The organism is Stutzerimonas sp. NM35 (genome assembly GCF_054604355.1).
In genome coordinates this window covers 2,231,111-2,286,866 of record NZ_CM137728.1, presented here as the reverse complement: position 1 = coordinate 2,286,866, position 55,756 = coordinate 2,231,111, and the positions used below count along the sequence as shown (strand labels likewise).

54 protein-coding genes and 3 tRNA genes (1 of these 57 only partly in view) are annotated in these 55,756 nt (G+C 61.6%); 40 read left to right on the top strand and 17 right to left on the bottom strand.

Annotation, left to right across the window (positions count from 1 at the left end; genetic code table 11):
• Positions 1–981, bottom strand: partial view of a leucyl aminopeptidase gene (locus tag ACYCFC_RS10675; protein ID WP_181086852.1) — the 5' portion only. Its footprint begins 507 nt before the window's first position; the window shows 981 of its 1,488 coding nt (coding positions 1–981); the start codon lies at positions 979–981; its stop codon lies off the left edge, out of view.
• 186 nt (positions 982–1,167) lie between these two features.
• Here ACYCFC_RS10675 and lptF point away from each other — a divergent pair, with 186 nt between their 5' ends.
• Together lptF and lptG are read left to right on the top strand one after the other, a co-directional pair.
• On the top strand, positions 1,168–2,289 hold the full coding sequence (gene lptF / locus ACYCFC_RS10670) for an LPS export ABC transporter permease LptF (RefSeq protein ID WP_181086851.1): 1,122 nt from the start codon (positions 1,168–1,170) through the stop codon (positions 2,287–2,289).
• Positions 2,282–3,343, top strand: coding sequence for an LPS export ABC transporter permease LptG (gene lptG, locus ACYCFC_RS10665; RefSeq protein ID WP_459651567.1), 1,062 nt, complete (start codon positions 2,282–2,284; stop codon positions 3,341–3,343). Before lptF ends, lptG begins: the two co-directional genes overlap by 8 nt.
• A gap of 157 nt (positions 3,344–3,500) precedes the next feature.
• Here the strand turns inward: lptG and ACYCFC_RS10660 are convergent, their stop codons facing one another.
• From ACYCFC_RS10660 to ACYCFC_RS10650, 3 genes are all read right to left on the bottom strand, one after another.
• Complete coding sequence (locus tag ACYCFC_RS10660; protein ID WP_181086874.1) at positions 3,501–3,998, bottom strand: RDD family protein; 498 nt, start codon at positions 3,996–3,998, stop codon at positions 3,501–3,503.
• 101 nt (positions 3,999–4,099) lie between these two features.
• Positions 4,100–4,312 carry a cold-shock protein gene (locus ACYCFC_RS10655; protein ID WP_014853413.1) on the bottom strand — a complete coding sequence of 71 codons (213 nt, stop codon included), beginning with the start codon at positions 4,310–4,312 and terminating at the stop codon, positions 4,100–4,102.
• A 433-nt stretch (positions 4,313–4,745) separates the two neighbouring features.
• Positions 4,746–4,832, bottom strand: a tRNA-Leu gene (locus ACYCFC_RS10650).
• Positions 4,833–4,948: 116 nt separating this feature from the next.
• Here ACYCFC_RS10650 and queA point away from each other — a divergent pair.
• From queA to ACYCFC_RS10620, 6 genes are all read left to right on the top strand, one after another.
• Positions 4,949–5,998, top strand: a complete 1,050-nt coding sequence (gene queA / locus ACYCFC_RS10645; protein WP_181086849.1) for a tRNA preQ1(34) S-adenosylmethionine ribosyltransferase-isomerase QueA — start codon at positions 4,949–4,951, stop codon at positions 5,996–5,998.
• Between the two features lie 14 nt (positions 5,999–6,012).
• Positions 6,013–7,128: a tRNA guanosine(34) transglycosylase Tgt gene (gene tgt, locus ACYCFC_RS10640; RefSeq protein ID WP_181086873.1), complete on the top strand. Its 1,116-nt coding sequence runs from the start codon at positions 6,013–6,015 to the stop codon at positions 7,126–7,128.
• A gap of 40 nt (positions 7,129–7,168) precedes the next feature.
• Positions 7,169–7,498 (top strand): preprotein translocase subunit YajC, encoded by a 330-nt coding sequence (gene yajC / locus ACYCFC_RS10635; RefSeq protein ID WP_181086848.1) that lies wholly within the window; start codon positions 7,169–7,171, stop codon positions 7,496–7,498.
• A 66-nt stretch (positions 7,499–7,564) separates the two neighbouring features.
• Entirely contained in the window at positions 7,565–9,433 is a 1,869-nt protein-coding gene (secD, locus tag ACYCFC_RS10630) for a protein translocase subunit SecD (RefSeq protein WP_181086847.1), read from the top strand.
• Between the two features lie 12 nt (positions 9,434–9,445).
• The gene (gene secF, locus ACYCFC_RS10625; RefSeq protein ID WP_459651566.1) at positions 9,446–10,354 is read left to right on the top strand and encodes a protein translocase subunit SecF; all 909 of its coding nucleotides are present in this window, start codon (positions 9,446–9,448) and stop codon (positions 10,352–10,354) included.
• Positions 10,355–10,428: 74 nt separating this feature from the next.
• Positions 10,429–10,965 carry a glycine zipper 2TM domain-containing protein gene (locus ACYCFC_RS10620; protein ID WP_181086845.1) on the top strand — a complete coding sequence of 179 codons (537 nt, stop codon included), beginning with the start codon at positions 10,429–10,431 and terminating at the stop codon, positions 10,963–10,965.
• A 52-nt stretch (positions 10,966–11,017) separates the two neighbouring features.
• On the opposite strand, the gene ACYCFC_RS10615 is transcribed toward ACYCFC_RS10620, so the two are convergent.
• Together ACYCFC_RS10615 and suhB are read right to left on the bottom strand one after the other, a co-directional pair.
• Positions 11,018–12,237, bottom strand: a protein-coding gene (locus ACYCFC_RS10615; RefSeq protein ID WP_181087218.1) for an IS3 family transposase whose coding sequence is annotated in 2 segments (ribosomal slippage) — positions 11,018–11,889 and positions 11,889–12,237 — 1,221 coding nt in all. Because the reading frame shifts where the segments join, the coding sequence is not laid out codon by codon here.
• 109 nt (positions 12,238–12,346) lie between these two features.
• Complete coding sequence (suhB, locus tag ACYCFC_RS10610; protein ID WP_181085888.1) at positions 12,347–13,162, bottom strand: type III secretion system regulator SuhB; 816 nt, start codon at positions 13,160–13,162, stop codon at positions 12,347–12,349.
• A gap of 142 nt (positions 13,163–13,304) precedes the next feature.
• Between suhB and trmJ the strand changes: the two genes are divergently transcribed.
• From trmJ to ACYCFC_RS10505, 21 genes are all read left to right on the top strand, one after another.
• Positions 13,305–14,081 carry a tRNA (cytosine(32)/uridine(32)-2'-O)-methyltransferase TrmJ gene (trmJ, locus tag ACYCFC_RS10605; protein ID WP_459651565.1) on the top strand — a complete coding sequence of 259 codons (777 nt, stop codon included), beginning with the start codon at positions 13,305–13,307 and terminating at the stop codon, positions 14,079–14,081.
• Positions 14,081–14,857, top strand: a complete 777-nt coding sequence (cysE, locus tag ACYCFC_RS10600) for a serine O-acetyltransferase (protein WP_459651564.1) — start codon at positions 14,081–14,083, stop codon at positions 14,855–14,857. Before trmJ ends, cysE begins: the two co-directional genes overlap by 1 nt.
• Positions 14,858–15,020: 163 nt before the next feature.
• On the top strand, positions 15,021–15,512 hold the full coding sequence (gene iscR, locus ACYCFC_RS10595; RefSeq protein WP_181085882.1) for a Fe-S cluster assembly transcriptional regulator IscR: 492 nt from the start codon (positions 15,021–15,023) through the stop codon (positions 15,510–15,512).
• A gap of 30 nt (positions 15,513–15,542) precedes the next feature.
• Complete coding sequence (locus ACYCFC_RS10590; RefSeq protein ID WP_181085880.1) at positions 15,543–16,757, top strand: IscS subfamily cysteine desulfurase; 1,215 nt, start codon at positions 15,543–15,545, stop codon at positions 16,755–16,757.
• Positions 16,758–16,799: 42 nt separating this feature from the next.
• Entirely contained in the window at positions 16,800–17,192 is a 393-nt protein-coding gene (iscU, locus tag ACYCFC_RS10585; protein WP_459651563.1) for a Fe-S cluster assembly scaffold IscU, read from the top strand.
• A gap of 15 nt (positions 17,193–17,207) precedes the next feature.
• A complete protein-coding gene (iscA, locus tag ACYCFC_RS10580; protein WP_256053641.1) occupies positions 17,208–17,531 on the top strand; it encodes an iron-sulfur cluster assembly protein IscA in 324 nt (107 codons plus the stop codon).
• Between the two features lie 7 nt (positions 17,532–17,538).
• Positions 17,539–18,060: a co-chaperone HscB gene (hscB, locus tag ACYCFC_RS10575; protein WP_256053642.1), complete on the top strand. Its 522-nt coding sequence runs from the start codon at positions 17,539–17,541 to the stop codon at positions 18,058–18,060.
• A 41-nt stretch (positions 18,061–18,101) separates the two neighbouring features.
• The gene (hscA, locus tag ACYCFC_RS10570; RefSeq protein ID WP_459651562.1) at positions 18,102–19,964 is read left to right on the top strand and encodes a Fe-S protein assembly chaperone HscA; all 1,863 of its coding nucleotides are present in this window, start codon (positions 18,102–18,104) and stop codon (positions 19,962–19,964) included.
• 5 nt (positions 19,965–19,969) lie between these two features.
• The gene (gene fdx / locus ACYCFC_RS10565; protein WP_256053644.1) at positions 19,970–20,308 is read left to right on the top strand and encodes an ISC system 2Fe-2S type ferredoxin; all 339 of its coding nucleotides are present in this window, start codon (positions 19,970–19,972) and stop codon (positions 20,306–20,308) included.
• 16 nt (positions 20,309–20,324) lie between these two features.
• Positions 20,325–20,525, top strand: a complete 201-nt coding sequence (iscX, locus tag ACYCFC_RS10560) for a Fe-S cluster assembly protein IscX (RefSeq protein ID WP_459651561.1) — start codon at positions 20,325–20,327, stop codon at positions 20,523–20,525.
• A 334-nt stretch (positions 20,526–20,859) separates the two neighbouring features.
• The gene (ndk, locus tag ACYCFC_RS10555; RefSeq protein ID WP_181085859.1) at positions 20,860–21,291 is read left to right on the top strand and encodes a nucleoside-diphosphate kinase; all 432 of its coding nucleotides are present in this window, start codon (positions 20,860–20,862) and stop codon (positions 21,289–21,291) included.
• A 21-nt stretch (positions 21,292–21,312) separates the two neighbouring features.
• Positions 21,313–22,458: a dual-specificity RNA methyltransferase RlmN gene (gene rlmN, locus ACYCFC_RS10550; protein WP_181085857.1), complete on the top strand. Its 1,146-nt coding sequence runs from the start codon at positions 21,313–21,315 to the stop codon at positions 22,456–22,458.
• Between the two features lie 11 nt (positions 22,459–22,469).
• Entirely contained in the window at positions 22,470–23,228 is a 759-nt protein-coding gene (gene pilW, locus ACYCFC_RS10545) for a type IV pilus biogenesis/stability protein PilW (protein ID WP_181085855.1), read from the top strand.
• Positions 23,225–24,163, top strand: coding sequence for a RodZ domain-containing protein (locus ACYCFC_RS10540; protein WP_459651560.1), 939 nt, complete (start codon positions 23,225–23,227; stop codon positions 24,161–24,163). Before pilW ends, ACYCFC_RS10540 begins: the two co-directional genes overlap by 4 nt.
• Positions 24,164–24,165: 2 nt before the next feature.
• On the top strand, positions 24,166–25,278 hold the full coding sequence (gene ispG, locus ACYCFC_RS10535; RefSeq protein WP_181085851.1) for a flavodoxin-dependent (E)-4-hydroxy-3-methylbut-2-enyl-diphosphate synthase: 1,113 nt from the start codon (positions 24,166–24,168) through the stop codon (positions 25,276–25,278).
• Between the two features lie 13 nt (positions 25,279–25,291).
• The gene (gene hisS / locus ACYCFC_RS10530) at positions 25,292–26,575 is read left to right on the top strand and encodes a histidine--tRNA ligase (RefSeq protein WP_459651559.1); all 1,284 of its coding nucleotides are present in this window, start codon (positions 25,292–25,294) and stop codon (positions 26,573–26,575) included.
• Between the two features lie 39 nt (positions 26,576–26,614).
• Entirely contained in the window at positions 26,615–27,256 is a 642-nt protein-coding gene (locus tag ACYCFC_RS10525; RefSeq protein ID WP_459651558.1) for a YfgM family protein, read from the top strand.
• A 4-nt stretch (positions 27,257–27,260) separates the two neighbouring features.
• On the top strand, positions 27,261–28,409 hold the full coding sequence (gene bamB / locus ACYCFC_RS10520; protein ID WP_459651557.1) for an outer membrane protein assembly factor BamB: 1,149 nt from the start codon (positions 27,261–27,263) through the stop codon (positions 28,407–28,409).
• A gap of 102 nt (positions 28,410–28,511) precedes the next feature.
• Positions 28,512–29,993, top strand: a complete 1,482-nt coding sequence (der, locus tag ACYCFC_RS10515; protein WP_181085843.1) for a ribosome biogenesis GTPase Der — start codon at positions 28,512–28,514, stop codon at positions 29,991–29,993.
• 85 nt (positions 29,994–30,078) lie between these two features.
• Positions 30,079–31,227, top strand: coding sequence for a pyridoxal phosphate-dependent aminotransferase (locus ACYCFC_RS10510; RefSeq protein WP_181085841.1), 1,149 nt, complete (start codon positions 30,079–30,081; stop codon positions 31,225–31,227).
• Complete coding sequence (locus ACYCFC_RS10505) at positions 31,215–32,009, top strand: amidohydrolase (RefSeq protein ID WP_181085838.1); 795 nt, start codon at positions 31,215–31,217, stop codon at positions 32,007–32,009. Before ACYCFC_RS10510 ends, ACYCFC_RS10505 begins: the two co-directional genes overlap by 13 nt.
• 29 nt (positions 32,010–32,038) lie before the next feature.
• Here the strand turns inward: ACYCFC_RS10505 and ACYCFC_RS10500 are convergent, their stop codons facing one another.
• The 3 genes from ACYCFC_RS10500 to ACYCFC_RS10490 form a co-directional block, all read right to left on the bottom strand.
• Complete coding sequence (locus ACYCFC_RS10500) at positions 32,039–32,752, bottom strand: endonuclease (RefSeq protein WP_181085836.1); 714 nt, start codon at positions 32,750–32,752, stop codon at positions 32,039–32,041.
• 144 nt (positions 32,753–32,896) lie between these two features.
• On the bottom strand, positions 32,897–33,763 hold the full coding sequence (locus ACYCFC_RS10495; protein ID WP_181085834.1) for a carboxylate/amino acid/amine transporter: 867 nt from the start codon (positions 33,761–33,763) through the stop codon (positions 32,897–32,899).
• 82 nt (positions 33,764–33,845) lie between these two features.
• On the bottom strand, positions 33,846–34,079 hold the full coding sequence (locus ACYCFC_RS10490; protein WP_181085829.1) for a hypothetical protein: 234 nt from the start codon (positions 34,077–34,079) through the stop codon (positions 33,846–33,848).
• Between the two features lie 266 nt (positions 34,080–34,345).
• Between ACYCFC_RS10490 and ACYCFC_RS10485 the strand changes: the two genes are divergently transcribed.
• From ACYCFC_RS10485 to ACYCFC_RS10475, 3 genes are all read left to right on the top strand, one after another.
• On the top strand, positions 34,346–35,797 hold the full coding sequence (locus ACYCFC_RS10485) for a GMC oxidoreductase (RefSeq protein ID WP_459653937.1): 1,452 nt from the start codon (positions 34,346–34,348) through the stop codon (positions 35,795–35,797).
• A gap of 9 nt (positions 35,798–35,806) precedes the next feature.
• Positions 35,807–36,223, top strand: a complete 417-nt coding sequence (locus ACYCFC_RS10480) for a hypothetical protein (RefSeq protein ID WP_459653936.1) — start codon at positions 35,807–35,809, stop codon at positions 36,221–36,223.
• Positions 36,224–36,421: 198 nt separating this feature from the next.
• Complete coding sequence (locus ACYCFC_RS10475; RefSeq protein ID WP_181085823.1) at positions 36,422–37,408, top strand: lipid A deacylase LpxR family protein; 987 nt, start codon at positions 36,422–36,424, stop codon at positions 37,406–37,408.
• Between the two features lie 219 nt (positions 37,409–37,627).
• Here ACYCFC_RS10475 and ACYCFC_RS10470 read toward each other — a convergent pair whose 3' ends face one another.
• The 3 genes from ACYCFC_RS10470 to ACYCFC_RS10460 are packed head-to-tail and all read right to left on the bottom strand — an operon-like array spanning position 37,628 to position 40,817.
• On the bottom strand, positions 37,628–37,972 hold the full coding sequence (locus ACYCFC_RS10470; protein ID WP_181085821.1) for a YdbL family probable chaperone protein: 345 nt from the start codon (positions 37,970–37,972) through the stop codon (positions 37,628–37,630).
• A 21-nt stretch (positions 37,973–37,993) separates the two neighbouring features.
• A complete protein-coding gene (locus ACYCFC_RS10465; protein WP_181085819.1) occupies positions 37,994–38,185 on the bottom strand; it encodes a YnbE family lipoprotein in 192 nt (63 codons plus the stop codon).
• A 55-nt stretch (positions 38,186–38,240) separates the two neighbouring features.
• Entirely contained in the window at positions 38,241–40,817 is a 2,577-nt protein-coding gene (locus ACYCFC_RS10460) for an intermembrane phospholipid transport protein YdbH family protein (RefSeq protein ID WP_459653935.1), read from the bottom strand.
• Between the two features lie 575 nt (positions 40,818–41,392).
• Here ACYCFC_RS10460 and ACYCFC_RS10455 point away from each other — a divergent pair.
• Positions 41,393–42,865 carry a DNA recombination protein RmuC gene (locus tag ACYCFC_RS10455; protein WP_459653934.1) on the top strand — a complete coding sequence of 491 codons (1,473 nt, stop codon included), beginning with the start codon at positions 41,393–41,395 and terminating at the stop codon, positions 42,863–42,865.
• A 314-nt stretch (positions 42,866–43,179) separates the two neighbouring features.
• Here ACYCFC_RS10455 and ACYCFC_RS10450 read toward each other — a convergent pair whose 3' ends face one another.
• Together ACYCFC_RS10450 and ACYCFC_RS10445 are read right to left on the bottom strand one after the other, a co-directional pair.
• Positions 43,180–44,430 (bottom strand): MgtC/SapB family protein, encoded by a 1,251-nt coding sequence (locus ACYCFC_RS10450; protein WP_459653933.1) that lies wholly within the window; start codon positions 44,428–44,430, stop codon positions 43,180–43,182.
• A gap of 158 nt (positions 44,431–44,588) precedes the next feature.
• A complete protein-coding gene (locus ACYCFC_RS10445; RefSeq protein ID WP_459653932.1) occupies positions 44,589–48,056 on the bottom strand; it encodes a hybrid sensor histidine kinase/response regulator in 3,468 nt (1,155 codons plus the stop codon).
• A 528-nt stretch (positions 48,057–48,584) separates the two neighbouring features.
• Between ACYCFC_RS10445 and ACYCFC_RS10440 the strand changes: the two genes are divergently transcribed.
• The 3 genes from ACYCFC_RS10440 to ACYCFC_RS10430 are packed head-to-tail and all read left to right on the top strand — an operon-like array spanning position 48,585 to position 50,996.
• Positions 48,585–49,304, top strand: a complete 720-nt coding sequence (locus tag ACYCFC_RS10440; protein WP_181085814.1) for an AzlC family ABC transporter permease — start codon at positions 48,585–48,587, stop codon at positions 49,302–49,304.
• Positions 49,298–49,624, top strand: coding sequence for an AzlD domain-containing protein (locus ACYCFC_RS10435; RefSeq protein ID WP_181085812.1), 327 nt, complete (start codon positions 49,298–49,300; stop codon positions 49,622–49,624). Before ACYCFC_RS10440 ends, ACYCFC_RS10435 begins: the two co-directional genes overlap by 7 nt.
• 34 nt (positions 49,625–49,658) lie before the next feature.
• Complete coding sequence (locus ACYCFC_RS10430) at positions 49,659–50,996, top strand: MFS transporter (RefSeq protein ID WP_459653931.1); 1,338 nt, start codon at positions 49,659–49,661, stop codon at positions 50,994–50,996.
• Positions 50,997–51,015: 19 nt separating this feature from the next.
• On the opposite strand, the gene sugE is transcribed toward ACYCFC_RS10430, so the two are convergent.
• Together sugE and rdgC are read right to left on the bottom strand one after the other, a co-directional pair.
• Positions 51,016–51,330: a quaternary ammonium compound efflux SMR transporter SugE gene (gene sugE, locus ACYCFC_RS10425; RefSeq protein ID WP_181085808.1), complete on the bottom strand. Its 315-nt coding sequence runs from the start codon at positions 51,328–51,330 to the stop codon at positions 51,016–51,018.
• A 232-nt stretch (positions 51,331–51,562) separates the two neighbouring features.
• Entirely contained in the window at positions 51,563–52,483 is a 921-nt protein-coding gene (gene rdgC / locus ACYCFC_RS10420; protein WP_181085892.1) for a recombination-associated protein RdgC, read from the bottom strand.
• A 237-nt stretch (positions 52,484–52,720) separates the two neighbouring features.
• On the opposite strand from rdgC, the gene ACYCFC_RS10415 reads away from it, so the two are divergent.
• The 4 genes from ACYCFC_RS10415 (at position 52,721) to ACYCFC_RS10400 (ending at position 54,615) form a co-directional block, all read left to right on the top strand.
• Positions 52,721–52,796, top strand: a tRNA-Val gene (locus ACYCFC_RS10415).
• Between the two features lie 15 nt (positions 52,797–52,811).
• Positions 52,812–52,888 (top strand) — tRNA-Asp (locus tag ACYCFC_RS10410).
• 249 nt (positions 52,889–53,137) lie between these two features.
• Positions 53,138–53,689: a sugar O-acetyltransferase gene (locus ACYCFC_RS10405; protein WP_459653930.1), complete on the top strand. Its 552-nt coding sequence runs from the start codon at positions 53,138–53,140 to the stop codon at positions 53,687–53,689.
• A gap of 164 nt (positions 53,690–53,853) precedes the next feature.
• Positions 53,854–54,615 (top strand): FKBP-type peptidyl-prolyl cis-trans isomerase, encoded by a 762-nt coding sequence (locus ACYCFC_RS10400; protein WP_459653929.1) that lies wholly within the window; start codon positions 53,854–53,856, stop codon positions 54,613–54,615.
• 179 nt (positions 54,616–54,794) lie between these two features.
• Here the strand turns inward: ACYCFC_RS10400 and ACYCFC_RS10395 are convergent, their stop codons facing one another.
• Positions 54,795–55,691 (bottom strand): LysR substrate-binding domain-containing protein, encoded by an 897-nt coding sequence (locus ACYCFC_RS10395; protein WP_459653928.1) that lies wholly within the window; start codon positions 55,689–55,691, stop codon positions 54,795–54,797.
• Between the last annotated feature and the right edge of the window lie 65 nt (positions 55,692–55,756).

Genomic DNA, 55,756 nt, shown 5'->3' with positions numbered 1-55,756 from the left:
GGCGCCGCCGCCGGGCATGTTCTCCGCGCAGGCCAGCACGGCCACCAGATTGATCGGCAGCTGCAGTTCCAGCGCGGCGCGCAAGGTGCCGAGTACGCTGGCGGCGCCGCACATGTCGTACTTCATTTCATCCATGCCCTGGCCGGGCTTGAGGCTGATGCCACCGGTGTCGAAGGTGATGCCCTTGCCCACCAGCGCATAGGGCTGATCACCTTTCTTGCCGCCGTTGTATTGCATCACCACCATGCAGCCGGGCTGGTCGCTGCCCTGGGATACGGCGAGGAACGAGCCTGCGCCCAGTTCGCGCAGTTTCTTCTCATCCAGCACCTCGACCTTCAGGCCCTTGAAGGCCTTGCCCAGCTTTTTAGCCTGCTCGGCGACATAGTTGGGGTGGCAGATGTTGGGCGGCAGGTTGCCCAGGTCACGGGCGAAGTTCATCCCTGCGGTGATGGCTTGGGCATGGCTGGCGGCCCGTTCGACCTGGGTTTGTTCGGCCTTGTCGCTGAGCAGGGTGATCCGACTCAGTGGGTGGGCATCGGCTTTTTTGCTCTTGAACTGGTCGAAGACGTACTGGCCACCGGCGAGGGCTTCCACCAGCAGGCGGGTGCGCGCGTAGCTGTCGCGGTCCTTGAGCTGCGCGTCCTGCAGAGCGAGGGTCGCATCGCTGCCGCCGAGATTCTTCAGGGCGCCGGAGATGGCGCCCGCTACCTTGCGCCACTGGCGCGCATCGAGCTCATCGGCCTTGCCGATGCCCACCAGCAATACACGTTCGGCCTTGATGCCAGGCAGTTGCTGGAGCAGCAGGGTTTGCCCCGGCTTGCCCTGCAGGTCTCCGCGCTTGAGGGTCGCTGTGATGGCGCCGGCGCTGGCGGCATCCACACTTTGCGCGATCTCGCCAAGGACGAGGTCTTCGCCAACCGGCAGGACCAGAGTGGCGGTTTTGGTTGCGGGCGCTTTGGTGGTTTTTACAACAAATTGCATGGTGTCGAGTCCCCAAGACAAAGAGTCGGGTTTGCAGGATAATGCCGGGCTTGTTTTCGGTGGTTCGTCTGGCGTGTCGTCTGTAAATCCGTGTATCGATTTTCAGTGACTGCTGCGTGCGGGCCGGCTGCGTAGCGGCTAGTGTGAGCGTAGCCGCCGGAGCCTGACAACCCTGGAGTGTCCGGTTTGATCGTCTTTCGTTACCTGTCCCGTGAGTTGCTGATCACCCTGAGCGCCGTGAGTGCGGTGCTGCTGGTGATCATCATGAGTGGTCGCTTCATCAAATATCTGGCTCAGGCTGCTCAGGGGCTGCTCGATCCGGGCGTGCTGCTGATGATCATGGGGTTCAGGTTGCCGGGCTTCCTGCAACTGATTCTGCCGCTGGGGCTGTTTCTGGGCATTCTGCTGGCCTACGGCAGGCTGTATCTGGATAGCGAAATGACCGTGCTGTCCGCGACGGGCATGAGCCAGCGCCGTCTGCTGGCTTACAGCCTGGCGCCTGCGGCGCTGGTAGCCGTGCTGGTTGGCTGGTTGAGCCTGGGTCTTGCGCCGCAGGGTATTGCCGAGGTTGACCGCATCCTCAACGAGCAGGACTCGCTGACCGAATTCGATACTCTGGTTCCCGGGCGTTTTCAGACTCTGCGCAACGGCACGCGTGTCACCTATACCCGAGAACTGACGCATGATCGCACGCAACTGGGCGGCATCTTCATTTCCGAAACCAACTTGTCCAGGGCCACCGGCGAAGCGCGTGGCTTGTCGGTGCTGGTGGCTGAAAGCGGGCGTCAGGAAATCCAGGCCGATGGCAGCCGTTACCTGATTCTGGAAAACGGCTATCGCTATGACGGCAATCCCGGACAGGCCAATTACCGGGCGATCCAGTACGACACCTATGGCGTCCTGCTGCCCAAGCCCGAGGTCAGCATCGAACTGAGCGAGCGCGAAGCACTGCCTACGCGTGAGCTGTTCGGCAGTGATGACATTCGTCTGCAGTCCGAGCTGCAATGGCGTTTATCGCTGCCGCTGCTGGTGTTCATCGTCACCTTGCTGGCGGTGCCGCTGGCGAAGGTGAATCCGCGTCAGGGGCGCTTTCTCAAGCTGCTGCCGGCCATTCTGCTGTACATGACCTACCTGGCCCTGCTGGTCGCCGCGCGGGGCGCGCTGGACAAGGGGCGAATCCCGGTGGCGCTGGGGCTCTGGTGGGTTCACGGGATTTTCTTTTCGATCGGGATGCTGATGCTCTACTGGGAACCGTTGAGACTTGCCCTCGACAAGCGACGTGCAGGGGCGGGGGTGGGCCATGCGTAAGCTCGACCGCTATATCGGCAGCCATGTCCTGCTGGCGATTCTGACCGTGCTTGGCATCATCGTCGGGCTTGCATTGTTGTTTGCCTTTATCGACGAGCTGGGTGATGTGAAGGGCAGCTACGGCATCCTGGATGCCGCGCTTTACGTGCTCTACACGACGCCGTCGCGTGTCTATGAAATGTTGCCGATGGCAGCGCTGATCGGTTGCCTCATCGGCCTGGGGATGCTCGCCAGCAACAGCGAGCTGACGATCATGCGGGCCGCGGGTGTTTCCCTGGGGCGTATCGTCCTGGCGGTGATGAGGCCGATGCTGTTGCTGCTGCTGGTCGGCGTGCTGATTGGTGAATATCTCGCACCCTGGAGCGAGAACATTGCCCAGGCCAGCCGCGCCATGGCGCAGGGAGCGGGCGAGGCGCAGAGCAGCAAGCGCGGGCTCTGGCACCGGCAGGGTGAGGAATTCGTGCATGTCAACGCGGTGCAGCCGGGTGGGGTGCTGCTGGGTGTGACACGCTACAATTTCGATGCACAGCGCCAGCTGCTGTCGGCCAGTTTCGCCCGGCGTGCACGTTATCAGGACGACCATTGGCAACTCACTGATATCGCCACGACGCATTTTCGGGGCGACCATACCGAGGTGGTCAACACGGCTGAAGAGCGCTGGGATGTGCAACTGACGCCGCAACTGCTGGGAACCGTGGTGATGGAGCCGGATGCGTTGTCGGTCACCGGGCTGTGGCGCTATATCCATTACCTCGGCGAGCAGGGGCTCAACAATGGGCGCTACTGGCTGGCGTTCTGGACCAAGGTCCTGCAGCCGGTGGTAACGGTGACGCTGGTGTTGCTGGCCATCTCGTTCATCTTCGGCCCGTTGCGCTCGGTCACCCTCGGGCAGCGGATCTTTACCGGCGTCATCGTCGGCTTCGTCTTCCGTATCCTGCAGGACCTGCTCGGCCCGGCCAGCCAGGTTTTCGGTTTCTCGCCACTGATGGCGGTGCTGGTGCCGGCAGGCATCTGTGCGCTGGCGGGGGTATGGCTGCTGCGCAGGGCGGGGTAAAAGCCGATAAAGGCGTTTGAGGCTGGAAGGCTGGACGAAAAAGCTGTAGGTCGGGTCACGCTTCATCGACCCGACGAGCGGAGCCTCGGTGGATGTAAAAAGCGATATCCACCCTACGCTGGCTTGCAGCTTGCAGCTTGCAGCTTGCAGCTTGCAGCTATTTCTTATGGATATTCTTCGGCAAATGCACCACCAGGCTTTCCGAATAGATGTCATGCCAGGTGCGTTGCTGCTTGTCCCAGAGCATCCACCAGTAGCCAAGGCCCAGGGCGAGCCAGGACAGGATGGCGATCAGAAAGCGCAGCAGCGCCTGCCACAGATCGATGGCGCTGCCGTCGGCATTCTGGATGCGCACGCCCCAGACCTGCATGCCGAGCGTCTGGCCGTTGTGGGTCCAGAACTTGGCGAAAAAGCCGAACAGGCAGAACAGCAGCAGGGTGGCGAGAATGGGGTCTCTGTCCAGTCCGCCGCTTTCCGCCACTGCCTTGAGCGCTTCGCTGCCATAGAACAGGCGCAGCAGGACCTGTTGATAGAGCAGGGTGACAACCATCATCAGGGCAATCGAGAGAAACGAGTCGTATAGAATCGCGGCAAGCCGGCGGCTCAGGCTGGCGGCTGGGAACTGGCCTTGGGGGCTGAGTGACTGGTTGCGCATGAGCATGACGTCTCGTTGAATGAGGCAGGCGCGCATTCTACGGAAATGCGCGCATAAAAAAGCCCCTGATGCTGCCATCAGGGGCTTTTCGGAGCGGTGGCTTATTCCTGGATTTGAACCTGGTCAGCCTGCATGCCTTTTTGACCTTGCACAGCGATGAAGCTGACTTTCTGGCCTTCTTTCAGGCTCTTGAAGCCGTTACCTTCGATCGCGCGGAAGTGCACGAACAGATCCGGACCGCTCTCAGGAGTGATGAAACCAAAACCTTTTTCGTCGTTAAACCACTTGACGGTACCGTTCTGACGATTCGACATGTCTTTGTATCCTTGAAACTCAATAGTAGAAGCGCGCCTGCACGGCAGGAGCGGGAACTGGTTGCAAGGAGTAAGGAGTCGAGCGGGATGTAGCGGATCGGATGATCTACTGCACCAGGTCACGATTCTACGGCGACCCATGCAAACACAGTGGGCACACTCTACGATAACTCGCAAGGAGTGCCAACCCCTCGCAGCCATAGAATTTGCCCTGTCCAGGCAGCGCTTTTTCAGCGCGATGTAAGCGGGCGGGTCAACTGGAAACAGCCTTGCAAGCCTGTTTCGACCGTGCTGCCGTGCAGTGAATGCCGCTCTTGTGTCGGGTGTTGCGAGGGGTGTCGAGCTACAGGGCTCTGATAATGCTGTAAAGCGCTGCCGTGCTGCAAAACTGCCGGCATTCAGCGGGCTATCGGCTACCCGTTGAATAGAATGATGGTGCCTCGAGAGAGACTCGAACTCTCACGTTGTTACCAACGGCGGATTTTGAATCCGCTGCGTCTACCGATTCCGCCATCGAGGCACAGTGGCGGCGAAGTATAAGGATGCGCCGTAGGCCGGTCAATCGTTCGGCGTGGTCAGATTGCGGTGATTCCGCTAAGCTTTGCGCCCCCTGAGCTCCGTGCCGATCATCCTTACATGCAAGTCTCCGCTTTTTCCTTCGAGTTGCCCGATTCCCAGATCGCGCGCCATCCACTGGCCGAGCGTCGCGCCAGCCGCTTGCTGGTGCTTGACGGGCAGACCGGCAAGCTGGCGCATCGAGGCTTTGCCGATCTGCTCGACCATGTGCGTCCTGGTGATCTGATGGTGTTCAATAACACCCGCGTGATTCCGGCCCGGCTGTTCGGTCAGAAGGAAACCGGCGGCAGGCTTGAGGTGCTGGTCGAGCGGGTGCTGGACAGTCATCGCGTGCTCGCGCATATCCGCTCCAGCAAATCGCCGAAGCCTGGCAGCAGGATTCGGATCGATGGCGGTGGCGAGGCGTTGATGCTGGTGCGCCATGATGCATTGTTCGAGCTGGCGTTCGACGAGCAAGTGCTGCCGCTGCTGGAGCGCGTCGGCCATATGCCGTTGCCTCCTTATATAGACAGAGCGGATGACAGTGCCGATCGTGAGCGCTATCAGACGGTGTATGCCCAGCGCACCGGCGCGGTGGCGGCGCCCACGGCCGGGCTGCATTTCGATGATGCGCTGCTGGAGGCGCTGCGCGAGACGGGCGTCGAGACGGCCTTCGTCACCCTGCACGTGGGGGCAGGGACCTTCCAGCCGGTACGTGTCGAGCGTATCGAAGACCACCACATGCACAGCGAGTGGCTGGAGGTCGGCCAGGAAGTGGTCGATGCGGTCACAGCCTGTCGCCAGCGAGGTGGTCGTGTCATCGCGGTGGGGACCACCAGTGTGCGCTCGCTGGAGAGTGCTGCGCGGGATGGCACGCTCAAGGCGTTCAGTGGCGACACCGACATATTCATCTATCCGGGCAGGCCCTTCCATGTAGTGGATGCTCTGGTGACCAATTTTCATCTACCCGAATCGACCTTGCTGATGCTGGTTTCAGCCTTCGCCGGCTATCCGGAAACCATGGCGGCCTATGCCGAGGCTGTGGCTGAGGGCTATCGCTTCTTCAGTTACGGCGATGCCATGTTCATCACGCGCAACCCGGCCCCGCGCGGCCCCGAGGAAACACCATGAGCCGTACCTGCCACATGTCCTTCGAACTGCTCGCCACCGACGGCAGGGCCCGTCGCGGACGCCTGACCTTTCCGCGCGGCACAGTGGAAACGCCGGCGTTCATGCCGGTGGGCACCTACGGCACGGTCAAGGGCATGTTGCCGCGCGACGTCGAGGAAATCGGTGCCGAGATCATTCTCGGCAACACCTTTCATCTCTGGCTGCGCCCCGGTACTGAAGTGATCAGGGCGCACGGCGACCTGCATGACTTCATGCAATGGAAAGGCCCGATCCTGACAGACTCGGGCGGTTTCCAGGTGTTCAGTCTGGGGGCGATGCGCAAGATCAAGGAGGAGGGCGTCTACTTCGCTTCTCCGGTGGACGGCGCCAAGGTCTTCATGGGGCCGGAGGAGTCGATGCAGGTCCAGCGCGATCTGGGCTCCGATATCGTGATGATCTTCGATGAATGCACACCTTATCCGGCGGATGAGGATGTTGCGCGTCGCTCCATGGAGCTGTCGTTGCGCTGGGCCAAACGCTCGAAGCAAGCGCATGGCGACAGTTCGGCGGCGCTGTTCGGCATCGTCCAGGGCGGCATGCACGAATCGCTGCGCATGCGTTCGCTGGAGGGCCTGTGCGAGATCGGTTTCGACGGCCTGGCCATCGGCGGTCTTTCCGTGGGTGAGCCCAAGGAGGAAATGATCCGGGTGCTGGACTTCCTGCCGACGCAGATGCCGGCTGACAAGCCGCGCTATCTGATGGGCGTCGGCAAACCCGAAGATCTGGTCGAGGGCGTGCGTCGTGGTGTGGATATGTTCGACTGCGTGATGCCGACTCGTAATGCCCGCAACGGCCACCTGTTTACCGATACCGGCGTGGTGAAAATTCGCAACGCGGTACATCGTCATGACGATTCGCCGCTGGAGGCGGACTGCGATTGTTACACCTGCAAACACTTCTCCCGCGGCTATCTGCATCATCTGGACAAATGCGGTGAAATGCTCGGCAGCATGTTGAATACAATCCACAACCTGCGGCATTACCAACGTTTGATGGCCGGTTTACGCCAAGCCATTCAACAAGGTACATTGGCGGCCTTTGTCGATGCCTTCTATGCAAAGCGCGGCTTGCCAACGCCGCCGCTTGCATGACGAAATTCCATAATTTAAATCTCTGCAACAGGAGTGCTACATGAGCTTTCTGATTCCCGCCGCCTACGCTCAAGAGGCTGCCGCTGGTCCTGCCGGAAGCGGCTTCGAGTGGCTGTTTCTGGTCGGCTTTCTGGTCATCTTCTATCTGATGATCTGGCGTCCCCAGGCCAAACGCGCCAAGGAGCACAAGAACCTGATCGGCGGCCTGCAGAAGGGCGACGAAGTGGTGACTTCCGGTGGCATCGTTGGCAAGGTCACCAAGGTTGCCGATGATTTCGTCGTGATCGAAGTATCCGACAGCGTCGAACTGAAGTTCCAGAAAGTGGCGATTGCCGCGACCCTGCCCAAGGGCACTCTGAAAGCCATCTGAGCCGACTTCATTCAATAGCAACGACGGGGCGCGCAAGGCGCCCCGCGTCATTAGACGGGCTGCGTCATGCTCAATAGATTCCCCCTCTGGAAATACCTGCTGATACTGGTGGTGCTGGCAGTTGCCTGCATTTATTCGGCTCCTAATCTCTATCCCGACGATCCGGCTGTCCAGATTACCGGCGCTACCACCTCGCTGAGCGTCACCGAGGCCGATCTGAATAGAGCGAGTGCAGCGCTTGAAGAGGCTGGAATCGAGGTCAAGGCTGCTTCGCTGGACGAGCAGGGCAGGGGCGGCCTGTTGCGGCTGATACACCAGGACGACCAGTTGCCGGCCAAGGACGTAATCCGTCGCGCGCTTGGCGACGCTTATGTGGTGGCCCTCAACCTGGCGCCGACTACGCCCGACTGGCTGCGTAACCTCGGTGCAAGCCCGATGAAGCTTGGTCTGGACCTGTCCGGTGGTGTGCACTTCCTGCTCGAAGTGGACATGGACAAGGCTGTCGAGACGCGCTTGAACGTCCATGAAGGCGAGGTCAAGAGCCTGTTGCGCAAGGAGCGTGTCCGCTACCGCAGCCTGCCCACGCAGGGTAGTGCGGTGCAACTGGGCTTTGCCGACGAGGCGACGCTGTCCGCAGCACAGGCCCTGATCCGCAAGAATTTTACCGATTTCGACATTACCTCCAGTGAGCGTAATGGTCAGCAGGTGCTACGTCTGGCTCTTACCGAGGCGAAGCTGGCGGAGATTCGCGAGTATTCCATCAAGCAGAACCTCACTACGGTTCGTAATCGGGTCAACGAGCTGGGCGTATCCGAGCCGCTGGTGCAGCGCCAAGGTGCGAGCCGCATCGTGGTCGAATTGCCGGGCGTACAGGACACTGCGGAAGCCAAGCGCATCCTCGGCAAGACTGCCAACCTGGAGTTCCGTCTGGCAGCCGAGATGGATGCCCCGCGTGCAACTACCGAAACCTTCGAGTTCCGCCAGGAAGGGCGCCCGCCGGCGCAGTTGGAGCGTTCGCTGATCATCACCGGCGACCAGGTGACCGATGCCCAGGCCAGTTACGACGAGAATGGCCGTCCGCAGGTCAACATCCGTCTGGATGGTCATGGCGGCGAACTGATGAACCGCGCGACGCGCAACAGTGTCGGTCGCAGCATGGCGGTGATCTTCATCGAACAGCGTCCGCAGACCAGTTACGTCAAGCAGATGGTCGAGGGCGTCGAGCAGGAAGTGCGCGTCGAGACCTTTGTGGAAGATAAAAGGATCATCAGCCTGGCGACCATCCAGTCACCGCTGGGCAGTCAGTTCCGCATCACTGGCCTCGATGGCCAGGGCGAATCCTCGGAACTGGCGTTGCTGCTTCGCGCGGGTGGTCTGGCGGCGCCGATGTACTTCGCCGAAGAGCGCACCATCGGCCCGAGTCTGGGCGCCGAAAATATCAAGTTGGGCGTCCAGGCAGCGATGTGGGGTTTCCTCTTCGTCGCAATTTTCATTGTGCTGATCTACAAGTTCTTCGGCGTGTTGGCGACCGTTGCGCTGTTGTTCAACATGGTGGCGCTGACCGCGCTGATGTCGATGCTGGGTGCGACCCTGACGCTGCCGGGTATCGCCGGTATCGTATTGACCATGGGCATGGCGGTGGACGCCAACGTGCTGATCTTCTCGCGGATACGAGAGGAAATTCAGAATGGCATGTCGGTGCAGCGCGCCATTCACGAGGGCTTCGATCGTGCGTTTTCCGCGATTGTCGACGGCAACCTCACCACCTTGCTGGTGGGTGGCATTCTCTTCGCCATGGGCACCGGGCCGATCAAGGGTTTTGCGGTCACGCTGTCGCTCGGAATTCTGACGTCGATGTTCACTGCAATCATCGTGACTCGCGCCATGGTCAATCTGATCTATGGTGGCCGCGATCTCAAGAAGCTGTGGATTTAAGGGGCTAGCACGATGAAGCGCGTAATCAATTTCATGGCGGTGCGTAATGTGGCCTTCGTCCTGACGCTACTGCTGACTATTGCCTCGCTGGCCAGTCTGGCGGTGAAGGGCTTGAACTTCGGCCTGGATTTCACAGGCGGCACCCTGGTTGAACTGAACTATGAAAACCCGGTTGCCCTGGAGCAAATTCGTGGACAGCTGAGCGAGGGTGGCTTTGAAGGGGCGCTGGTGCAGAGTTTCGGCGCGACTACCGATGTGCTGATCAGGATGCCAGGCGACGATCCCCAGTTGGGCGAGCGTATTGCCGGGTCTTTGCGTGGTCAGGGCACCGGTGGAGACGTCATCGTCAAGCGAGTGGAGTTTGTCGGTCCTTCTGTGGGCGAGGAACTGCGTGATCAGGGCGGGTTGGGTATGTTGCTGGCCTTGGGCGGGATTCTGATCTACGTTGCGTTCCGCTTTCAGTGGAAGTTTGGCGTCGGCGCCGTGGTGTCGCTATTTCACGACGTGATCGTGGTGTTGGGGGTTTTCTCGTTCTTCGAGATATCTTTCGACCTTACCGTACTGGCTGCCGTACTGGCGGTCATCGGCTACTCGCTCAACGACACCATCGTGATCTTCGACCGCATTCGGGAGAACTTCCGAACGCTACGCAGGGCCGAGCTGATCGAGAACATCAACATTTCCACTACCCAGACTCTGCTGCGAACGCTGGCGACCTCGATTTCAACCTTGTTGGCGGTTGCGGCGCTGATGGTGTTCGGTGGCGAGAATCTCTGGGGTTTCTCGCTGGCGTTGATGATTGGTGTAGGGGCGGGAACCTACTCGTCCATTTACATCGCCAGCATTTTCCTGATCTGGCTCAAGCTCACCCGTGACGACCTGATCCCGCCGGTTGTCGAAGAGGTCGATGAGCGTCCCTGAACATTCGAACTTCTGGCGAGTTTCAGTGCCTAAGCGCGCAGCGGGGTCTTGCCCGTCGGAAGAAGGAATGTGCAGTGAACAAGTCAATGCTGGTGGGTGCGGTTCTGGGCGCGGTAGTGGTAACTGCAGGTGGTGCATTCGCCACCTATATGCTGGTCGATCGCGGGCCTGAGTTCGCCGAAGTGCTCGCGGTGGAGCCCATCAAGGAAACCATCAAAACGCCACGGGAAGTCTGCAAGGAGGTTGCCGTAACGCGACAGAAGCCGGTACAGGACGAACACCGCATCGCCGGCACAGCCGTGGGCGCCGTGGTCGGAGGCCTGCTGGGTAATCAGGTGGGTGGTGGCAACGGCAAGAAGATCGCCACTGTGGCGGGCGCGGTCGGTGGTGGTTACGCGGGTAACCAGGTGCAGCAGCGGATGCAGCAGAACAGCACCTACAGTACCACCGAGACACGCTGCAGCACCGTTACCGACAGTCACGACAAGATTGTCGGCTATGAGGTGAAATACGATCTCGATGGCAAGGTCGGCAGCGTCCGCATGGACCGTGACCCTGGCAGTCAGATTCCGGTCAGGGATGGGCAGCTGGTTTTGGCTCAGCAGCCCTGAATTGATGTCTAGTCCTGAAATAGGTTTACACCGATTCAGCTAGATTTCGGTACTAAAACGCCCGATGCACGGCATCGGGCGTTTTGTATTTCAGAGACAGATGCGGTCGTTCCGTGTTGTAGACCTCGATGGCTTCCCTGACCATTGCTCTTGCCTGCTTCAGGTCACCGGGGCTACGCAGCATCAGTTCATTCTTGAGTGTTCCGTTTACTCGCTCGGCGAGCGCGTTCTGGTAGCAGTCGTATCCGTCGGTCATCGAGCATTGGACGTTGTGGTGCATGTGAAGGGCTTGATACAGCGCTGAGCAATACTGGATCCCGCGATCAGAGTGATGGATCAACACCTGATTGCTGCGGCGCTGCCTCAGGGCATGCCTGAAGGCCATGGCCACGGATTCGGCATGGAGGCTCTCGTGCACGTGATGGCCAACGATCTTGCGTGAGTAGGCATCGGTAACCAAACTCAGATAGAGCGGACCGCTGCGGCTGGGAAGGTAAGTGATATCGGCCACCCAGACATGTTCGGGCGCCGCTGCAGTGATCTGGTCGGGACCAGGTTTGAGCAGATTCGGGTGGCGGTAGAAGCGGTGAAAACTATGGGTTGTCTTGTGGTACGCACGTTTGGGCAGCACCAGTAGACGATGCTCAGTCAGGATCCCGAACAGCCTGTCACGGCCCACTTTCAGGTCATCATTCGATTGGTTGCTCAGCAGATAATGCAGCTTGCGCGTGCCTATGCGCGGCTGACGTAGCCTTACACGCCGGACGTAGCAGGCCACCTGCTCGCTCTGCAGGCGACGCTGATCGGCGCTACGATTACGCTTGTAGTAAGCCTGGCGGCTGATGGACAGAAACTGGCAAGCCCTGACGATGCTCAGTCCTTCAACTTGCTTTTGCGAGAGGACTTGCCGGGTCGCTTTTTTACGATCGAAACACCGTAGTCATTTTTCAGCACATCGACCACGGACTCGAAGAACTGGGCCTTTTGCCTCATGACCTGCAGTTGCTGTTCGAGCTCTTTGATCCGCTGCTCAGGCGTCAGGTTTGCTGGATCGGTCATGACTTCGCTCCTGCCGGGTCGAACCGAAGCCCCCTGACTCCAATCTTGCCGACCATGCTTGCGCAACCATACCAAAACCGTAGACCTGCCCTGGATCCCGTACTGAGCCTGGGCCTGCTTGTAGGTCAGCTCGCCTTTTTCGATCTGGTCGACCACAGCCAATTTAAAAGTCAGTGAGTAATCACGCTGGGTTCGCTTAACACCTTGATCCATCGAGGTCTCCAGGTTCTCGGGGGAAAGGTGTAAACCTTATTCAGGACGGGACATGATGATCAAAAAAAGCGCCTTTCGGGGCGCTTTTTTGTGGCTGTCTGGCGAGCTGTCAGCGCTTCAGTGAGGGTGTCAGGTGCGGCTGGATCGCGGTCAGTACGGCCTTGAAGCACTTGCTGTTGCCGGCGACGACCTGGCCTTTTTCAAGGAAATCATGACCGCCGGAGAAATCACTGACCAGTCCGCCCGCTTCCTGAATCAGCAGCGCGCCTGCAGCCATGTCCCATTCGGAAAGACCGAACTCCCAGAAGGCGTCGAAGCGACCGGCAGCGACGTAGGCCAGGTCCAGGCTCGCAGCGCCCGCGCGGCGTACGCCGGCAGTCTGGCCGACCAGGCTGCGGAACATGCTGAGATAGGCATCCAGGTTGTCCATCTGCCCGTCGCGGAACGGGAAGCCGGTACCCAGCAGGGCGCCTTCGAGGCTCTTGCGCGAGCCGACGCGCAGGCGACGGCCATTGAGTGCGGCGCCGCGTCCCCGGCTGGCGGTGAATTCTTCCTGGCGCACCGGATCGATGATCACGGCATGTTCCAGGCGACCGCGGTACTTGCAGGCGATGCTGACCGCGTAATGCGGAACGCCACGCAGGAAGTTGGTGGTGCCATCCAGCGGATCGATGATCCACAGGTAATCGGCGCCATCACCAGAGCCTTGCGACAGCCCGCTTTCTTCGCCAAGAATGCCGTGGTTCGGATAGGCCTTGCGCAACGCGGTGATGATGAGTTGTTCCGCGTTGCGGTCGATTTCAGAGACGTAGTCGCGAGCGTCTTTTTCGCTGACCGAGATCACGTCCAGGCGCTCGGTGGAACGAATAATCAGTTCGCCGGCGCTGCGGGCGGCGCGCAGCGCGATATTCAGCATGGGCTGCATCGATCAAATACCTGGTCGTTTAAAGAAAGCCGCGAATTCTAGCAGAAAGCATTCGCCACATGTTGTATGCGCCGCAGTTCAATGGCGAAGCAGCGGGTGCTTCCTGTAAGCTTTTGCCTTTGCTTTTGGCCGGGAAGAAACAGTGTCGCTTCAGAACATTCGCGTGGTGCTGGTCAATACCAGCCATCCTGGCAATATCGGTGGTGCCGCTCGGGCCATGAAGAACATGGGGCTGTCCCGGCTGGTGCTGGTCGACCCCGAGGATTTTCCCAGTTCCGAGGCGGTGGCGCGTGCGTCGGGCGCAACCGATATTCTCGATGCGGCGCAAATCGTCGCAACCCTTGAGGAAGCGCTGGTAGGGTGCAGCGTCGTGCTTGGCACCAGCGCGCGTGACCGGCGTATTCCCTGGCCCCTGCTGGATCCTCGCGAGTCGGGCTCGGCCTGTATCGAGCAGGCTGAGCAGGGCGGCGAAGTGGCGCTGGTCTTCGGTCGCGAATATGCGGGACTGACCAACGAAGAACTGCAACGTTGCCATTACCACGTGCACATCCCTTCCGATCCGCAATTCAGTTCGCTGAACCTTGCCGCAGCTGTGCAGGTGCTCGCCTACGAGGTGCGCATGGCCTGGCTGGCCGCCCATGATCAGCCGAGCAAGCAGGAGAAGCTGGAAACCACCTCGCTGCTCAATGCGCAGCCGGTGACCGCCGACGAGCTGGAGCACTATTACGGGCATCTTGAGCAGACGCTGATCGATATCGGTTTCCTCGATCCCGCAAAGCCCCGTCACCTGATGCCCCGATTGCGCCGGCTCTACGGTCGCAGTGGCGTCAGCAAGCTGGAAATGAACATCCTGCGCGGCATTCTGACCGAGACCCAGAAGGCCGTTCGCGGTGAGCCTCACAAGCGGAGACAAGACTGATGTTCGAGCGCATGCGCGAAGATATCCAGAGCGTATTCCATCGCGATCCCGCAGCGCGCAACGCCTTCGAGGTGGTCACCTGCTATCCGGGATTGCACGCAGTCTGGTTTCACCGGCTGTCCCACTGGCTGTGGCGCAAGGACTGCAAGTGGCTGGCGCGGATGAACTCCAATCTGGCGCGCTGGCTCACCGGCATCGAGATTCACCCTGGTGCGCAGATCGGTCGACGCTTTTTCATCGACCACGGCATGGGCATCGTCATCGGTGAAACCGCCGAAATTGGCGACGATGTGACGCTCTATCACGGGGTGACCCTGGGTGGCACCAGCTGGAACAAGGGCAAGCGCCATCCGACGCTGGAGAATGGTGTGATCGTCGGCGCCGGGGCGAAGATTCTCGGACCGTTCACGGTCGGCGCGGGCGCCAAGGTCGGCTCCAATGCGGTGGTGACGCGCGAGGTGCCGGCGGGCGCGACTGCGGTGGGCATTCCCGGCAAGGTCATCATCAAATCCGATGAAACCCAGGGGGCCAGGCGCAAGGCGATTGCCGAGAAAATCGGCTTCGATGCCTATGGCGTCAGCGAGGACATGCCAGACCCGCTCGCCCGCGCCATCGGGCAGTTGCTCGACCATGTGCAGGCGGTCGAGGCGCGCATGGAGGAAATGGGCCAGGCGCTTACCGCGCTGGGCAGCGATTATTGCGCCAGGAAGATGCCAGAGCTGCGCGAGGAAGATTTCGCTGAAATCAAGCACGATGGAGAAGGGCCGCGAGCATGATGGCGGGCCGGGTGCTAGCTGGTATGATGCTGCTCCGGTTGGGGCGCGCCTCGCTGCAAGCGGCTATTCGGTGAAAGGCTGAGTAAATTGATAGGTCATATAGTTGATCTAAATACTCGGGTATTGCATACTTGCGCCAAACCTTGATGCTTGGTGCAAGCTGATGCGATTGACTACCAAAGGCCGTTACGCCGTAACCGCGATGCTCGACCTGGCGCTGCATGCGCAGCAGGGTCCCGTCTCACTAGCGGATATATCCGAACGCCAGGGCATTTCGCTTTCCTACCTCGAACAGCTGTTCGCCAAACTGCGCCGTGGCAGTCTGGTCAGTAGCGTTCGCGGTCCGGGCGGTGGTTATCAGCTGTCCCGTGCAATGGCCGATATACAGGTCGTACAGGTGATCGATGCGGTCAACGAATCCGTGGATGCCACACGCTGCCAGGGGCTGGGTGATTGTCATTCGGGCGATACCTGCCTGACTCACCACCTCTGGTGCGACCTGAGCCAGCAGATTCACGAATTCCTCAGTGGCATCAGCCTGGCCGATCTGGTCAATCGGCGCGAGGTCCAGGAGGTGGCGATGCGGCAGAATATGCGTCATGCCAATGGCCAGACACCGCAACACGACAAGATTGAAGCGTCCGCCATCGAATGAGCCGGGCGACAGCCGAATAGGAGATACCTGATGAAACTGCCGATTTACCTGGACTACTCCGCTACCACGCCGGTCGACCCGCGTGTGGCCGAGAAAATGATCGAGTGCCTGACTGCCGACGGCAATTTCGGCAATCCGGCTTCGCGTTCCCATGCCTTTGGCTGGAAGGCCGAAGAAGCCGTGGAGAATGCACGTCGCCAGGTGGCCGAGCTGGTCAATGCGGACCCGCGCGAGATCGTCTGGACCTCCGGTGCAACAGAGTCCGACAACCTCGCCATCAAGGGTGTTGCCCATTTCTATGCTTCCAAGGGCAAGCACATCATCACCAGCAAGATCGAACACAAGGCTGTACTCGATACCACCCGCCAGCTTGAGCGCGAAGGGTTCGAGGTCACTTACCTCGATCCGACCACTGATGGTGTGATCACCCCGGCCATGGTCGAAGCCGCATTGCGTGACGACACCGTGCTGGTATCGATCATGCACGTGAACAACGAGATCGGCACCATCAACGACATCGCTGCCATAGGCGAACTGACCCGCTCGCGCGGCGTGCTGTTCCACGTCGATGCGGCGCAGTCGACCGGCAAGGTGGAGATCGATCTGGAGAAGCTGAAGGTCGACCTGATGTCCTTCTCCGCCCACAAGACCTACGGTCCCAAGGGAGTCGGTGCGCTCTACGTTCGCCGCAAACCGCGCGTGCGCCTCGAAGCGCAGATGCATGGCGGTGGCCACGAGCGCGGCATGCGTTCGGGCACACTGGCTGCGCATCAGTCGGTGGGCATGGGCGAGGCCTTCCGTATTGCCAAGGAAGAAATGGCGGCGGAAAACGAGCGTATCCGTGCGTTGCGTGATCGCTTCTTCAAGCAGGTCGAGCATCTCGAGGAACTGTACGTCAACGGCAGCATGACGGCGCGAGTGCCGCACAACCTCAACCTCAGCTTCAACTATGTGGAAGGCGAGTCGTTGATCATGGCGCTCAAGGACCTGGCGGTGTCGTCCGGTTCGGCCTGCACCTCCGCTTCACTGGAGCCGTCCTACGTACTTCGCGCCCTTGGCCGCAACGACGAGTTGGCGCACAGTTCTATCCGCTTCACTTTCGGACGCTTCACCACTGAAGAAGAAGTCGACTATGCCGCGCAGAAGGTCAGCGAGGCGGTCACCAAACTGCGTGAACTTTCACCTTTGTGGGACATGTTCAAGGACGGCGTCGACCTTTCCACGGTCGAGTGGGCGGCCCACTAAGCCGCTGCACTGCGCATAGTCAGAATCAACGAGGATTGCACCATGGCATACAGTGAAAAGGTCATCGACCACTACGAAAACCCCCGCAACGTCGGCAAGTTCGACGCAGAGGACCCTTCCATCGGCACCGGTATGGTCGGCGCGCCGGCCTGCGGTGACGTGATGCGTCTGCAGATCAAGGTCAACGAGCAGGGCGTCATCGAAGATGCCAAGTTCAAGACCTACGGTTGTGGCTCGGCAATCGCTTCCAGCTCCCTCGCCACCGAGTGGATGAAGGGCAAGACCCTCGAAGAAGCCGAAACCATCAAGAACACGCAACTCGCGGAAGAGTTGGCCCTGCCGCCAGTGAAGATTCACTGCTCGGTGCTGGCCGAGGACGCTATCAAGGCCGCCGTTCGCGATTATCGTGAGAAGAAAGGCCTGCCCCAGACATAAGCGGAGGAGGTATCGATGGCTATCAGTATGACGACTGCCGCCGCCGATCACGTGCGTCGCTCTCTCGAAGGGCGTGGCAAAGGCGTCGGGGTCAGGCTGGGTGTGCGCACCACGGGCTGTTCCGGCCTCGCCTACGTGCTTGAGTTCGTCGATGAGGCGGCTGCCGAGGATGCGGTTTTCGACAATCACGGCGTCAAGATCATCATCGACCCGAAGAGCCTCGTCTATCTTGACGGCACAGAGCTCGATTTCGTTCGTGAAGGCCTCAACGAGGGCTTCAAGTTCAACAACCCCAACGTGCGCGGTGAATGTGGCTGCGGCGAGAGCTTCAATATCTGAGGGCGCCGTGGGTATTCCCTGTCATTACGCGCTGTTCGAGTTGCAGCCGGCATTCGATCTTGATCTGGACATGCTGTCGTCGCGTTATCGCGAGCTGGCACGCAAGGTTCATCCCGACCGGTTCGCTGATGGTAGTGAGCTGGAGCAGCGGCGAGCGGTTGAAGAGTCGGCCAATCTGAACGAGGCCTACCAAACCCTGAAAAGCCCTTCGCGGCGCGCTCGTTACCTGCTTGCGTTGCAGGGGCAGGACATGCCCCTTGAAGCGACCGTCCAGGATCCGGAGTTCCTTCTGCAGCAGATGCAATGGCGTGAAGAACTGGAAGAGCTGCAGGACGAGGCCGATGTGGCGGGCGTCATGACGTTCAAGGCTCGCCTCAAGGCCGCCCTGCAGGACATCAATGAAGCCTTCTCCCGTACCTGGCAGGACCCTGCGCATCGCGAGGAAGCAGAGCGGCTGGTCCGCCGTATGCAGTTTCTCGACAAGCTGTCCCAGGAAGTGCGCCTGCTGGAAGAGCGCCTCGACGATTAACCCCGCGTAGCGCCTGGCGCTGCGCCCGATATCAGACAGACATGGCCTTACTTCAGATAGCTGAGCCCGGACAAAGCCCGCAACCTCACCAGCGCCGTCTGGCGGTTGGTATTGATCTGGGCACAACCAATTCCCTCGTGGCTGCCTTGCGTAGCGGCATTACCGCACCACTGGCCGATGCTGACGGCGAGGTGATTCTGCCTTCGGCCGTGCGTTATCACGCTGATCGTGTCGAAGTGGGGCGGGCGGCCAAGCAGGCAGCCTCCAGCGATCCGCTAAACACCATTCTGTCGGTCAAGCGCCTGATGGGGCGTGGTGTCGGCGACGTCATGCAGCTGGGTGGCCAGCTGCCGTATCGCTTCAGCGAAGGCGAGTCGCAGATGCCCTTCATCGAGACGGTGCAGGGGGCGAAAAGTCCGGTGGAGATATCCGCCGAAATCCTCCGGGCGCTGCGCGAGCGCGCCGAGGCGGCACTTGGTGGTGAGCTGGTGGGTGCGGTGATCACCGTGCCGGCGTATTTCGACGATGCGCAACGGCAGGCGACCAAGGATGCCGCCCGTCTGGCCAATCTCAATGTACTGCGCCTGCTCAACGAGCCGACCGCTGCAGCTGTGGCCTATGGTCTTGACCGCCAGGCCGAGGGTGTCGTGGCCATCTATGACCTGGGTGGCGGGACTTTTGATATATCCATTCTGCGCCTGACCAAGGGTGTATTCGAAGTGTTGGCTACCGGCGGTGATACGGCGCTGGGTGGTGATGACTTCGATCATGCAATTGCCAGCTGGATTCTGACTCAGGCCTGTGCTTCGTCAGATCTGGCTCCGGGTGCGCAGCGTGAAGTGCTCAAGCTAGCCTGTGATGCCAAGGAGCGACTCACCGCTGAAGAATCTGTCGAGCTGAAGTATGCCGATTGGCAGGGTGTTTTGACGCGGACGATTTTCCACGAACTGATCGATCCGCTGATCGCCCGCAGTCTTAAGTCCTGCCGTCGTGCGCTGCGCGACTCGGCGGTCGAACTGGAAGACGTTCACGCGGTGGTGATGGTTGGCGGTTCGACGCGGGTTCCGCGTGTGCGTGAGCGGGTGGGCGAGATGTTCGGTCGCCAGCCGCTGACCGATATCGATCCTGATGAGGTGGTGGCCATCGGTGCCGCGATCCAGGCCGAAACCCTGGCGGGCAACAACCGTGATGGCGAAGAGTTGCTGTTGCTGGACGTTATTCCTCTGTCGCTGGGCCTGGAGACCATGGGCGGACTGATGGAAAAGATCATCCCGCGCAATACCACCATCCCGGTCGCGCGTGCGCAGGAATTCACCACCTATAAAGATGGCCAGTCGGCCATGATGATTCATGTCCTGCAGGGCGAGCGCGAGTTGATCGCCGACTGCCGCTCACTGGCGCGCTTCGAACTGCGTGGCATTCCGCCCATGGTCGCTGGAGCGGCGAAGATTCGCGTCACCTTCCAGGTCGATGCCGACGGGCTGCTCAGTGTCTCCGCCCGCGAGCTTGCGTCGGGTGTCGAGTCGAGCATTCAGGTCAAGCCTTCCTACGGGCTGACTGATGGCGAGATCGCGCGGATGCTCGAAGACTCCTTCCGCAAGGCGGGCGAAGACAAGGTCGCCCGTGCGCTGCGTGAACAGCTGGTTGATGCTCAGCGTTTGCTCGAAGCGGTCGAGACTGCATTGGCGGCGGATGGCGAGCGTTTGCTCAGTCAGGAAGAGCGTGACGCGATCATGCTGCAGATGCAGGCCTTGCGTGACTTGCTCGACAGCCAGGATGGCCTTGTCATCGAGCGACAGATCAAGCGCCTCAGCCAGATTACCGATGCCTTCGCAGCGCGCCGCCTGGACTCAACCGTCAAGGCCGCACTGGCCGGACGGCAGCTCAACGATATCGAGGAATGACCCAGATGCCGCAGATTGTTTTCCTGCCCCATGCAGACCATTGTCCGGAGGGGGCGGTAGTAGAAGCCCGGGTTGGCGAAACCGTGCTGGATGCCGCGTTGCGCAGTGGCATCGATATCGAGCACGCCTGTGAGAAATCCTGTGCCTGCACCACCTGTCACGTCGTAATTCGCGAAGGCTTCGCTTCGCTGGAAGCTTCCGACGAGCTGGAAGACGACATGCTGGACAAGGCCTGGGGCCTGGAGCCTGACTCACGGCTGTCCTGTCAGGCTGTCGTGGCTAACGCCGATCTGGTGGTGGAGATCCCCAAATACACCATCAACCAGGTTTCCGAAGGCCATTGAGGGCGAGGGCATCATAATGAGTCTCAAATGGGCGGATGTGCTGGATATCGCCATCGAGCTTGCCGAAACCAGGCCGGACGTTGACCCGCGCTACGTCAACTTCGTCGACCTGCACCGCTGGGTGGTCGAGCTGCCAGAGTTTTCCGATGATCCGGCGCGCGGTGGCGAGAAGGTTCTCGAAGCCATTCAGGCGGCCTGGATAGAAGAAGCCGATTGACACGACAAGAGCGCTGAAGGCTTAAGGCTGGACGAAAAAGCGCTTTATTCGTTCAGTTGTAGGTCGGATCACGCTTCAGCGACCCGGCGAGCGAAGTCTCGGTGGATGTAAAAAATGACGCTGGCTCGTTCAGTTGTAGGTCGGGTCACGCTTCACCGACCCGACGAGCGGAGTCACGGTGGATGTAAAAAAGCGACATCCACCCTACGCTGGCTTGCAGCTTGCGGTCTGGCTCGTCCGGTCGCCGGCTCCCACCCTTATGTTTTTAACCCGAACCCGCGTATAATTCGCGGGTTTACTCGTTTGCTTTAAACCCACCAGACTGGAGCTTCACATGGCCCTGCAACGTACCTTCTCCATCATCAAGCCTGACGCTGTCGCCAAGAATGTCGTCGGCGAAATCACCACCCGTTTCGAGAAGGCCGGCCTGCGCGTCGTCGCTTCCAAGATGGTCCAGCTGTCCGAGCGCGAAGCCGGCGGTTTCTACGCTGAGCACAGCGAGCGCGGTTTCTTCAAGGATCTGGTTGCCTTCATGGTTTCCGGTCCGGTCATCGTCCAGGTTCTGGAAGGCGAAGACGCCATTGCCAAGAACCGCGAGCTGATGGGTGCAACCAACCCTAAAGAAGCCGCAGCAGGCACCATCCGTGCCGATTTCGCCGTTTCCATCGACGAAAACGCCGTACACGGTTCGGACTCCGAAGCCTCCGCCGCTCGCGAAATCGCTTACTTCTTCGCTGAAACCGAAGTCTGCGCGCGTATTCGCTGAGTTGAGCGACAGGTGAATTCCATGATTGCCACGACTGCCAAAGTCAATCTGCTGGGGCTGACCCAGCCACAGCTGGAACGCTTCTTCGAGTCCATCGGGGAGAAGCGCTTTCGTGCCGGTCAGGTGATGAAATGGATTCACCACTTTGGCGTCGATGACTTCGACGCCATGAGCAACATCGGCAAGGCCTTGCGCGAAAAGCTCAAGGCTTCTGCCGAGATACGCGGCCCGGAAATCGTCAGCGAGGACATTTCCAGCGACGGCACCCGCAAATGGGTGGTGCGTGTCGCATCGGGCAGCTGTGTCGAGACCGTTTATATTCCGCAGGGGGGGCGTGGCACGCTGTGCGTTTCCTCCCAGGCGGGCTGTGCGCTGGATTGCAGTTTCTGCTCCACCGGCAAGCAGGGCTTCAACAGCAACCTCACCGCAGCCGAAGTGATCGGCCAGGTGTGGATCGCCAACAAATCCTTCGGCAGCGTTCCGGCCAAGGTCGATCGCGCCATCACCAACGTGGTGATGATGGGCATGGGCGAGCCGCTGCTCAATTTCGACAATGTCGTCGCCGCCATGCACATCATGATGGACGATCTCGGTTACGGGATTTCCAAGCGCAAGGTGACGCTCTCGACATCCGGCGTAGTGCCGATGATCGACGAGCTGTCCAAGGTCATCGACGTGTCGCTGGCGCTTTCACTGCATGCGCCGAACGATGCATTGCGCGACCAGTTGGTGCCGATCAACAAGAAGTATCCGCTGGAGATGCTCCTGGCCTCCTGCCAGAACTATATTTCCAGCCTGGGCGAGAAACGTGTTCTCACTATCGAATACACCCTTTTGCAGGGCGTCAACGATCAGCCCGAGCATGCCGAACAGATGATTGCGCTGCTGGCTAAAATACCCTGCAAAATCAATTTGATTCCTTTCAATCCATTCCCCCATTCAGGCTATGAGCGGCCCAGCAACAATGCCATCCGGCGTTTTCAGGACATCCTGCATAAAGCCGGGCACAATGTGACGGTGCGGACCACCCGTGGTGAGGATATCGATGCAGCCTGCGGCCAGTTGGTCGGACAGGTGATGGATCGTACACGCCGAAGCGAGCGTTACATCGCTGTGCGTGAGTTGCAGTCCGAGCCTGCGGCGCCCATTGCCACGAACCGATCCTGAGGGGGATGCTGATGACCACGCGCATTGCGCTGCTGCTTCTACTTACCGGCCTTATGGCCGGTTGTGTTTCTTCAGGCTCCAGTGATCCGCTACGTACCTCGAGCGGGCGCGAGCAGGCGCGTGATGCCTATATCCAGCTCGGTATCGGTTACCTGCAGCAGGGTGAGGCCGCGCGGGCGAAGACGCCCCTGCGCAAGGCGCTCGAACTGGACCCCGGCAGCGCCGATGCCCATGCGGCCCTGGCGCTGGTGTTCCAGAACGAGATGGAGTACCAGCTGGCCGACGAGCACTACCGCAAGGCCCTTTCCGGGCGCAATGACGCACGCATCCTGAACAACTATGGCAGCTTCCTGTTCGAGCAGAAACGCTATCCGGAGGCCATGGAGCGTTTCACCAAGGCCTCCGAGGACAATCTGTACAGCGAGCGTGCGCGGGTCTTTCAGAACATGGGCATGACCGCATTGCAGCTGGGACAGCGCGAGCAGGCCGAAACCTACTTTACCCGCGCGCTGCGCCTCGACAGCCGCCAGCCGCGTGCCCTGCTCGAATTGGCGTTGCTCGCGTACGAGGCCAAGGATTACGTACCGGCGAAGCGTTATTACGACGGTTTCAGCAGCCTGTCCGAGCAAAGTGCTCGCAGCTTGCTGCTGGGCATTCGTCTGGCCAATATTCACCAGGACCGCAATCAGGCTGCGAGCCTGGGGCTGCAGCTCAAGCGGCTGTATCCGGGTACGCCTGAATATCAACAGTTTCTTTCGGAGCAACGATGACCGCGCCCCATTCCGAAGTGGCTGCCCCGACGGCTGCCAACCCTGGCGAAACGCTTCGCGCTGCGCGTGAAGAAAAGGGTTTGCCGCTTTCTTCGGTAGCCCAGCAACTCAACCTGTCGGAGCGCTCGCTGGCCCAGATCGAAGCCGGTGACTTCAGCCGGCTGCCGGGACTGACCTTCGCCCGTGGTTATGTGCGGGCCTATGCCAAGTTGCTGGGGCTGGATCAGAATCGCCTGGTCAACGAATTCGATCACCATACCGGTACGGGCGCCGCCGCCAGCAGCATCAACAGCCTGGGGCACATCGACGAGCCGGCGCGATTGTCACGTGGCGTGATGCGTTTCTTCGTGTTCGCGCTGGTCCTGATCGCCGCGGCGGCTGCACTGTTCTGGTGGCAGGATCAGTCCACGCGCAGCCAGTCCGTCCCGGCAGTCACCACGCTGGATCAGATCGAGGTGGAAGCTGCAGACGGCACCACCGAGATTCACCTGCTTGAACGTGACGAAGAACCGCTTGAGCTGGATGAGTCGCTCGACACGCCGGCGGCCTCCAGTCTTTCGTCGCAGGAACAGGCCGAGCAGGCGCCAGTTGTAGCACCGACTGAAGAACCTTCTGCGGCGGACGAAGCACCTGTCGCCGCGCCAGCGGCTACGGCACCGTCGCCAGAGACTGAAGCCGTTTCGCTGGCGCCGGGTGAAGGTCGCCTGACGCTGAATTTCACCGCCGACTGCTGGACGCGGGTAACCGATGCTGACGGCGAAGTGCTCTACAGCGCGCTGGCCAAGGCCGGCAGCAGCCGTACCCTGGTCGGCAAGACGCCACTGGATCTGCATCTCGGCTTCCCTTCAGGCGCGCAAGTGAGCTTCAACGGCGAAGCCGTCAATCTTTCTGGTATTACGCGTGGCGAGACCGCGCGTCTCAAGCTCGGACAGTAATCATGCATTCTGAGTCCCCCATCAAGCGCCGTCCCACTCGCAAGATCTGGGTAGGCAACGTGCCGGTCGGTGGCGATGCGCCCATTGCCGTGCAAAGCATGACCAATACCGAAACCTGCGATGTCGATGCGACCGTCGCACAGATCCAGCGCCTGCAGGATGCCGGCGCCGATATCGTGCGCGTCTCGGTACCCTCGATGGATGCGGCGGAGGCCTTCGGCAAGATCCGCCAGCGCGTGCAGTTGCCGCTGGTCGCCGATATCCATTTCGACCACCTGATCGCCCTGCGCGTGGCTGAACTGGGCGTCGATTGCCTGCGCATCAATCCGGGCAATATCGGTCGTGAGGACCGGGTGCGCGCCGTGGTCGATGCCGCACGGGATCGTGGCATTCCGATCCGCATCGGCGTCAATGCCGGCTCGCTGGAAAAGGACCTGCAGAAGAAATACGGCGAGCCGACGCCCGAGGCGCTGGTGGAGTCCGCGCTGCGCCACGTCGAGCATCTGGACCGGCTGAACTTTCCCGACTTCAAGGTCAGCGTGAAAGCTTCCGACGTGTTCATGGCCGTTGCCGCCTATCGCCTGCTGGCGAAGGAAATCGAACAGCCCCTGCACCTGGGCATCACCGAAGCCGGCGGCCTGCGTTCGGGTACGGTGAAGTCGGCGGTGGGGCTGGGCATGTTGCTGGCCGAAGGCATCGGCGACACCATCCGCATTTCCCTGGCAGCCGATCCGGTGGAAGAAATCAAGGTCGGTTTCGATATCCTCAAGTCACTGCGGCTGCGTTCGCGAGGGATCAACTTCATCGCCTGTCCGAGCTGCTCGCGGCAGAACTTCGATGTGGTCAAGACCATGAACGAGCTGGAAAACCGCGTGGAAGACCTGCTGGTGCCGATGGATGTCGCGGTGATCGGTTGCATCGTCAACGGTCCGGGTGAAGCCAAGGAGGCGCACATCGGCCTCACTGGCGGCAGCCCCAACAACCTCGTCTATATCGACGGCAAGCCGGCACAGAAACTGACCAACGAAAATCTGGTGGATGAGCTGGAACAGCTGATCCGCCGCAAGGCTGCCGAGAAAGCCGAGAGCGATGCGGCACTGATCCTGCGCAGCTGATTAAGGAACCGATTTGAGCAAGTCCCTGCAAGCCATTCGTGGCATGAACGATATCCTGCCGGCGCAAACGCCGGTCTGGCGTTACCTGGAAAGTACCTTCGCGCAGCTGCTCGACGGCTATGGCTACAGCGAGATCCGCCTGCCGATCCTCGAATTCACCGACCTCTTCGCCCGTGGTATCGGCGAGGGCACGGACGTGGTGGACAAGGAGATGTACACCTTTCTCGACCGCAACGAGGAATCCCTGACCCTGCGCCCCGAAGGCACCGCCGGCTGCGTGCGCGCGGTGCTGGAGCACGGCATGACCGGCGGCGGCCAGGTGCAGAAACTCTGGTACAGCGGGCCGATGTTCCGCTACGAGAAGCCGCAGAAGGGCCGCTATCGGCAGTTCCACCAGATTGGCGTGGAAGTCTTCAACCAGCCGGGGCCGGACGTCGATGCCGAGCTGATCGTGCTCACCGCGCGCCTGTGGAAGCAGCTCGGCATCGCCGATGCCGTGACCCTGCAGCTCAACAGCCTGGGTTCCAGCGAGGCCCGCGCGACCTACCGCGATGCACTGGTCGCGTATCTGCAGCAGCGTTTCGACCAGCTCGACGAAGACAGCCAGCGCCGCCTGACCACCAATCCGTTGCGCATTCTCGACAGCAAGAATGCCCAGACCCAGGCGTTGCTGGCCGATGCGCCGACGCTGAGCGATTTCCTCGACGAGGAATCGCGCGCGCATTTCGCCGGGCTCAAGGCGCGGCTCGATGCCGCTGGCATTGCCTATGAGATCAATCCGAAGCTGGTGCGCGGCCTGGATTATTACGGGCGCACCGTGTTCGAGTGGGTGACCGACAGGCTGGGCGCGCAGGGCACCGTCTGTGCCGGTGGCCGCTACGACGGGCTGATCAGCCAGTTCGGCGGCAAGCCGACGCCGGGTGTAGGCTTTGCCATGGGTGTGGAGCGGCTGGTGCTGCTGCTGGAAACCCTGGAACAGGTGCCCGAGACGCTCAACCAGCCTGCTCATGCCTATATCTGTGCCTTTGGCGAGGCGGCCGAGCTGGCCGCGCTGGCGCTGGCCGAGCGCATGCGCGACGAACTGCCGGGCCTGCGCCTGCTGGTCAATGCCGGCGGCGGCAGCTTCAAGAGCCAGTTCAAGAAGGCCGACAAGAGCGGCGCACGTTTCGCACTGATTCTGGGTGAGGACGAACTGGCCGGTCGCGTGGTAGGTTGCAAGCCGCTGCGCGACGACAGCGAACAACAAAGCATTGCCTGGGATGCTCTGCCCGAGCGTCTGGCTGCCTGTCTGGCGTGATCGACAGGTCCGAATTCAGCGAATCAAAGGAGTAACAGCGTGACCTCGGGTAACGAAGAAGAACAACTGGCTCAGATCAAGGAGTGGTGGCAGCGTAACGGCATGCCATTGCTGATGGGCGCTGCCCTGGCGTTGGCGCTGGTGTTTGGCTGGCAGTTCTGGCAGAAGCATCAGATCAACCAGGCGCATGGCGCATCGGCGATCTATCAGCAGTTGCTGATGGCGGCACTGAATGATTCCGCGCCGGATGTCGCGGAAGTCTCGCGCCTGGGGCAGCGCCTCAAGAAGGATTTTGCCGGCACGCATTATGCGCAGTACGGCAGTCTGTTCGTCGCCAAGGTCGCCGTCGAATCAGGTCGTCTCGACGAGGCCGCGACAGAACTGCAGGGCGTGCTGGACAAACCTGCGGACAAGACGCTCGAAGAACTTGCCCGCCAGCGTCTGGCCCGCGTGCTGTCCGCCCAGGACAAGACCGAGGCGGCGCTGGCGCTGCTTGCTGGCGAGGCGCCCAAAGCCTTCGCCGCCAGCCGTGAAGAATTGCGCGGCGACCTGTTGCTCAAGCTCGAACGTCATGACGAGGCCCATGCCGCCTATTCCAAGGCGAAGGAGTCGTTGTCGCAGGATGCCGCCATTGGCGGCTTGCAACTGAAACTGGATGACCTGGCTCGTGGAGAGGCGTGAATCGATGCGTTGGAAAACTGCAGCGCTGCTGACCCTGGCCGTTCTGGCGGCAGGGTGCAGCAGCAACGACAAGAAAGAGCCCGGTCCGGCCGAACTGGTCAAGTTCGATGCTGAAGTCGAACTGAAGAAGGAATGGAGCCGCTCGGTCGGCATGGGACAGGGCAAGACCTACAATCTGCTGGCGCCCGTGGTCTACGGCAACGAGATTTTTGCCGCCGATATCGAGGGGCTGGTGGTCGCCATGGACCGCGAGACTGGCAAGGTGAACTGGAAGAAAAAGCTGGACGTGCCGATCTCTGGTGCCGTGGGCGCGGGTTATGGCCTGGTTCTGGTAGGCACCCTGCGCGGCGAAGTGCTGGCGCTGGATGTCTCCAGCGGTGAAGAGCGCTGGCGTAGCCAGGTCAGCAGCGAGGTGCTCGCCGCGCCTGCCGTCAATGGCGACGTGGTGGTGGTACAGACCCAGGATGACCGCGTCATCGCGCTGGACATCGATAACGGCGAGCAGCGCTGGAGCTACGAGAGTTCTCCCGCCGTGCTGACACTGCGCGGCACGGGTGCGCCGCTGCTGACCAATGAACTGGCGATAGCCGGCCTGTCCAGCGGCAAGGTGGTCGCGCTGGATACCCGCCGTGGTCTGCCGGTGTGGGAGCAGCGCGTGGCGATTCCCCAGGGCCGCTCCGAGCTGGAGCGTGTGGTCGATATCGACGGTGGCCTGTTGCTGTCGGGTGGAGTGATTTATGTCGCCACCTACCAGGGCCGCGCCGCCGCGCTGGATCTGGAAAGCGGACGGATACTCTGGCAGCGTGACGCCTCCACGTCGTCCGGTGTCGCTCTGGGTTACGGCAGCATTTATGTAAGCCAGGCCGACGGTTCGGTAGTAGGCATCGATGAGCGCTCGACAACCGTCCTCTGGAGCAACGATTCACTGGCGCGCCGCGAGCTTTCCGGTCCCACGGTATTTTCCAGCTACGTTGTGGTGGGGGACAAGGAAGGCTATCTGCATCTGCTGAGTCAGGTCGATGGCCGTTTCGTCGCTCGCTCCCGCATCGACAGTGCCGGCCTGCGCACTCGACCGGTGGTCGAGGGTGACTGGCTGTACAGTTATGGCAACGATGGCAAGCTGGTCGCATTGACCATTCGCCAGGCGGATTAGTCGCGTTTCGTTCGTCGCGCTGCCGTGTAGGCAGCGCCTGATATCCGGCCGCTGCCTCGCAGCGGCCTTCGTGTTTTCTGAAATATCGCAGTGGAGAGCCGCATGGTTCCCGTAATCGCCCTGGTGGGCCGCCCGAACGTCGGCAAGTCCACCCTGTTCAATCGTCTGACCAAAAGTCGTGACGCCATCGTGGCCGAGTATGCCGGTCTGACCCGTGATCGCCAGTACGGCGAGGCCAAGTGGCAGGGCCGCACCTATATCGTCATCGATACCGGCGGCCTGACGGGCGACGAAGAAGGGATCGACGCCAAGATGGCCGAGCAGTCGCTGCAGGCCATGGAAGAGGCCGATGCGGTGATGTTCATGGTCGACGCGCGCGCGGGCATGACGCCGGGCGACCAGATGATCGCCGAGCATCTGCGCAAGATGAACAAGCGCCATTTCCTGGTGGTGAACAAGGTCGACAGCATCGACCCGGACATCGCCCGCGCCGAGTTCAGCCCACTGGGCCTGGGTGATGCGCTGCCCATCGCCGCCGCGCACGGTCGTGGCATCAGTTACATGCTCGATCAGGCGCTGGGTAGCTTCCCCAAGGATAACGCCGAGGTTACTGAAGAAGAGGGCGTGGAAGAGGGCGAGACTGCCGTCGAAGGCCAGGAACTCAAGCGTATTCCCGGCCCGAGCGAGAAAGATGGCATCAAGATCGCCATCATCGGTCGTCCCAACGTCGGCAAGTCGACCCTGGTCAACCGCATGCTCGGTGAGGAGCGGGTCATCGTCTATGACCAGGCCGGCACCACGCGCGACAGCATCTATATTCCCTTCGAGCGTGGTGATGAGAAGTACACCCTGATCGATACCGCGGGCGTGCGCCGCCGCGGCAAGATCTTCGAGGCGGTGGAAAAGTTTTCCGTGGTCAAGACGCTGCAGGCGATCCAGGACGCCAACGTGGTGATCTTCGTCATGGATGCGCGCGAAGGTGTGGTCGAGCACGACTTGAACCTGCTTGGCTTCGTGCTCGACAGTGGCCGGGCGCTGGTCATTGCGTTGAACAAGTGGGACGGCATGGAGCCTGGCGAGCGCGACTACGTGAAGACCGAGCTGGAGCGCCGGCTGTTCTTCGTCGAGTTCGCCGACATCCATTTCATCTCGGCCAAGCACGGCACTGGCGTCGGCAATCTGTACAAGTCGGTGCAGGCCTCCTTCACCTCGGCCGTTACCCGCTGGCCCACCAGCCGGCTGACGCAGATTCTCGAGGATGCGGTGCGCGAACATGCGCCGCCGATGATCGGCAGTCGCCGGATCAAGCTGCGTTATGCGCACCTGGGCGGCGCCAACCCGCCGCTGATCGTGATCCACGGCAACCAGGTCGAAGCGGTACCCAAGTCCTATACGCGCTATCTGGAAAACACCTACCGGCGCGTACTCAAGCTGGTCGGCACGCCGATCCGCATCGAATACAAGGGCGGCGAAAACCCCTACGAGGGCAAGAAGAACACCCTGACCGACCGCCAGGTGAACAAGAAGCGCCGGCTTATGTCGCACCACAAGAAGGCCGAGAAGAAGCGCCGGGATAAAAAATAGCCACGAGCCGGAAGCCAGAAGCTGGAAGTTCTTTCGCAGGGGCTTCCGGTTTTTCGCTTCCAGTGTCCAGCCTTGAGCGAACCCGATGATCACCAGCAAGCTGCCCAACGTCGGTACCACCATCTTCAGCACCATGTCGCAGCTCGCTGCCGAGGTGGGAGCGATCAATCTGTCCCAGGGTTTTCCCGATTTCGACGGGCCACAGGCGTTGCGCGAAACGGTAGGGCGGGCGGTCATGACCGGGCACAACCAGTACGCGCCCATGGCTGGATTGCCGGCATTGCGCGAGCAGGTAGCGCTGAAGGTCCGGTCGCTGTATGGCCGACAGGTGAGTGCGGACAGTGAAATCACCATCACGCCGGGCGCGACCCAGGCGATCTTCTGCGCGATCCATGCGGTGGTACGTGCCGGCGACGAGGTGATCGTCTTCGACCCCTGCTACGACAGCTACGAGCCGGCGGTGGAGCTTGCCGGCGGTGTCTGTATCCACCAGCCGCTGAGCCTGCCGGATTTCTCCATCGACTGGCAGCGCCTGGCCGATGCGATCACCCCGCGCACGCGGATGATCGTGCTCAACACGCCACATAATCCCAGCGGCGCCCTGATCGATCACAGCGATCTGGAGCGTCTTGCCGCGCTGATTCGTGAGCGTGACATCTATCTGCTCAGCGACGAGGTCTACGAACATCTGGTATTCGACGGTCGCGAGCATGCCAGCGTCCTGCGTCACGAGGAGCTGTACCAGCGCGCGTTCGTGATCAGTTCGTTCGGCAAGACCTACCACGTTACCGGCTGGAAGACCGGCTATGTGGTGGCGCCGCCGAACCTGACGGCCGAGCTGCGCAAGGTGCACCAGTACGTCAGCTTTACTGGTGTGACGCCGCTGCAATGGGCGTTGGCGGAATTCATGGCCGAACACCCCGAACACATCGCCGAGCTGCCGGGCTTCTATCAGGCCAAGCGCGACCTGTTCTGCGACCTGCTGGCTGGCTCGCGGTTCGGCTTTACCCGTACGGCGGGCACCTATTTCCAGCTGGCCGATTATTCGGCGATCCGTCCCGATCTGGATGACGTGGCCATGGCGCAATGGCTGACCCGCGAGCACGGCGTGGCGAGCATTCCCATTTCGGTGTTCTACCAGGCGCCGCCTGCCGATCTGCGGCTGGTGCGTTTCTGCTTCGCCAAACAGGAGGAGACGCTGCGCCAGGCGGCGGAAAGACTATGCGCGATTTGAACACATTGCCCTACCTCGAACTGGTGCTGATCCAGACCACGCTGGCCTGGCAGGATGCTGCCGCCAACCGCGAATATTTCACCCGCTTGCTGGAGCAGGCGCGTGGCGCCGATCTGATCATCCTGCCGGAAATGTTCACCACCGGCTTTTCCATGAGCGCGGCGCAGCTGGCCGAACCGGAAGAGGGGCCAACCTACAGTTGGATGCGCGAGCAGGCCGCGCGCCTGGATGCCGTGGTCACCGGCAGCGTGATCATCGAGGCGGCGGACGGCAGCCATCGCAACCGCCTGCTCTGGGCGTGCCCGAACGGCGAAATCCTGCATTACGACAAGCGCCACCTGTTCCGCATGGCCGGCGAGCACCAGCACTACACGGCGGGCGAACGCCAAGCCCTGTTCGAGCTGAATGGCTGGCGCGTGCGCCCGCTGATCTGCTACGACCTGCGTTTTCCGGTATGGAGCCGCGATGCCCACGGCACCGATCTGCTGATCTACACGGCGAACTGGCCGGCGGCCCGGCGCAACGCCTGGAACCGCCTGCTGCCGGCGCGCGCCATCGAGAACCTGTGCTTCGTCGCGGCGGTGAATCGTGTCGGTAAGGATGGCAAGGGATACCCCTACAGTGGTGACAGTCAGGTACTCGATTTCCTTGGCGACCCGCTGCTGGAAGCTGGCGAGGGAGAGGGCGTGTTCCGCACGACCCTGCGCGCCCGTGATCTGGCTGCGTTTCGTGAAAAATTTCCTGCCTATCACGATGGCGACCGCTTCGAGTTGAAGCTCTAGGGAGTTTTTCCCTGTCCCTTGAGCGAGTTTCAGCGGCTGGCCAGGGATTTCCGCTCGCCGCAGCGGCGCAGATCGACCTCGCCGACATGCGGGTTGGCGTTGCCCTGTATGCAGGCGATGCTGCGATTGCGCCACTGTTCCCATTCGCTGACCGGGTACTGGCGATTCCAGATGTCGTACAGGCGCTGGTCCTGTCTGGACAGACGCAGGGCGTAGCGCTCGCTCATGTACAGGTAGGTGCGGGCGATTGCGCCACGGCTGTACTCCGGCGGCATCGCCGTGCGCTGCTTGAAGTTGACCACGAAAGGGCAGGCGCCGTACTGGCTGGGCTTTTCGGCGAGCATGCCGAAACCGTAATTGCTGCGGTCGCCATTGACCTCGCCGACCACCGGCACCAGGTTGTGCAGGTCGGCTTCGGCCTTGCTGAATACCGGATCTTTGGCGGTGCACTGCTTGCGCCCGCCCTGTTGCCAGCACTGACGCTGGTGGCCGATCACCCAGGCCGGGACGATGTGTTCCCACTCCACGCGAGCGGCGCGTTTGGGCTGCTTGCGTGGAATATAGCCGCAGCTGTCGAGGTCGATCCGGTTGCCCTTGAAGGCACAGCCACAATAGAAATCCACCGGGCGTTCGGCATAGATCGTCCAGGCGATCTTCTTGGCTTCGCGGAAGGTGCGCGGTGCATCGGCCTGAACCGAGGCGAACGGAAGGAGCAACAGCACAAGCAGGGCAAGCGGGTGCATGGGCATCTCGACGGCAAACTGAGAAATGCGTCCATGCAGAGCCCGGCATGTTACTGCTGAACCATGGATAAATCATCAATAAAATCATGCGGTTGGCTGCCTGCTATGGCGGCTTGAGGCGATGTTGGCCGGATGAATTCGACCCTACGAGGCTCTTGCGCAGCGGGTCTGGCCGGCGCTGCTGATCCACAGCGAGCCGAGGATCAGCAGCCCGCCGATCAGCAGCAGGTCGAGGCGGGTTTCGCTGCCCCAGAACAGGAAGTTGATGATCAGGCCGACCGGTACCGACAGGTTGTTCATCACCGCCAGAGTACCGGCATCCACCAGGGTGGCGCCCTTGTTCCAGCAGAACTGGCCGAGGGCCGTGGCCAGCACGCCCATCCACAGCAGCACGCCCCACTGGGTGGAGGTGGTCGGCAGTCTTTCCGGATCACCAAGCACCAGCCAGGCCGGCAGGACCACCAGCAATGCGCCGAGGAAGAAATAGCCGAAGCGGCGGTGCAATGGGATCTGCGACTGGTAATGCCGGGCCAGATGCTTGTAGCCGACCTGGCCAGCGGCAAAGGTGAAGTTGGCCAGCTGCAGCAGCAGAAAGCCTGCGAGAAAGTCGCTGCTGAGCTCGTCATAGCGGATCAGCCCCGCCCCGAGCACGGCCACCGCTGCGGCGAGCAATGCCCAGGGGTTGAAACGCCGGTTCAGCGCATCATCGATTAGTGCCACGTGCAGTGGCGTGAGCACCGTGAACAGCAGCACTTCGGCCACCGTCAGCACGTTGAAGCTCAGGTACAGGCACAGGTAGGTGACGCCGAACTGCAACATGCCGACTACCGTCACGCCAGCAATGAACCCCGGCGCCACACCACGCCAGCGTGTCATCGGCAGAAAAATCAGCCCTGCCAGCAGCACGCGGGTGAGCACGGCGAAGTAGCTGTCCACCGCGCCGGCCAGGTATATCCCGATAAGGTTGAAGGAAACGGCCCACAGCAGGGTGACGAAAATCAGATAAGGCATGCCGGCTCCTCAGCGAAGGCCGGCGACCTTAACGGTTGCGTTGCAAAGAAGAAAGCGCAGTCAGCTGTTTTCCACAGTTGCCTCAGTCATCGCTGTCTTCGTCATGCTCATGGCTATTGGGGGCGGGGTGATCATCCATGCGTGGATCTGGATCGACTCCGGTGGGGTTCTGGTAGCCATGTGCGGAATCATCTTCAAGTTGCTGACGATGGGAATCGGTGGTGTTTTGCGAGCCATCCTGGGCACTTTCGTTGGCAAAGGCCGTGCCTGTTGCCAGCAACGTGAAGAGGGCGATGGCGGAAGGTGTGATGTGCATGGTCTGTCCTCGAGTGTGTGGCGACGTACCCGCTTGTTTCGACCTGTTCTGTCCGCCGTCGTTCGGGAGCCAGCGGTCGCTGTGGATGAACTTGGAGGCTGCTGGACGGTCCCCTTAAGCGAGGCGCGCTGGCTCTGCTGTAGCCGTGCACGAAAGAAACCTGTAACGCGCGGCGGGAACAATGCTTGCGTGATCGTTGATCGGCAGCGTTGTCTGGACGAGTTTGCGTCAACTCGGCGGCCTGCCAATGGAAAGGAAAGAGTTGCGTGCAAATCAACCGTGTCAGCGCAAGGGACATAGACAAACAGCATTATGAGTTGGTCGTCATCGGGTCGGGTTTCGGCTCCTGCTTCTTCCTCAGTGAAGCCCTGAAGCATATTCAGGGACGCGCCCTGATCATCGAATGGGGCGACTTCCATCCCTGGGACTGGCAGATCCAGAACCAGCAAAGCTCGCTGATCATGCCCGAGTCGACCTACGACAACCCCGGCGAGAAGCCCTGGAACACCACCATTGCCCTGGGCGGCGGCATGAACTGCTGGTTCTCCCAGACGCCGCGCCTGCATCCCAGCGACTTCGCCACCCACAGCCTCTACGGCGTGGGCCACGACTGGCCGCTGAGCTATGAGGACCTCGAACCCTACTACTGCCAGGCCGAACAGATCATGTCGATTGCCGGTGACCCGGACATGGCCAGGGTGCTGCCGCGCAGCCAGCCCTTCCCACAGCCGCCGCACAAGGGCTCGACTATCGACATGCTGATGAAGAAGGCGATGCCGGACCATCACTTCATCATGCCCACCGGGCGTGCGCGGGTGGCCACCGGCACGCGGGGCGTCTGCTGCGCCAATGCCACCTGCAACCTGTGCCCGGTCAATGCCAAGTTCACCGCGCAGAACGGCTTCGCCGAGCTGTTCAGCCACCCCAGGGTGGATGTCTGCCTGAAGACCGAAGTGCGCACCCTCGAATACGAGGGCAGCAGCGTCAAAGCGGCCACCCTGCGCGGCGAGGACGGCGAATTCCGGGTGCATGGCGATGTCTTCGTGCTGGGCGCCAACGCCATTCAGAGCCCGGCCATCCTGCTGCGCTCGGATATCGACCACGGTGATACCGGCAGGGGGCTGCACGAGCAGGTCGGCGCCAACGTCGAGGTCTTCCTCGATGGCCTGGGCAATTTCGACGGCAGCACCATCACCACCGGCCTGAACTATGCCCTGTATGACGGCGATTTCCGCAAGGACCACTCGGCCTGCCTGGTGTATTTCGAGAACCGCTGGCCCTATGGCCTGCGCCCCGAACCGGGACGCTGGAACCAGCTGCTGCCCTTGATGGTGGTCAGCGAAGACCTGCCCAACCGCGACAGCCGCGTGCTGATCGATCCCGCCACGGGCGATGCGATCATCGACTACCAGGGCGAATCCGACTACGGCCTCAAGGGTGTGCAGTACGGTCTGGACAACCTTGAAAAGCTGCTGGCGCCACTGCCGGTCGAATCGATCAATTTCCGTGAATGGCGTCTGACCGAATCCCACGTGCAGGGCACCCTGCGCATGGGCCAGGCCGATGACGGCTCGGTGGTCGATGGGCAGATGCTGCATCAGCGCATGCGCAACCTCGTCGTGGTGGGTACCGCGACCTACCCGAGCTGCTCGCCCGCCAACCCCAGCCTGACTGCCGCCGCGCTGTCCATTCGGGCTGCTGACCTGCTGTATAGCTAAGGACTCTCGATGAAACGCCGTACCTTCATGATCGCTTCGACTGCCGCGCTCGGCCTGGTCGCGGTAGGCGCGGGTGCCTGGGTCTACGAGGATCGCCAGGTGTTCATTCCCCAGCTGCTGCAGCAACTGGTGGGGGACTTCAGGATGGATGCCGAGGATGAACGCAGGTTCATCGATGCCCTGGCCGGCCACTACGGCGAGGATAAACTCATTGCGTTGATGGGCCTGTACAAGATTCGCCAGCAGACCGGCGTAGGCACGCCCTATACCGACCCCAGGGTGGACAAGTTCGAGCGCCGGCTACTGACCGATTTCATGGTCTCCACCGATTACCTGCGTCATCAGGAGGCCAACCCCAAAGTGACCTTTCTGGGCTACCGGCTACCGTGCAGCAATCCCTATGCGCGGTTCGAGGGGCTCGCGTGATTTCCCTCGCCTTCGATGACGTCGGGGATAGTAGGCCTGGCCACGCTCGCCGACGGTGCTTATCACCAAGAATGAGATGGCGTGATCAGGTCTTGCAATCTGCCCGTTAACGGCGCGCGATGGTGAACGATTGGCCACATGTCAGGCTCTATAAACATGCAGATACATTCTCTGTTGCATGTAACCAAGGAGCTGGCCATGGCAATTTCATGTTCGCGTGCCTGTTTATCCCTCGCCCTAGTCGCCGCCAGTTTGCCGGCGCTGAGCCAGGCGGACCTGTATTCGCTGAAGATCGAGAACGACATCATTGCGACCGGCAGCGACGGTCACTACACCAATGGCTTCGAGCTGATGCGCTCCTTCAAGCCGGATGCCGATCATTGGGCGAGGCGGTTCGCCGGAGCCACGCCGGGCTGGACAGCGGATGAGGTCGATAATATCGCCTACCGCTTCGGGCATCAGATCTACACGCCAAACGAGATCGAGCGGGCCGCGCTGATCGAAGACGATCGGCCTTATGCCGGCCTGCTCTTCGCCGGAATGTCGCTTTTCTCCGATAACCAGTATGAAGGCTGGCGCGAAACCAGTGGCTTGCATCTTGATGTCGGCGTGGTCGGCCCGGCTGCCGGCGGCAAGAAGATTCAGCGCTGGGTACACGATGCGACCGGCAGCGACGAGCCCAGGGGCTGGGACAACCAGTTGCGCAACGAACCCTTCGTCAACCTCGGTTACCAGAAGCGCTGGTGGCTGCAACAGCGTTTTGCCGGGCTGGAAATGGAGTACGGGCCGAGCGCGGGTGTCGCCCTGGGCAACCTCTACAGCTATGGTTCCGCGGGCTTGGGCGTCCGTATCGGCCAGGGCCTGGCGCGCAGCTTCAGCATCCCGGCGGTGGCGCCCGCGCAGAGTGGCAGCCTGTTCTTCGACCAGGGCGGCGGTTTTGCCTGGAATCTGTTCGCCAATCTGGAAGGCCGCTACATGGCGCACAACATGCTGCTCGAAGGCAATACCTTCAAGAGCAGCCACTCGGTGGACAGCCGCGAGTGGGTCGGCGATGCCAAGGCCGGCGTGGCGCTGACCTGGAACGACTGGCAACTGGCATTCGCCAGCGTCTGGCGTACCCGTGAATTTCATGGCCAGGACGAACATGATCAGTTCGGTTCACTGACCCTTTCGGCGTGGTTTTGAAGTAAAGGGGCCGTTTTGCCTGGTGGGCGGCTCGCGAGCGTCGGATTCATTCGCCTGCGTGCGACCCTCACGGAAAAGCTTCGGGGCTGAAGCCGATCCCATGGACATCAGTCAGTGTGGGAACGGCTTCAGTCGCGAAGGGCATGAAGCCATGCCGGGGCGGCGTCAAACAGCCGGGTCGGAAACGCCTGGCCGGCATAGTCCCGCATAACCGCCGGGCTACTTCTTCACCCAGTTCCCATTGAGCTGGATGATCTGCCCGGCTGGCGTTTTCTCGATGGCCTTCTTGCCGGCGATGGCTTCCACGTCGCTGACACTGATGCCGTTCTTCTGCGCCACACGGTGATATTCGGCACGCCGCGCCTGGTTGATCTGGCTGGCGATGGCTTCGGCCTGGCCGCCGGGCTGCACCACGCCCAGATAACCGTCCGGTTTTTCGCCCAGCTGGCCGCTGGCCTTGGCCTGGCCCAGCGCGGACATGGCTTCGTTGAGGGACATGGCCGCGACAGGCAGCGCCAGGCACAGCGCCACAAGCAGAGAGCCGAATTTCAGATAGGTTTTCATGGCACTTCCTTTAGGAACGGTTCAGAACAGACCGCTGTCTTCGTTGATGATGGCGTCGAGCTGCTTGTCGACCCGGATATAGATCTCGTGCTCGATCTTCACGTTGAGGTTGATGTTGATCGGCTCGTTGGGCACCGCCAGTTCCACCCTCGGGGTGCAGGCGCTGGACAGCAGAGCCAGCGCCAGGATGCTGATTGGATAGCGCAAGCGCATGATTGCTTTCTCCTTTGTGGGTGTCGCTACAGTGCCTTAACAGGCCGTCGAAAAACTACTGTGTTTCTTGATGGCCTGGTCTGAGGCGCTCCTGCACACGTCGTTGGATGGTTTCGCTGACACGATCGGATAATTGCAGGCTGGTCAGCAAGGCCGGAATGTCTTCCTCCAGATTGACCGATAGGTTGACCGGGCGACCGCCTTCGAGTGCCGGGTTGCGCCCGTGCAGCCGCAGTCCGAGGTTCAGCGTGCCGTTGCTGGCGTAACGCACGTCGCTGGTGAGCAGGTCGTAGTGGAAGTCGTCTAGGGCCTCGGTGACCAGCCGCATCGCCGGGTTGGATTGCCCCAGCGCCTGAATCCTGGCCGAGCGAAAGCGCAGGATGCCGCCGGGTTCGCGTGCCTGCAGCGAGCCCTGTTCGATACTCAGGCCCTGCTCGCTGCGTTGCAATTGCAACTCGCCGTCGATCACCCCCGTACCGGACAGACCTTCGGTGGGGTAGGCGTCAAGCAGTAACGGCAGCTGCAAACCGCGCAAATGGGCGCTCAGGCGCTGTTCGCCGGCGGCCAGGTCGGCAGCGCCGGGATCCAGCCAGAGCCTGCCGCCCATCACCTGGACGTCGGCAATGCTCCAGGCGAGGCGACCCTGCTGAAGTTGCTGGATATCCCCGGTGTACTCACCGCGCAACAGCAATGGCCCGAAGCTGAAGCCGGGGTTGGCCTGCTGCACCTTCAGTTCGGGTATTTCAAGGCGCAGCCGGTTGCGTTGCAGGCTGAGCCTGAGCGCGCTGTCCAGACCGCTCACCTCGGCGCGGTCGAAGATGCCGCCCAGGCCCCTGGCATCGAGCGTGGCCGTGGCGTTGGGCGGTGCGTCGCCGGCCAGTTCGATGCGCGCCTGGGCCTGCATGCGCCCGGTATTGAGTTCCAGCGTCTGCGGCCAGTCGGCCAGGGTGGCGGCGAACGGGTTGCCGGCACGCAGAAACAGCTCCGGGAGCCTGGCGTCGAGGCGGGTCGTGGTATCCGCCCAGGTATGCCGGAGCGCCAGCGTCAGGGACAGACCGGCATCGTTCGTGAGCGGTCCGTCGAGGGTGATTCGTTGCGGGTCGCCGTTCAGGGTCGGGCTCCAGCGCCAGCCCTGGGGGCGCAGCGATGGCTGGCGCAGCAGACCCGTTTCGATCAGTGGCGCGCCATTGACCCGCAGTTGCTGGTCGGCAAGGTTTGCCTCGATATTGATGCCCGCCAGCCGCAGGCTCAGTTTTTCTGCTGACAGCTCAGGGCCGCTGGCCAGGCTGTCGAGGGTGATTCGCGAACCTTCGGTCAGCCCAAGGGTCGCGGCTTGCGGCGATGCCTGGCCGTTGAAACGCAGATCCACTGTCAGCCCCTTCGCGCCCAGCTCAGGCAGGTTCTTGCCTTGCAGCCGCAGCCGGCCCTGTTCGACAGCCAGCCCATAGGGCGCCGCGCTATCGAGCAGTAGCTGCGCGTGCAACGTGGCCGGCGCCGGGCCTTCGGCCTGGAGTTGTATCTGCAATGGCAGTGTCGAAGAGGATTCCCGTGCCGGACCGGGTGTCGCCACAAGACCGAGCCGGTGCGGGCGCAGCGGTAGCGGCAGCGCCGCGAGCAGGTCGGCGATGGGTTCCAGTTGCAGGTTCGCGGCCAGCTCGGTGGGTAGCCAGACCCCGCGCTCGGCCCTGGCCGTCAGGTCGAGTTGACCCTGTAACTGGCCGATGGCGGGTACAGGCCAGGGCATGGGGAGATGGGCGGACAGTCGCAGGTCACCATCCAGGCTTTTCCAGGTGTCGGGCAGATTCGATGGGGCGAGCTGGAGCGCCCAGGCCGCGCCGATACGCATCTGCTGGGGCAGCTCGGGAAGTGTCGGCGGTTGGTAAGCCAGCCAGTCACTCAGCCACTCCAGTAGCCAGGGGGCTTCCGGCAGTTCACTCATGGCCAGGGTGCCGTTCCAGAGGGTGTTGTCGGCATGGGGCGTCAATCTGTTGAGCAGGCTCAGGCGTTGCTGGCCGTCGAGTTGCAGCTGCAGGTCCAGATGAGTGTCGGCGCCTTCTTCGTAGGCGTTGGCCAGCAGCACGAGATCGTGGCTGTTGCGCCGCAATTGCAGGCGCGTTTCAGCTGGCAATGGTTGCTCGCCGGCATGTTGCCAGTGCAACTGGCCCTGCTCGCGGCAGGTGCCGCTGGTGCAGGGCAGGCTGAAATCGAGAGAGGCGACATGACCCTGGCGGGGAATCCAGACGACCCAGCGCTCCAGTTGCCGAGGCCCGGGCAGGCTCAGCGGCGTGTCGTCGTCGATGTGCTGATCCGGGTGCGCTTCAGGTTGCCAGTCTGCCTGGAGGTGGTCGATAGTCAGTGAACGCAGTGGCAATGGTCGCCACCAGGCGTCGAGGCGTAGCTGCAGACCGTCGATATTCAGCACCAGCCGCTCCTCGGCGGTCTGTCGAGTCAGGCTGATGTGTTGCAGAAAAAGGCCATCCGTCGACAGCCGCCAGCCATGGAATTCGAGTGCAACGATGCCCTGTTCGCGCTTGAACGCCTGCCACTGATATCCGGCATAGATACCGATACCGAGCAGAAATACAAGCATGGCTGAGACAGCCAGGAGGAGGGTGGTGCGCCGCTTGGCCATGGCCTTTTCCGTAGTCGATACCGCCACAGCATAAGCTGGCCGATGCGGTGTTGCGATCCGTCTGCTCATTGCCTGCAGCCGAGTGGCTGATGACCGGAAAGTTCCGTGCAGCGACCGCGAACGCGCCTGCCACGGGCGTTCTGCGTCTTTTGCTCCAAACTTGTGCACATTCGTGGCGGCGCCCTTGTCAAGCGCTTATTACAAAGAGTCGCAAACCGCGCTGCAGCATAGATCGATAATAACTGATTGAAAAATAAAGCTTTTTTTCATTGGTGAAAAAACCGCCAGTTTAACCTCAGGCCTGTAACCATCGGTGCTGGGGCAAACTGTTACCGCTTTGTTCACAGAGTTATCCACAACTTCTGTGGATTAATTTTTTATGCGATCTGCTTCGCCTTTTGACCGTTAAAAGACAGAATGGCCCTCGACTTGCTAGGTCCAATTCGTAGGTCGGTTTAGCCGAAGGCGTAATCCGGCGATCATGAAGGTATTAACCTGGCATATACAGACGCAACCCGGCACGCCGGGCCATAGCCTGACGGCTATACTGCCCGGCAATTTTCGCCGGAGCGCCCATGTCTCTCGATCCTTCCTATCTGCTTGCCGGGCTTGCTTCCCTTTGTCTTGCATTGGCTGTACTCGCGGGCGTGCTGCAACATCGCCTGGCCCAGCGTCAGGCGCAACTCGCCTTGCTCGACGAACGCCTGAACCAGGCTGCCCTGACTCAGGAGGGGCTCAGCGCACAGCTGGAAGCCAGCCACTTGGAACAGGCCGACTTCATGGAGTCTCGCGCCGGGCTGCAGGCCGAGCTGGCAGCCCTGCGGCGGGAGAACGAGTGGCTGCAGAGGCAGCGTCTGGAAAGCCGCGAAAGCCTCGACGATTTGCAGGCCGAACGTGATGCCCAGCGGGCCGAACTGCGTACGCTGAGTGCGGCCCATGCCAGTGTCAGTGCCGAATTGAATGAGCAGCAAAAAGCCCATCAGCAGCGCCTGGAGGATCTTCAGGGCGCCCGCGACGAGTTGCGGGCGCAGTTCGCCGAGCTGGCCGGCAAGATCTTCGAAGAGCGTGAACAGCGCTTCGCCGAGACCAGTCACGAGCGCCTGGGACAATTGCTCGACCCGCTGAAAGAGCGCATCCAGTCGTTCGAGAAGCGGGTCGAGGAAAGCTATCAGCACGAGGCCCGCGAGCGTTTTTCCCTGGCGCGTGAGCTGGAGCGGCTGCAACAGCTCAACCAGCGCCTGGGGGACGAGGCGACCAACCTGACCCGTGCTCTGCAGGGGCAGAAAACCCAAGGCAACTGGGGCGAGTTGATTCTTGAACGCGTACTGGAGCATGCCGGGCTGGAAAAGGGACGTGAATACCACACCCAGGTCAGCCTGAAGAGTGCCGATGGCGAGCGTTTTCAGCCTGACGTGCTGATCCAGTTGCCGGGCGACAAGCAGGTGGTGGTGGATGCCAAGGTCAGCCTGACCGCCTACCAGATGCTGACCAGCGCCGAGGACGAAGACAGCCGCGCACAGGCGCTCAGGCAGCATGTGCTGTCGTTGCGCAATCATCTGAAGGGGCTCTCGCTGAAGGACTATCAGCGTCTGGATGGTCTTCAAAGCCTGGATTTCGTGCTGCTCTTCGTGCCCATCGAGGCGGCTTTCGCGGCGGCGTTGCAGGCCGATCCCGAGCTGTTTCAGGAGGCCTATGGCAAGCACATCGTGATCGTCAGCCCGACCACGCTATTGGCGACGCTGCGGGTGATCGACAGCCTCTGGCGTCAGGAGCGACAGAGCCAGAATGCCCGCGAAATCGCCGAGCGGGCCGGCGCCCTGTACGACAAGTTCGTCGCCTTCATTCAGGATCTGGATGAGATTGGCAGCCGCCTGCAGCAACTGGACAGGGCCTACCTGGGGGCGCGCAACAAGCTTACCGATGGGCGCGGCAACCTGATCGGTCGCGCCGAACAGCTCAAGCTGCTCGGCGCCCGGGCCAGCAAGCGTCTGCCCGCTGACTGGCTGGAGCGCGCCGGCGCCGAGTCGACGCAGGACAATGCGGGCTGACTCAGGCCAGCAGGCCGTTGAAAAATGTAGGCGACGACTGCAGGGATGCAGGAGGTAGGGCGAAGCAGGAAGCCCGAGCCGAGGCAGGCAAGCCAAGGCGCAACGACCAACGGGAGTAACAGCCGAAGGCTGGCCTGAAGGGCGAGCCTAGCGAGTCAAAACAGGCGAGGAACGGACCGGGCTCGCGTACGAGTTTAGTGGCCTGAATGAGCATGACTCACTTCGTTCGCCCTTCGGGCCGCGCTGAAGCGCGTTAGCCGCAAGCGGCTTGCCGAGCCTGTTTTTAACGCAGTATTGCCAACGCAGGTAGTTTTTCAACGGCCTGCCAGTGACAGCACGGCGAACCCGGCGAGTAAACCACCGGCCATGAAGGGCAGTGTCAGCAGCGCCATGCTGCGACCGGCAATGAAAGCAATCAGCACTGCCTTGACCAGGCTGTTGCTCAGCGCGGCGAGAAATATGCCGCGCACCGCGACCTGCTCGCTCAGGTCGGTGTGGGCGCTGTTGGCCAGCGACAGCGTGATGGCATCCACATCGGTCAGCCCGGATACCAGCGAAACCAGATAGATCCCGATATCGCCGAGCCCGCGCTGGGCGCCTTCGACCAGAAACAGGATCAGTACCAGCAGGGCGGCGAAGCGCATGGCCGGACCGAGCTCGAAGGGGTTCTTCAACGGTGGCTCGGTTGTGCTCTCGGGCTGCTGGGCGGCTCGCAGGTAGTAGAACAGCGCACCGGCGGCATAGACCAGCCCGGCTGTCAGCAGTGGTGCGATCAGCGCCGGCAGCAATGCTCGGTTGATCAGCCCGACTTCCAGCAGCACCCGTGGAAACATCAATGCCGAGGTCGCCAGCAGGCCGGCGGCCAGCGCTGGACGCAGTTTGGCCGAATCCAGGCGCGCGAGGCTCATGGTCATGGCTGTGGAAGAGACGATGCCGCCGAGCAGCGCTGTGACCAGCAGGCCATGTCGGGTGCCCAGCAGGCGGATGGCGACATAGGCGGCGAAGCCGATCCCGGCGATCAGCACCACCATCCACCAGGTGGTATAGGGGTTGAAGGCCTGCCAGGGACCATAGCCCTGGTTGGGCAGCGCCGGCAGCAACACCACGGAAATGAACAGCAGTTTCAGCGCGCCGCCGAGTTCGGCCTCATTAAGCTTGCGCAGCGCGCCATGCAGATGTGTCTTGAGGCTCAATAGCAGGGCCACGACAACGGCGATGGAGGCTGCCAGGAGACGGCTTTCGCTGAGCGCCAGGCTGCCGAGGAGGAAGGTCAGCAGCAGCGCCACTTCGGTGGTCATGCCGTGGTCGGCGTTGTAGCGTGCCTCGACCACGTAACCGGCGATCACCAGCAGCGCCAGTACGATGAACATCGCGATCCAGGCTGCCGTGCCGAAATGCCCGGCGCTCAGCGCTGCCAATCCGCCGAAGAGCCCGCTGAGACCGAAGGTACGCAGCCCGGCCAGCTCTTCGCCGCTGTTGCCGCGACCGCTCCAGCTGCGCTCTGTTCCGATCAGCAGGCCAACCCCCAAGGCGGTGGCGAGGTCCAACAACAGCTCTAGAGTCATGGGTGTGCAGAGCATCGATGATGGTGGATAGGTAGTCTAACCGTCATGCCTGGCTCAGATACGGCTCAGGTCAAGCAATGCCACGCTCTCTTAGGAGCCCGCTTGCCGGTGCGGGGGCAAGCGGGCTCCTTGCGAAGCCGGTCTTGAGGGGCCAGTTCTCAATGCAGCGGTACGTGGCGGCTCATCAGCGCTCGCAGCGCCGCCGGTTTGACCGGTTTGGCGAGGAAGTCCAGGCCGGAGGCATGAACGGCGGCGATCAGCTCGGGACGCCCATCGGCACTGATCACCACGCCAGGCACCGGCTCGCCGAGACGGGTGCGCAGCCAGGCCATCAGCTCCGAGCCGGTTTCGCCGTGATCCAGGTGATAGTCGACCAGCACCAGTTGCGGGCGCACGTCCTCCTTGAGCAGGGCCTCGCATTCGGCACGGTTGCTGGCGGTCCAGACCTGGCAGCCCCAGCGTGACAACAGGCTGCGCATGCCGATCAGGATGCTGTCCTCGTTGTCGATGCACAGCACCTGCACGCCAGTCAGCGCGGTTTGCTGCGGCTCGATCCTGATGCTGCTGTGCTGCTTCAGCACATTGGCGGCAATCGGCACGGTCACGCTGAAGACACTGCCCTTGCCGAGCCAGGAGCGCACCGACAGCGGATGGTCGAGCACCTGGCAGAAGCCGTCGGCGATCGCCAGTCCCAGCCCCAGACCTTTTTCGGCGCGGGTCTGGTGGCTGTCCAGGCGCTTGAACTCCTCGAAGATCACCCGCAGCTTGTCCCTGGCGATGCCGGGGCCGCGATCCCAGACCTCCAGGCGCAGTGACGAACCCTGGCGGCGCACGCCGAGCACCACCCGGCCCTTGGCATAGCGGAAGGCGTTGGTGAGGAAGTTCTGCAGCACCCGGCGCAGCAGGCGAATGTCGCTGTCGACGCGCAAGCGGCTGCCGTGCACCTTGAAATCGACGCCCTGCTCGGCGGCCAGTACGGTGAACTCGGTGCTCAGGGTGTCGAACAGGGTGGCCAGCGGGAACGGGTTGCGTTCAGGCGTGATGCGGCCATTTTCCAGGCGCGAAATATCCAGCAGGTCGGAGATCAGGTCCTCGGCCGAACGTAGTGAGCTGTCCAGGTGACGGACCAGCTCCTGCGCCTCACGCGGCAGGGCATCGTGCTGGTGCGACAGCGCGGCGGAGAACAGGCGCGCGGCATTGAGTGGCTGCATCAGGTCATGGCTGACCGCCGCGAGAAAGCGCGTCTTCGACTGGCTGGCGGCCTCGGCGGTGCTCTTGGCCGCGGTCAGCGCCTGGTTCAGCTCGGAGAGTTCCTGGGTTCGCTCGCTGACGCGCTGCTCCAGCCCTTCGTTGGCATCCTTGAGTGCGCGTTCGGCCTCGCGGTAGGCGGTGATGTCACTGAAACTCATGACGAAGCCGCCACCCGGCATCGGGTTGCCCACCAGCTCCACCACCCGGCCATTGGGAAACATCCGTTCCGAGGTGTGCGCGCGACCCTGGCGCATCCAGTACAGCCGCTTGGCGACATGGGTGTCCGGGTTGCCGGGGCCGCACAGCCCACGCTCGGCGTTGTAACGGATCACGTCGGCAATCGGTCTGCCGATGTAGACCAGGCCGTCCGGGTACTCGAACATTTCCAGGTAGCGATGGTTCCAGGCCACCAGCCGCAGCGACTGATCGACCACGCTGATGCCCTGGGTGATGTTCTCGATGGCGCCCTGCAGCAGGGCGCGGTTGAACTGCAGCACTTCCGAAGCTTCGCCGACGATCCGTACCACGTCGTCGACCTGCATGTCGCGGCCTTCCAGCGCGGCCTTGACCACCGCGCGGGTGGAGGAGGCGCCGAGCACGCCGGCCAGCAGCCGTTCGGTATGGGCAATCCACTGGCCATCAGCCGGTTGCTTGGGGGAAAACTCCTGGCCGTGGCGACGGGCGAAACGGTAGAAACTGGTTCGCGCACGCTCCGCGCCGACGAAGCGCGCGGCCAGTTGCAGCAGGTCTTCGACCTGTACCGCGAGCAGGCGCCGCGAGCTGGCGGCAGGATGAATTTCCTGGCCGATGAAGCGGCTGGCTTGCCAATGCTCCGCGACGCGGGTCTGCGAGAAGATCGAGACCCAGAAGAACAGGGTGGCGTTGCCGACCAGCGACAGGGTTACACCGAACGTCAGTGCGCTGGTGCCGAAAGGCAGATCGGTGGTGTACAGCCACTGCAGGCCGGGGAACATTTCCAGCGGCCAGCCAAGCAGCGGCAGAATCAGCGTATAGCACCAGATCAGTGCGCCGGCGGTGAGGCCGGCGAACACGCCGCGACGGTTGGCCTGTTTCCAGTACAGCGCGCCGACCATGGCTGGCGCCAGCTGGGTCAAGGCGGCGAAGGCGATCTGGCCGATGGTCGCCAGGCTCGCGCTGGAGTCCAGCAGGCGATAGCTGACATAGGCCAGCAGCAGTATCGTGACGATGCTGATGCGCCGTACCGAGAGCATCCAGTGGCGGAACGCCTCGAAGGGCTGCTCGGCTTCCTTGCGGCGTAACAGCCAGGGCAGCAGCATGTCGTTGGAGACCATGGTGGACAGGGCCACGCTGGCGACGATGACCATGCCGGTTGCCGCCGAGGCGCCACCAATGAAAGCCAGCATCGCCAGAGCCGGATGGCTCTCGGCCAGCGGCAGGCTGATCACGAAGGAGTCGGGGCTGATGCCCGCCGGCAGCAGCATCTGTCCGGCCAGCGCGATAGGGATGACGAACACCACGGCAAGCACCAGGTACAGTGGGAATACCCAGCGCGCCATGCGAAAGTCCTTCGGCTCGATGTTCTCCACCACGGTGACGTGAAACTGCCGTGGCAGGCAGACGATGGCCATCATCGCCACGCCGGTTTGCACCACCATCGCCGGCCAGTTCACCGTGACTTCCCAGAAGCTCGACAGCTCCGCACTGGCATGGGCCTGGTTGAACAGGTCGCCAAAGCCGTCATACAGGCCGAAGGTGACGAAGGCCCCGACGGCCATGAAGGCCAGCAGCTTGACCAGTGACTCGAAGGCGATCGCCAGAACCATGCCGCGATGGTGCTCGGTCACGTCCAGGTTGCGCGTACCGAACAGCACGGTGAACAGGGCCAGGACCACGGACACGATCAGCGCGGTGTCCTGGGTGCCGGAGCCGGCGACGGCCTCGCCGTCATTGCCGATCAACAGGTTCACGCCCAGCACGATGCCCTTGAGCTGCAGGGCGATATAGGGCAGCACGCCCACCAGACAGATCAGCGTCACCACGATGGCCAGCAGTTGCGACTTGCCGTAGCGCGCGGCGATGAAGTCGGCAATCGAGGTGATGTTCTCCTGCTTGCTGATCATGATCATCTTCTGGAACACATGAGGCGCCAGCAGCATCAGCAGGATCGGGCCCAGATAGATCGGCAGGAACGACCAGAGCTGTTCGGCAGCCTGCCCGACCGCGCCGAAGAAGGTCCAGCTGGTGCACCAGACGGCCAGCGACAGGCTGTAGACCCAGGGGCGCAGGCGCGGCGACATCTGGTCGCGATTGCGGTCGCCATAGAAGGCGATGGCAAACAGAAGGGCCATATAGGCGAAGGCGACCAGTGCGATCAGCCCACCGGACAACGACATGCAGACTCCAGACAGCAAGGATGTGCGGGCGTCGCAATGAAGAATTCATCGAGACCTGCGACGCCTGGGTAGCGGTCATTAAAGCAGAGCCACCGGCCCGGTAGCCGTTTGGCCCAGGGTTGATGGGTGCTGACCGGATCATCCCTTCGGGAGCGGCGACTCAGGTTCGACAGCTTTCAGATCACTCGACGCTGCCGCTTATTGGTAGAGGTATGGGCAAATTTTCGCAGTAAAAGAGACGTCCGAACCGAGGCTGCGACCAACGTCGAATAAGGTTGGGCGGTGACCTTGGAGTCGGCGGAAGTCCCGCTCCAGAGGCTTCGGGAAGAATGTGCGTCAAATCACTAAGTGCCTGGCGACCTCGTGCTGGCGGGACGAGGTCCAGACGCTCCGGACCGCGCCAACAGACCCGCATTTGAGTTAAGGTCTACCTCGATTCTGTCATGACTCCGCTTCATGCTTCCTCATCTCCAACTGCAGCGACGGTGCGCTGGACGTGCCGTTGCGTTATTTGTCCCAAGGAAACCGATGACCCGCTCGCAAGAGTTCCTGCATGGTTGCCGCGACATCCTGCCGCTGATCATCGGCGGCGTGCCCTTCGGCATCATCTTCGGCACTTTGGCCATCGGTGCCGGGCTGTCCGGCTGGCAGACCATGGGCATGTCGCTGCTGGTATTCGCCGGCTCGGCGCAGTTCATCGCGGTCACCCTGATCAGCGGCGGTGTCGGCGCGGCGGTGGTGCTGCTGACAACCTTCGTGGTCAACCTGCGCCATGCGCTCTACAGCGCGGCGTTGCAGCCGTTCGTGCGGCACCTGCCGAGCCGCTGGCGAGTTCCCCTGGCGTTCTGGCTGACCGACGAGGCCTTCGCCGTGATCCAGCATCGCTATGCCCGTGATGATGCCTCGCCGCACAAGCACTGGTTCTTCCTTGGCGCGGCGCTGACCATGTACCTCAGCTGGCAACTGGCAACGTTGATCGGCATCGGTTTCGGTCAGGCGGTGCCGGATGTGGCGAGCTGGGGCCTGGATTTCGCGATGATCGCGACCTTTATCGGCATCGCCGTACCGATGATGCGCACCTCGCCACAAGTGGCCTCGGCACTGGTGGCCGGTGGTGTCGCGCTGCTGACCTGGGAACTGCCGTACAAGCTGGGACTGATCGCCGCAGCGCTGGCGGGGATCGTCGTCGGAGTCTGGCTTGAGCGTCTGGCCGAGCGCCGTGTGCAACAGGAGGCGCAGCGATGCTGATCTGGCTGTTGATATTCGGCATGCTGGCGATCACCTTCCTGATTCGCTACAGCTTCTTCGCCTGGCCGAACCTGCGCTTTCCACGACTGGCGGAGCAGGGGCTGCATTACGTGCCCGTCGCCGTGCTGACCGCCATCGTGGTGCCCGCCATGCTGATGCCCGAAGGGGAATGGGCGCTGCGCTGGAACAATGCCTACCTGCTGGCCGGCCTGCTGGCGATCCTGATCGCGGCGCTGAGCCGCAATCTGCTGGCGACCATCGCCGGTGGTCTGCTGGCGTTCTTCCTGCTGCGCTGGGCGTTCGGGCAGTTGCCGTTGTGAACGCTGTCTTCGAGCGCCACGCTGGAGAGGTGCGATGAGCCAGCATTCCCAGTTCGCACTGCTCGGCACGCGGCGCTTCCTGCCGTTTTTCGTGACGCAGCTGCTCGGTGCCTTCAACGACAATGTGTTCAAGCAGGCCCTGGTGCTGGCCATCCTCTACAAGCTTGGAACTACCGCCGATGTCCACCTGCTGGTGAACCTGTGCGCGCTGTTGTTCATCCTGCCGTTCTTCCTGTTTTCCGCACTGGGTGGGCAGTTTGGCGAGAAGTACGAGAAGGCTTGGCTGATTCGCCGGATCAAGTTCGCCGAGATCCTGATCATGCTGGCGGGAGCGCTCGGCATGCTGCTGGGCAGTCTGCCGCTATTGCTGGTGGTGTTGTTCTGCATGGGCACACAATCGGCGTTGTTCGGGCCGGTGAAGTACTCGATCCTGCCGCAGCAATTGCGTGCCGATGAACTGGTGGGCGGTAATGCGCTGGTTGAAATGGGCACTTTTCTGGCGATTCTCGGTGGCACCATCATGGCCGGGCTGTTGATGAGCCATGGCGCTTACGCGCTGCTGGTCTCGCTGGCGGTGGTGCTGCTGGCGAGCATCGGCTACCTGGCCAGCCGTGCGATTCCGTCATCCACGGCTGCATTGGCGAGCCTGCGCCTGGACTGGAATATCGGGCGGCAATCGGTGCGGATCATGCGTCTGGGGCTGGGCCAGCAGCGTGCCGTCTCGCGGGCGATGATCGGCAATTCCTGGTTCTGGTTTCTCGGCGCGGTCTATCTGACACAGATTCCGGCGTTCGCCCGCGACCTGCTGCAGGGCGACGAGGGCGTGGTGACGCTGATCCTGGCGGTGTTCTCGGTGGGCATTGCGCTGGGGTCGCTGCTCTGCGAGCGTCTTTCCAGACATCGAGTGGAGATGGGGCTGGTGCCTTTCGGTTCCATCGGGCTGACAGCGTTCGGCATTCTGCTCTGGTGGCATGCCGCGAGCGTGCTGTCGGCCAATGAAACCCGCGACTGGCTGATGCTGCTGGCCGAGCCCGGAGTACGTTGGGTGCTGGTGGATATTCTTGGCCTCGGCGTTTTTGGCGGGCTCTATATCGTACCGCTCTATGCGCTGATTCAGGCGCGCACCGCCCGCCAGGAGCGCTCCCGCGTGGTGGCAGCGAACAATATCCTCAATGCGCTGTTCATGGTGGTGTCGGCGATCTTTGCCATTCTGCTGCTGACAGTGGCCGGGCTGTCGATCCCGCAGCTATTCCTGACTGTGGCTCTGCTCAATGTGCTGGTGACTGGCTGGATCTTCACTTCGGTGCCGGAATTCCTGCAGCGCTTCCGACTGTGGCTCAGTGGCAATCGGGATGCGGCGCCCGAACCATGATGGAAGGGGCGCCGAACGGTCAGTGGCTGAGCTTCAGTCCGATCAGACCGGTACAGATCAGCAACACGCTACCGAGGCGGAACAGATTCACCGATTCGCCGAACAGGATGATCCCGGCGATCACGGTGCCAACCGCGCCGATGCCGGTCCAGATCGCATAGGCGGTGCCCAGCGGCAGGGATTTCATGGCCAGGCCGAGCAGCCCCACGCTGATCGCCATTGCTGCAATGGTCAGGCTGGTGGGTAGCGGGCGGGTAAAACCTTCGGTGTATTTCAGACCGACGGCCCAGCCGATTTCGAACAGGCCGGCAAAAAACAGGATGATCCAGGACATAAAGACTCCAACAAGGAACGTTGGGGCCGTCCCCTGGCGGAGCGCTCGAAGAGCGGTGAGGTCGTCCTCACAGCGGCTTATTGTCCACATCGGCCCGAATTGGGCAAGCCGCGGCGGGTGCTCGCAGGGTCGAATTCATTCGGCCAGCAGAGCACACAAGCGGCCGAACAAGTTCAGCTCTACGGCGCGTGAGTGAGCTGTAGAGCCGAATTTATTCGGCTTGGTCAAACGGTCAGATGCCTTGCGGAATCTCTTCGCCTCCGAGCGCTTCGAACAGCGCTGGCAGGAATTCGCCGAAGGTCAGCATCATCAGCAGGAAGCTGGCGTCCTGCTGGCCGAGGTCGTCGTCGCCACCGTCCTGTTCGGCCTGATCCTGTAGCAGCTCCTCGAAGCGAAGGCGCTTGATCACCATCTTGTCGTCCAGCACGAATGACAGCTTGTCCTGCCAGGCCAGCGACAGCTGGGTGACCTGCTTGCCGACTTCCAGGTGTTGCTGGATCTCGTCGCTGGTCAGGTCCTGACGCTTGCAGCGCACCACGCCGCCATCTTCATGGGTGTCGCGCAGCTCGCACTCATCGAGCACGAAGAAATCGTCGGCGGCTTTCTGGGTTTTCACCCAGTCGGTCAGGGTTGCCGATGGTGCGATCTTCACGGTCAGCGGGCGCACTGGCAGCGAGCCGATGGCTTCGCGCAGGGTCGAGAGCAGGTCTTCGGCGCGCTTGGGGCTGGAAGAATCAACCAGAATCAGTCCCTGCTGCGGCGCGATGGCGGCGAAGGTGCCGGACTTGCGAATGAAGGCGCGCGGCAGGAAGGCCTGGATGATGTCGTCCTTGAGCTGGTCGCGTTCCTTCTTGTAGACCTTGCGCATTTGCTCGTTTTCGATCTCGTCGACCTTTTCCTTGAGCGCGTCCTTGACCACGCTGCCGGGCAGGATGCGCTCTTCCTTGCGCGTGGAGATCAGCAGGAAGCCCTGGCTGGCATGCACCAGCGGCGCGTCCGCACCCTTGCCCAGCGGGGCGACGAAACCATAGGTGCTCAGCTCCTGGCTGGCGCAGGGGCGAGCGGGTTTGGCAGCCAGTGCAGCTTCAAGTGTCTCGGCATCGAAAGAAACATCCTGGGTGAGACGGTAGACGAGCAGGTTGCGAAACCACATGGCGTTTTGAAACTCCGGTAAAAGCAAAGCGCGCATTATTCCCCCAGCGGGACCCCAGGCCAAGCCTGCAGCGCATCAATACCGATAGAGAACACAGTTTTTCCTATAAACAGTGGGGTTCCTAAGTCTTTGGAACTCCTGCAATTTTTTTTGCAAAAGGGGCTTGCCAAGGTGCGGAACCCTCTCTAGAATGCGCCCCACTTCGAGAGCAAACGCAAACAAGCGAATGCACTGAATGGGTGATTAGCTCAGCCGGGAGAGCATCTGCCTTACAAGCAGAGGGTCGGCGGTTCGATCCCGTCATCACCCACCACTCTCGAGGTTTAGCGCAGCGGTAGTTCAGTCGGTTAGAATACCGGCCTGTCACGCCGGGGGTCGCGGGTTCGAGTCCCGTCCGCTGCGCCAAATTCGCTTCATGGGTCCACTGAACGCCCTGGAGCTACACGAAAAGCGGCCATTGGCCGCTTTTCGTTTTTCTGCGTCTGGAATTCTTCCGCTGCGCCCTGGCGATTGCTCCTGCTCTGATCAGACCGTCGATTTCCCACACAAGCGTCTCCATCGTAGAGCCGAATTTATTCGGCTGACTTTTTGTCGGCAGCGAATTTCGCTTTGCGCTGTCCGAAAGACGACATGTCTGCAAAAAGGCTGGCGAAAATGTCTCGAACGGAAAAACAGAAGATGCTGGCAGGCGATCTCTACGACGCCTCCGATGCCGAGTTGCAGGCTGACATGACGGCAGCCCTGCACTGGCTGGCCCGTTACAACGCTGCTCTTGCGTGGTCGGTGGAGGAGCGGCATGCGCTACTGGTCGAGCGTCTCGCAGCGGTCGGGCAGGGGGTCAATATCCGTCCGCCATTCCATTGCGATTACGGCTTCAATATTCGCCTGGGCGAAGGTGTATTCCTCAATTTCAATTGTGTGATTCTCGATGTCGTCGCGGTGACCATCGGTGACAGGACCCAGGTCGGCCCTGGTGTGCAGATACTCACCGCCGACCATCCGCGCGATGCGGCGCAGCGTGAATCCGGGCTCGAGTTCGGGCGCCCCATCGATATCGGGCGCAATGTCTGGATCGGTGGCGGAGCGATCATCCTGCCGGGCGTGAGCATTGGTGACGACGCGCTGATCGGTGCCGGTAGCGTGGTCACGCGCGATATTCCTGCCGGCTGCACGGCATTCGGCAGTCCGGCAAGGGTCAGGGCTTGAACGGGCTCGCAACGTATGGCGCGCCGAGGTGGTGATGCAGGTCACCGATGCGCGTTGTTTCGAGCACAGGCTGAGTGTAGGGCTGTAGCCAGTGATTGTGCCCGCCTGCTAAGCTCGACGACTGTTTTTTGCATCATCCCTTTCAGCGTTATTAAGGAAACAGCATGAGATATCAGCGTTTGGCCCCGGCGATTGCCCTGGTGGGCCTGGTCCTGGCGGGTTGCGACAGCGATACCAGCGCTCCCGGCGTCAAGCTGGACACGCCGGCGCAGAAAGCGTCCTACGGCATCGGCCTGAACATGGGCAAGAGCCTGGCGCAGGAAGGGATGGATGATCTCGATTCAGCCGCTGTTGCGCAGGGTATCGACGATGCCCTGACCAAGCAGGAGCAGAAACTGACCGATGAGGAGTTGATGGAGGCCTTTGCCTACCTGCAGACTCGCGCCGAAGAGCGCATGCTCGAGATGAACCAGGAAGCAGTAGCGGCAGGCGCGAAATTTCTTGAAGACAATGCCAAGCGTGACGGTGTGAAAACCACCGAATCCGGCCTGCAGTACGAAGTCATCAAACAGGCCGATGGTGCTCAGCCGACCGCTGAGGATGTGGTTACCGTTCACTATGAAGGCAGCCTGGTCGACGGCACCGTCTTCGACAGCTCGATCAAGCGTGGCAGCCCGATCGACCTGCCGGTCGGCGGCGTGATTCCGGGTTGGGTCGAAGGCTTGCAGCTGATGCATGTCGGCGAGAAGTACAAACTGTACATTCCGAGCGAGCTGGCCTATGGCGAGCAGAGCCCGAGCCCGCTGATTCCGGCGAACTCCGTGCTGGTGTTCGAGCTGGAACTGCTGGGCATCAAGGGCGACGAAACCCGGGCGCCGGTAGAAGAAGTCGAGCCGGAAGCTGCCGAAGAAGCCTCTGGGCAGTAATCCAGGCGGGTGGCCTTTCGAACGCTTTTGTTGATGGCCCTACTGTCGTGAATAGAAAAAACCGCTTCCCTGCAAGGGAAGCGGTTTTTTTATGGCTGGGCCTGTAGCGGTGCTTTGGCCTGCTGTTCAGTTTGCCGCGTGCTGGCAGTGAAATGACGCACGCCGCCGATGCGTGGCGGCTAGAGAGAGCTGATCCCTTGCCATGGCTGGTCGGTGATGGTGCTGCGGATATGCTGGATAAAGCTGCGTGTGGTCCGTGTTATGGCCCGCGATGACGGAGTCAATGCATAGAGCGTGGCAGGCTGGAGTGCTTCTTCTGCGCAGGTGATTCGTAGCGCGCCCGTCGCAAGTTCTTCGAGGCATGTATTCAATGGCAGGCAGGCCAGGCCGATTCCGGCCTTGGCCGCTTCACGCAGCGTCTGCAGGCTTTGCGCGCTGAACGCGGGAGCCTGCAATATGCGCTGTGTGTCAGACAGTCGCCACGGACGCAACGCCTGGGGTGGGCCCAAGGCGAGCAGGGCGCTGTCTTCCAGTTTGTCGAGGGTGCGCGGGTTGTCGAGGCGGTCGAGTAGTGCCGGGCAGCCGACGATCACGTTTTGCAGGCTGGCCAGGGGCCGGGCGACGATTTCGCTGCTGTCCGCAGGCGCTTCATCCAGGCTCAGGGACAGGTCCAGGCTGTGTGAGCTCAGCTCGATAAGCGCATCCTTTGCCGTCAGGGCAAAGCGCACATTGGGATGGCAGGCCTGAAAGCCAGTAAGCAGGCCGAGCAGCCAGTTACCGAGTATGCCTGGGGCTGCCATTTGAATGAGCCCGCTTGGCGTACCGTTGCTTTCCTGGGCTTCGGCTTCGGCAGCTTCTGCGGCCGCCAGCATGTCGAGTGCGTGACGGTAGATTTGATTGCCGATCGTGGTCACGCTGAATGCGCGGGTACTCCGGTAGAGCAGCTGAACACCCAGGCGTGTTTCCAGTTGCTTGACGTGGCGGCTCAGACTCGATTTTGCGACCCCTGTACGCTCGGCAGCAGCCGAGAAGCTGCCGGCTTCGATGACCTGGATGAGCCAGTAAAGCTCACTCAAGGTATCAGCCTGGATCGCTGCTTTCGTTTGTCGCCTGTGCAACACTGTGTTGTCCGGGGAGGAGC

What these genes read in the sequence shown, in the direction of transcription:
- lptG (WP_459651567.1), top strand. Translation starts at nt 2,282, where the DNA reads ATGCGTAAGCTCGACCGCTATATCGGCAGCCATGTCCTGCTGGCGATT.
- ACYCFC_RS10660 (WP_181086874.1), bottom strand. Translation starts at nt 3,998, where the DNA reads ATGCGCAACCAGTCACTCAGCCCCCAAGGCCAGTTCCCAGCCGCCAGC.
- ACYCFC_RS10655 (WP_014853413.1), bottom strand. Translation starts at nt 4,312, where the DNA reads ATGTCGAATCGTCAGAACGGTACCGTCAAGTGGTTTAACGACGAAAAA.
- queA (WP_181086849.1), top strand. Translation starts at nt 4,949, where the DNA reads ATGCAAGTCTCCGCTTTTTCCTTCGAGTTGCCCGATTCCCAGATCGCG.
- tgt (WP_181086873.1), top strand. Translation starts at nt 6,013, where the DNA reads ATGTCCTTCGAACTGCTCGCCACCGACGGCAGGGCCCGTCGCGGACGC.
- yajC (WP_181086848.1), top strand. Translation starts at nt 7,169, where the DNA reads ATGAGCTTTCTGATTCCCGCCGCCTACGCTCAAGAGGCTGCCGCTGGT.
- secD (WP_181086847.1), top strand. Translation starts at nt 7,565, where the DNA reads ATGCTCAATAGATTCCCCCTCTGGAAATACCTGCTGATACTGGTGGTG.
- secF (WP_459651566.1), top strand. Translation starts at nt 9,446, where the DNA reads ATGAAGCGCGTAATCAATTTCATGGCGGTGCGTAATGTGGCCTTCGTC.
- suhB (WP_181085888.1), bottom strand. Translation starts at nt 13,162, where the DNA reads ATGCAGCCCATGCTGAATATCGCGCTGCGCGCCGCCCGCAGCGCCGGC.
- cysE (WP_459651564.1), top strand. Translation starts at nt 14,081, where the DNA reads ATGTTCGAGCGCATGCGCGAAGATATCCAGAGCGTATTCCATCGCGAT.
- iscR (WP_181085882.1), top strand. Translation starts at nt 15,021, where the DNA reads ATGCGATTGACTACCAAAGGCCGTTACGCCGTAACCGCGATGCTCGAC.
- ACYCFC_RS10590 (WP_181085880.1), top strand. Translation starts at nt 15,543, where the DNA reads ATGAAACTGCCGATTTACCTGGACTACTCCGCTACCACGCCGGTCGAC.
- iscU (WP_459651563.1), top strand. Translation starts at nt 16,800, where the DNA reads ATGGCATACAGTGAAAAGGTCATCGACCACTACGAAAACCCCCGCAAC.
- iscA (WP_256053641.1), top strand. Translation starts at nt 17,208, where the DNA reads ATGGCTATCAGTATGACGACTGCCGCCGCCGATCACGTGCGTCGCTCT.
- hscA (WP_459651562.1), top strand. Translation starts at nt 18,102, where the DNA reads ATGGCCTTACTTCAGATAGCTGAGCCCGGACAAAGCCCGCAACCTCAC.
- fdx (WP_256053644.1), top strand. Translation starts at nt 19,970, where the DNA reads ATGCCGCAGATTGTTTTCCTGCCCCATGCAGACCATTGTCCGGAGGGG.
- iscX (WP_459651561.1), top strand. Translation starts at nt 20,325, where the DNA reads ATGAGTCTCAAATGGGCGGATGTGCTGGATATCGCCATCGAGCTTGCC.
- ndk (WP_181085859.1), top strand. Translation starts at nt 20,860, where the DNA reads ATGGCCCTGCAACGTACCTTCTCCATCATCAAGCCTGACGCTGTCGCC.
- rlmN (WP_181085857.1), top strand. Translation starts at nt 21,313, where the DNA reads ATGATTGCCACGACTGCCAAAGTCAATCTGCTGGGGCTGACCCAGCCA.
- pilW (WP_181085855.1), top strand. Translation starts at nt 22,470, where the DNA reads ATGACCACGCGCATTGCGCTGCTGCTTCTACTTACCGGCCTTATGGCC.
- ACYCFC_RS10540 (WP_459651560.1), top strand. Translation starts at nt 23,225, where the DNA reads ATGACCGCGCCCCATTCCGAAGTGGCTGCCCCGACGGCTGCCAACCCT.
- ispG (WP_181085851.1), top strand. Translation starts at nt 24,166, where the DNA reads ATGCATTCTGAGTCCCCCATCAAGCGCCGTCCCACTCGCAAGATCTGG.
- bamB (WP_459651557.1), top strand. Translation starts at nt 27,261, where the DNA reads ATGCGTTGGAAAACTGCAGCGCTGCTGACCCTGGCCGTTCTGGCGGCA.
- der (WP_181085843.1), top strand. Translation starts at nt 28,512, where the DNA reads ATGGTTCCCGTAATCGCCCTGGTGGGCCGCCCGAACGTCGGCAAGTCC.
- ACYCFC_RS10510 (WP_181085841.1), top strand. Translation starts at nt 30,079, where the DNA reads ATGATCACCAGCAAGCTGCCCAACGTCGGTACCACCATCTTCAGCACC.
- ACYCFC_RS10505 (WP_181085838.1), top strand. Translation starts at nt 31,215, where the DNA reads ATGCGCGATTTGAACACATTGCCCTACCTCGAACTGGTGCTGATCCAG.
- ACYCFC_RS10500 (WP_181085836.1), bottom strand. Translation starts at nt 32,752, where the DNA reads ATGCACCCGCTTGCCCTGCTTGTGCTGTTGCTCCTTCCGTTCGCCTCG.
- ACYCFC_RS10495 (WP_181085834.1), bottom strand. Translation starts at nt 33,763, where the DNA reads ATGCCTTATCTGATTTTCGTCACCCTGCTGTGGGCCGTTTCCTTCAAC.
- ACYCFC_RS10490 (WP_181085829.1), bottom strand. Translation starts at nt 34,079, where the DNA reads ATGCACATCACACCTTCCGCCATCGCCCTCTTCACGTTGCTGGCAACA.
- ACYCFC_RS10480 (WP_459653936.1), top strand. Translation starts at nt 35,807, where the DNA reads ATGAAACGCCGTACCTTCATGATCGCTTCGACTGCCGCGCTCGGCCTG.
- ACYCFC_RS10475 (WP_181085823.1), top strand. Translation starts at nt 36,422, where the DNA reads ATGGCAATTTCATGTTCGCGTGCCTGTTTATCCCTCGCCCTAGTCGCC.
- ACYCFC_RS10470 (WP_181085821.1), bottom strand. Translation starts at nt 37,972, where the DNA reads ATGAAAACCTATCTGAAATTCGGCTCTCTGCTTGTGGCGCTGTGCCTG.
- ACYCFC_RS10465 (WP_181085819.1), bottom strand. Translation starts at nt 38,185, where the DNA reads ATGCGCTTGCGCTATCCAATCAGCATCCTGGCGCTGGCTCTGCTGTCC.
- ACYCFC_RS10460 (WP_459653935.1), bottom strand. Translation starts at nt 40,817, where the DNA reads ATGGCCAAGCGGCGCACCACCCTCCTCCTGGCTGTCTCAGCCATGCTT.
- ACYCFC_RS10455 (WP_459653934.1), top strand. Translation starts at nt 41,393, where the DNA reads ATGTCTCTCGATCCTTCCTATCTGCTTGCCGGGCTTGCTTCCCTTTGT.
- ACYCFC_RS10450 (WP_459653933.1), bottom strand. Translation starts at nt 44,430, where the DNA reads ATGACTCTAGAGCTGTTGTTGGACCTCGCCACCGCCTTGGGGGTTGGC.
- ACYCFC_RS10445 (WP_459653932.1), bottom strand. Translation starts at nt 48,056, where the DNA reads ATGTCGTTGTCCGGTGGGCTGATCGCACTGGTCGCCTTCGCCTATATG.
- ACYCFC_RS10440 (WP_181085814.1), top strand. Translation starts at nt 48,585, where the DNA reads ATGACCCGCTCGCAAGAGTTCCTGCATGGTTGCCGCGACATCCTGCCG.
- ACYCFC_RS10435 (WP_181085812.1), top strand. Translation starts at nt 49,298, where the DNA reads ATGCTGATCTGGCTGTTGATATTCGGCATGCTGGCGATCACCTTCCTG.
- ACYCFC_RS10430 (WP_459653931.1), top strand. Translation starts at nt 49,659, where the DNA reads ATGAGCCAGCATTCCCAGTTCGCACTGCTCGGCACGCGGCGCTTCCTG.
- sugE (WP_181085808.1), bottom strand. Translation starts at nt 51,330, where the DNA reads ATGTCCTGGATCATCCTGTTTTTTGCCGGCCTGTTCGAAATCGGCTGG.
- rdgC (WP_181085892.1), bottom strand. Translation starts at nt 52,483, where the DNA reads ATGTGGTTTCGCAACCTGCTCGTCTACCGTCTCACCCAGGATGTTTCT.
- ACYCFC_RS10405 (WP_459653930.1), top strand. Translation starts at nt 53,138, where the DNA reads ATGTCTCGAACGGAAAAACAGAAGATGCTGGCAGGCGATCTCTACGAC.
- ACYCFC_RS10400 (WP_459653929.1), top strand. Translation starts at nt 53,854, where the DNA reads ATGAGATATCAGCGTTTGGCCCCGGCGATTGCCCTGGTGGGCCTGGTC.